The sequence below is a fragment of the Pseudomonas sp. W5-36 genome (genome assembly GCF_046540455.1).
In the GTDB taxonomy this organism is placed as follows: Bacteria; Pseudomonadota; Gammaproteobacteria; order Pseudomonadales; family Pseudomonadaceae; genus Aquipseudomonas; species Aquipseudomonas graminis_B.
In genome coordinates, this window is the sequence record NZ_JAXCIQ010000024.1 from 1 (window position 1) to 57671 (window position 57671).

Consider the following 57671-nt stretch of genomic DNA (forward strand, 5'->3'; position numbering starts at 1 on the left):
GATGCTTCCTCGAACAGGCCTTATACATAGATGCAACCGGGTAGCAGTGTTCGAAAAGCAGGTTGAATGTGGGGGCGAGTCCATACATAGGACCGGCTTTAGCCGGGAAGAGGCCAGTATGAATACCACACATCTGCGGTGTGACACCCGACGCTTTCCCGGCTGAAGCCGGTCCTACAAAGGTGAGCCTGCCGCACTAGCAGGCGCGCCGCAGTTTTATAGTAGGACCGGCTTTAGCCGGGAAGAGGCCAGTGTGAACACCACACATCTGCGGTGTGACACCCGACGCTTTCCCGGCTGAAGCCGGTCCTACAACGAGCGGGGCCAGTCCCACAGCCGTCAACCATCTACCATCAACGCTCGTGCAATGCCTCGGCGCGGGCTTTGAGGACGGGTTTGAGCATGTAGCTCAGGATGGTTTTCTTGCCAGTGATGATGTCCACCGAGGCGACCATGCCGGGGATGATCAGCAGCGGGTGCTCATCGGTGCCGAGGTGGCTGCGGTCGGTGCGCAGTTTGATCACGTAGAAGGTGTTCTTCTTCTCTTCGTCCTGAATGGTGTCAGCACCGATCTGTTCCAGCTTGCCTTTCAGCCCGCCATAAATCGTGTAGTCATACGCGGTGAACTTGATCATCGCCTCCTGCCCCGGGTGCAGGAAGGCAATGTCTTGCGGGCGAATGCGCGCTTCTACCAACAGCGTGTCATCCAGCGGCACGACTTCGGCGATGTCGCTGCCCGGCTGAATAACACCGCCAACAGTGTTGACCAGCATCTGCTTGACCACGCCGCGCACCGGCGATGTCACCATTGTGCGGTTCACGCGGTCTTCAAGGCCCTTGGCCGTCGACTGCGCTTTGGAAAGGTTGGTGCGCGCTTCATTCAGTTGCGTCAGCGCGTCGCTGCGGAATTTGCCACGGGTTTCATCGATCTTGCGCTGCACTTCGGCAATCGCCGCCTGTGCGCGAGGGATCGCCAGCGTGGTGCCGTCCAGCTGACCACGGGTTTCCACCTCGGAGCGTTTCAGACGAAGGATGTCCACCGGCGACACCGCGCCCTGTGACACCAACGGCTCGGACATGCCGATCTCCTGGCGCAACAGGGCCAGGCTGCTGCGGTACTGCTCCTGCTTGGAAGCAAATTCGCGCAACTCCTGCTGGCGTTGAATCAGTTGCTGCTGCAAACCACCGACCTCATCGACCAACTGCTGACGGCGGCTCTTGTACAGCGACTCTTCGTTGGACGCCTGATTCGGCACCAACTTGCGCGCTTCGGCGCTGATGTTCAGTGGCCGATCGTCAACCTCGGCGCTCAGGCGCTCGACGCGCAACTGCATCGCCAGACGATCAGCTTCAGTCTCACCCACGTTGGACGCAAAGCGCGTGTCGTCGAGACGAATCAGCGGGGCGCCGGCGTCGACAATCTGCCCGTCGTGGGCATAGATCTGCGCGACGATGCCGCCTTCCAGGTTCTGGATTTTCTGGATCTTGGTCGACGGAATGGCCTTGCCCTCGCCCTTCGTCACTTCATCGATCACGGCGTAGTTAGCCCACACCAGCAAGAAAACGAAGAACAGGATCACGGCCCAGATGGTCAGCCGCACGATGCGCGGGGCGTCGTCGACCAGTGCCTTTTTGACTTCCGGCAGCGCCTGGCCTTCGAGAGAAGGCGAGCCTTTGAAATAGCCGAAGATGCCGCCACCGGAGTTTTGACCTGACTTAAGCAACACTGATCTGCCCCTTCTTCAACGCTTCCATAACGGCGGCTTTCGGGCCGTCGGCCACGATCTGGCCGCGGTCGATGACCACCAGGCGATCAACCAGGCTGAGCAACGAAGCTCGGTGTGTCACAAGAATCACGGTCTTTTTCTCGATAACGCCATGCAGGCGCTGCTTCAAACGTTCTTCGCCGGTGTTGTCCATGGCGCTGGTGGGTTCGTCGAGCAACAGGATCGGCGGATCGAGCAACAAGGCCCGCGCCAGCGCAACGTTCTGCCGTTGACCACCGGACAGGTTCTGCCCGCGCTCGCCCACCTGCAACTCATAGCCCTGGGGATGCAGGCTGGCGAATTCATGCACGCCGGCCAGTTCAGCGGCCTGCAGCACCATCTCGTCGTCCACGTAACGCGCGCCGGAAATCAGATTGTCCCGCAGCGTCCCTGATAACAGTTGAATGTCCTGGGCCACGTAGCCGATGTTGTGGCGCACTTCGCTGACGTCGATCTGACGAATGTCGACGCCATCCACCAGCAGCGAGCCTTCGTCCGGCTGATACAGACCCACCAGCAGTTTGGCCAGGGAGCTTTTCCCAGAACCGCTACGGCCGATGATCCCGACCTTCTCGCCCGGGCGGATCACCAGATTGATGTTGCGCAGGGCCAGGTTCTGCTGGTTCGGGTACGTGAACTCCAGATTGCGGAATTCCATGGCGCCCTGTAGGACCTGACGGCTGAGCGGACGCTCGTCGAAGTTGCGTTCCTGGGGCAGCTCCATCATCTGATCGACCGAGACCATGGTGACTTTCGCTTGCTGATACCGGGTCAGCAGGCCGGACAGTTGCGCCAAGGGGCCCAGAGCGCGACCGCTGAGCATGTAGCACGCCACCAGGCCGCCCATGCTGAGGACGCCGTCCATGATCATGTAAACGCCGAAACAGATCATCGCCACGCCTGCCAGTTGCTGGATCAGCAGGGTGATGTTCATGGCCAGACCGGAAAGCACTTTGACGCGCAATTCCAGGCGGCTGAGCGTGCCGATGGTGTGTTCCCACTGGTACTGACGCTCGCTCTCGGCGTTGTTGACCTTCACGGCGTCGAGGCCGGCGAGGGTTTCAATCAGGCTCGACTGACGCTCGGCCCCCAGCGCCATGGTGCGTTCAAGGGTGGAGGTCAGCGGCTTTTGCAGGAAGTGGCCGATGCCCAGCGCCAGCGGGAAGGCAATGATCGGAATCCACACCAGATGCCCGCCCAGCAGCGCGATCACCAACAGGATGATCAGCGTGAACGGCAGGTCAATGAGGCTGGTCAGGGTCAGCGACGTGAGGAAGTCACGCATGCCCTGAAACTCATGGATGTTCTGGGCGTAGCTGCCGACCCGCGCCGGGCGAAACTTCATCGCCATGCCGACGATACGTTCGAACAGCGTGGCGGAAATGATCAGGTCGGTTTTCTTGCCGGCCAGGTCCAGGCACAGACTGCGCAGGCCCTTGAGCAAAAGATCAAACAGGAACGCGCCACAGATGCCGGTCGCCAGCACCCACAATGTTGCGGTGGCCTGGTTGGGCACGACACGGTCGTAGACGTTCATGACAAAAAGAGGGGTAGCCAGCGCGATCAGGTTGATCACGAAGCTGGCAGCGATCGCGTCGACGTAAAGCCAGCGAGACAGCTTGAGGGTGTCCTTGAACCAGGAACGAGCGCGCGGGATGAGCGAGCCCTGGGTGACGTCAAATTTATGTTGCGGCTGTGCGAAAAACACCCGACCGCTGTAATCCTGCGCCAGCGCTTCGGTTTCGATCAGCACTTCGCCGCCGTTGCTTTCGCTGATCAGCAGGCGGGCAGACTCGCCCTCCCAACCGAGCAGAACGGCAGAGCGCCCTTCCTTCAGCAGCAGCAAGGCGGGCAATGCGATCTCGGGAATCTGGGTGAGTTTGCGTTGCAGCAAACGCCCCTGCAAACCTGCCCGGGCTGCGGCGCGAGGCAGCAAATCCGGGCTCAAGCGTTGGTCGGGCAATGGCAGACCGGTGGTCAGCATGGCCCGGCTCGCCGGTTTGTGATGCAGGGCACAGAGTGTCAGCAGCCCGTCGAGTAACGGATCGTCGTGCTGGCTGCGTGGATCATGACCTAATTGAGCCGAAGGTAATTCCAAGTCCACGCTGACACTCTCTTTCTTAACAGTTAAAAGAAGCTGACCCCGTCAAGAATCAGTTCATGCCCGGCAGCTGAACGGTCGGTTTCACATCGTTCTGCACAACCGATGCCATCGGCGCGACGACGCCCTGGCTTTTCAGCAGCGTGCCCATGTCCGCCTTGATGCGGTATTGGGTGTACATCTGCAGGTTTTTCAGCTGCATCAGACGCTGTTGCGCGGTGAACAACTCGTTCTCGCTGTCGAGAAGGTCGAGCAGGGTACGCTCTCCCAGACTGAATTGCTGCTGGTACGAGGTACGCACGCTGTTGGCACGCTCGACGTACTGCTGAGCGATCGGCAGCTGGGCGTTGGCGTTGTTGTAGGCGTTCCAGGCCAGGCCCAGTTCTTCGTTCAACTGACGCAGCGCGTTGTTGCGGATATCCAGCGCCTGGCTCGACAGGTACGACTTCGACTGCAGGTCGGCCTTGTTGCTGCCGCCGGCGTACAGATTGAAGCGCATGCGCACCATGGCTTCCCAGCCATTGTTGTGGCCTTCGTCGCCGCCAATGTTGTTATCGGCATTGCGGCCCAGTTCTGCATCGAAACGCGGGTAGTAATTGGACTGCGCCGAGGTGTACTGCTTTTCAGCGGCCACGATGTCGGATTCGGCCGAGCGCAGCACCGGGCTGTTCTCCAGCATCTGGCGACGGGCTTCGTTCAGATCGGCAGGCATCATCGCGAACGGCGACGGCGCTTCAAGTTGGTCAGCTTCCAGACCAACGGCACTCAAGTAATTGGTTTGGGCGTCGGCCAGATTGGTTTGTTCGGTGATCAGGTTGTTGCGGGCTTGTGCCAGACGGGCATCGGCCTGGTCCATATCGGCCATACGACCCACGCCGCGGGAAGTGCGCAGTTTGATTTGGTCGTAAATACGTTCGTGACTCTTCAGGTTCTCTTCGGCCAGCCGAACCATTTCACGTTGAGTCAAAACATCCAGATAGACCTGCGCAACTGTCAACGCCGTACGTTCGGTTGTATTTAACAGCGAGTATGCCCGGGAATTGGCGGTGGCTTGTTGACGCGCAACTTCGTTACTTGTTGCGTAGCCGTCAAACAGCATTTGCTGAAGACGGATTTGCGCTTCGCCGCGGTCCAGCGTCTGGTAGTCGTGACGACCGGTCGAGGCACGGGTGCTTGGCGTATCGGAACCGGCCCGGCCGTAGCCCGCCGTGACATCGACCCGCGGCAGGTAGCCGCCTCGTGCAGCGCGCAGCGCATAGTCCTGGGCGATACGGGCATTAATGCCGGCCTGCACCTCGGGATGCTCGTCCATGGCTTTCTGCATGGCGGACTGTAGCGTCTGGGCCTGAACGAAACCGGCACAAAGGATGAGGGGTACAGCAGTGAAGAGGTGCTTACGCATTTTGGTGGTTTCCCGAGAACGTACTTGTTCAAAATGCAGCAATACACACTGCCGCATCGTAAAAATGGCCATTGAAGTGATCGTTTCGAGAGTGTTCTGAAGGGCGCTTGCGATCACACTGCAGAAATACGCGATCTCATCAAATATCAATGTGACATTACGGAAGCGATTGTTTAGGATGTCGCCGAATAGGTCAATACTTTGGCAGAAAGTTAATTCCTGTGCCGACCTGCTGTTAATAAATTGGCGCCAGATTACGTGCAACTTAATTAGTTCCCTAAGTTGTTATCTGGCGCCGGAACAAATGCGAATCTTTACGTATTCCAGTAATGAAGCGGCGTTAGTTAAGGCCGGTCGGCATGATGGATACCAACTGAACGGTAATTTCGGAGAGTCACCCCCATGAGCAGTGTTGTTGCCATCGTCAAAAGCATTGTTGGCCAAGTCGTCGCAGTTTCCCCGGAAGGGATTCGTCGTGTGCTCATTGAGGGTGACCGGTTGTTCACCGGCGAGCAGGTTCTGACAGGCCCGGGAGGCGCAGTCACGCTGCAGCTTGCCGATGGCCGTCAGCTGGACATCGGCCGTGACAGCCAGTGGAGCGCAGACGCACCGGCTTCTACGACCAACCTTGCCGAAGCCACCGCGCAAGCCGCACCGTCCGTTGCGGAATTGCAGCAGGCGATCGCGGCCGGCGCCGACCCGACCAAAGACCTCGAAGCCACTGCGGCAGGTCCGCAAGCGGCACCAGGTGATGGCGGCAATGCAGGCGGCGGCCACAGCGTGGTGATGCTCACCGAGACCGCGGGCGAAGTGAATCCGACCATCGGCTTCCCGACCAACGGCCTGGCGGCAACGGCTGTGCCCCCTCCTACCCTGAGCAACGGTCTGGCGATCGACAACGGCAATGGCAACGGCACCCCCGCCGCGCCGCAGCCTGCCGGCACCCTGACACTGACCGCTACCCAGACGCTGACCGAAGCCGGCGGCGCGCTGGTGTACACGGCAAACGTCACTCAGGCGCCGACTTCGGACCTGACAGTCACCCTGTCCAACGGATCGACCATTGTCATTCGTGGCGGCGACACGTCGGGCTCGACCACTGTTCAAGTGGCTGACACCAATACGCCGTACATCGACCCTTCAGTTATCAGCACGACCATCACTGGCACAACGGGCGGTGGCGGCCTGATCGTGACGACCGATCCGACGCCGGCGGTAACCACCATCACCGACACCATCGACACCACCTTTGCCAGCATCACCGGCACTCAGTCGGTGATTGAAGGCCAGGCCGCCACGTACACCATTACGCTGAGCAACCCGGCGCAGACCGAAGTCACGATCAACCTGACCTACAGCGGCACCGCTACCGACGGCAGCGACTACACACAAGTGGTCAGCGTGAGGATCCCTGCCAACAGCAGCAGCGTCACCTTCGACCTGAACACCCTGAATGACACGATCCCGGAAGGCGTTGAAAACGTCACCGTGGCGATCGGCGCCATCAGCGGCGGCAACTTCGAGAACGTCGCTGTCAGCCCGACCAACGGCAGCGTCACTACCACCATCATCGACAACGACGCTCTGCCGGTTGTCGATCCCAATGGTGGCGCCAACGGCACCAACAGCGAAACCACCTTCACCGAAGGCCAGGCTGGCGTTTCGATCGCCGACCAGTTGACCGTTACGGACGCCGACAGCCCGACGCTGCAAGGCGCGAAAGTCACCCTGACCAACGCTCAGGACGCCGACAGCCTGGTGGTGGGCAGCCCGAACGCGAACATCGCGGTCAGCACCGCCACCGTCAACGGCCAGATCGTACTGACCCTGACCGGCGCCGCCACCGCAGCCGAATACGACGCCGTGATCAAGTCGATCACCTTCCAGAACAGCAGCGAAGACCCGAGCGTTGCCGATCGCACCATCACTGTGACCGTCAATGACGGCCAGAACGACTCCGCACCGGCCACCAGCATCGTGCACGTCGTCGCCGTCAACGACGCCCCGACCGTGTCCTTCACCAGCACCGATTACGTCGAAAACGGCGCGCCTCAGGCACTGGTCAACAACCTGCAGATCGGCGACGTCGACGGCGGTCAGTTGAGCGGCGCGAAGATCACCGTGACCGGCGTTCAGGCCGAAGACCTGATCGCATCGCCGTCCTTCCAGGGCGGCAACAGCGGCACCACGGCTTCGGGCATCAGCTACACGCTGGGCAACGACGCCAACGGTAACGTCGTCATTCAGTTGAACGGCAACGCCTCGATCGCCGACTACACCACGCTGATCAACTCGATCACCTACGCCAACAGCAGTGACGCGCCGATCACCACCCCACGGGGCGTGACCATCGAAGTGACTGACGTGGACACCCACGGCACCAACAATCTGACGGGCAGCGCCACCGGCGAAGTCGCCATCACGCCGGTCAACGACGCACCGACCGTCATCGACGCATCGGGCCAAGGCGACGAAGACACCGCCATTGCGGTCAGGCTGACCGGCACTGACGTCGACGGCACCATCGACCACTTCAACCTGGTCAGCCTGGCGGCCAACGGCACGTTCTACGCCGATGCTGCCGGTACCCAGGCGCTGACCAGCCTCAGCAACATCGCCGCCACAGCCAACGGCGCAACGATCTACTTCAAGCCGAACGCCAATTGGGCGGGCGACACCAGCTTCACCTACACCGCAGTCGACAACCAGGGCCTGCAAACTGGCGCGCCAGCCAACGGCGTCATTAACGTCACGCCAGTGGCCGATGCGCCGATCGTCACCGTTGCTGACGCCCAAGGTAATGAAGACTCGGCGATCAAGCTGACCCTGAGCATCGCGCTGGTCGACACCGACGGCTCCGAATCCCTGGGCCCGCTGGTTGTGTCCGGCATTCCCGTCGGCGCCGTGCTGACGGATGGCACCCACAGCTACACCTCGATTCCGACAGGCGACGGTGCTGTTTATATCGACGGTTGGGACCTGAACAACCTGACGATCACCCCGCCGAAAGACTTCAACGGCCCGATCACCCTGCAAGTCAGCTCGACGTCGACCGAAGGCGCCAACCAGGATTCGGCCACCACGACACAGGCGCTGATCGTCAATGTGACGCCTGTGAACGACGGCCCGGCGGTCAACTTCGACAGCGTGACGTACACCGAAAACGGTGCGCCGATCGCGCTGGTGAACAATTTCAGCATCACCGACATCGACAGCACGCAACTGAGCAGCGCGAAAATCACGCTGACCGGTGTTCAGGCTGAGGACCTGGTGGTGTCTCAGTACTACAAAGGCGGCACCACCGGCCTTACCGACCTGGGCATCACCTACACCCTGAGCAACGACGCCAGCGGCAACATCGTGATCGACCTGACGGGCAACGCCTCGGTCGCCAACTATGAAACCCTGATCAAGTCGCTCACGTACGCTGACAACAGCGAAAACCCGAGCACCGTACCGCGTGGCGTGAGCATCTCGGTTACCGACCTCGACGCCAACGGCACCACTAACCTGACCGCCGTGCACGACGGCCAGATCAACGTGATTGCCGTCAACGACGCTCCGACCGTGAACGCGGCTCTGGGCCAGGGCGACGAAGACACTGCGATCGCGGTCAACCTGACCGGCGCTGATGTCGACGGCACCATCGACCACTTCAATCTGGTCACCATGGCCGAGCACGGCACGTTCTACGCCGACGCCGCCGGTACCCAGGCGCTGACCAACCTCAGCAATATCGCCGCCAGCAACAACAGCGCGACGATCTACTTCAAGCCGGATGCCAACTGGGCCGGTGACACCAGCTTCACCTACACCGCGGTCGACAATCAGGGCCTGCAAACTGGCGCGCCAGCCAACGGCGTCATCAACGTCACGCCGGTGGCAGACGCCCCGATCGTCACCGTTGCCGACGCCCAAGGTAATGAAGACTCCGCGATCAAGCTGAACGTCAGCACCGCGCTGGTCGACACTGACGGCTCGGAATCTCTCGGCCCGTTCGTGGTGTCCGGTATTCCAGTCGGCGCCGTGCTGACGGATGGCACCCACAGCTACACCTCGATTCCGACCGGCGACGGCGCTGTCTACATTAATGGCTGGGACCTGACCAACCTGACGATCACGCCGCCGAAAGATTTCAACGGCTCGATCAACCTGCAGGTGAGCTCGACGTCCACCGAGCTGACCGGCCAGTCTGCGACCACGACTCAGTCCCTGAATGTGACCGTCGGCCCGGTCAACGACGCACCGACCGTTACTTTCACCAACCCTGATTACGTCGAAAACGGCGCACCTCAGGCACTGGTCAGCAACCTGCAGATCGGCGACGTCGACAGCAGCCAGCTGAGCAGCGCGAAAATCACGCTGACCGGCATTCAGGCCGAAGACCTGATCGTTTCCCAGTACTACACCGGTGCAAACAGTGGCACCACCACTCTGGGCATCAGCTACAACCTCAGCAACGATGCCGATGGCAACATTATCATCGACCTGACCGGCAAGGCGTCGATCGCTGACTACACCACGCTGATCAACTCAATCACCTACGCCAACAGCAGTGACGCCCCGATCACCACCCCACGCGGCGTGACCATCGAAGTGACCGACGCTGATGCCAATGGCACCAACAACCTGTCGGGCAGCGCCACTGGCCAGATCGGCATCACGCCGGTCAACGACGCGCCGGTCGTGAACAACACCGCAGGCAAGGGCGACGAAGACACGCCGATTGCCGTCAAGCTGTCGGGCGGTGACGTTGATGGCACCATCGACCACTTCAATCTGGTGTCGATGGCCAGCAACGGCAAGTTCTACGCTGACGCTGCAGGGACTCAAGAGCTGACCAACCTCAGCAACATCGCCGCCACCAACAACAGCGCGACGATTTACTTCAAGCCAACCGAAAACTGGGCGGGCGTCACCAGCGATTTCACCTACACCGCTGTCGACAATCAGGGCCTGGCCAGCACACCGGCAACCGGAAACATCAGCGTCACACCGGTGGCCGATGCCCCAATCGTCACCGTTGCCAACGCACAAGGTAATGAAGACTCGGCGATCAAGCTGAACGTGAGCACCGCGCTGGTCGACACAGACGGCTCGGAATCCCTGGGCCCGTTCGTGGTGTCCGGTATTCCAGTGGGCGCCGTGCTGACGGATGGCACCCACAGCTACACCTCGATTCCGACCGGCGACGGCGCTGTCTACATCAATGGCTGGGATCTGACCAACCTGACGATCACGCCGCCGAAAGACTTCAACGGCTCGATCAACTTGCAAGTGAGCTCGACCTCCACCGAGCTGACCGGCCAATCGGCAACCACGACTCAGTCCCTGACCGTGAACGTCGCGTCGGTGAACGATGCGCCAGTGGTCAACTTCGACAGCACCACTTACACCGAAAACGGTGCGCCGATCGCGATCGTCAACAACTTCAGCATCACCGACGTCGACAGCACTGAATTGACCAGCGCGAAGATCACGCTGACCGGTATTCAGGCTGAAGACCTGATCGTTTCCCAGTACTACAAAGGCGGCAGCGACGGCACCGCGGGTACCACCGATCTGGGTATCAGCTACAAGCTGAGCAACGACGCCGACGGCAACATCGTTATCGATCTGACTGGCAAGGCTTCGGTTGCTGACTACGAAACCCTGATCAAGTCGATCACTTACGCCGACAACAGCGAAAACCCAAGCACTGCACCACGCGGCGTGACCATCGCTGTGACCGACGCAGATGCCAGTGGCACCAACAACCTGACCGTCGTTCACGACAGCCAGATGAACATGATCGCCGTCAACGACGCTCCAGTGGTCAACGCTGCATCGGGCCAGGGCAACGAAGACACCACCATCGCGGTCAAGCTGTCTGGCTCTGACGTCGACGGCACCATTGACCACTTCAACCTGGTCAACACGCCAGCCAACGGCACCTTCTACTCCGATGCCGCCGGCACTCAGCCGCTGACCAACTTGAACAACATCGCTGCGAACAACAATGGCGCGACGATCTACTTCAAGCCGGACGCGAACTGGGCGGGCGATACCACCTTCACCTACACCGCTGTTGATAACGAGAACCTGCCAGCCGGCACCACCGCAACTGGCACCATCAACGTCACGCCGGTGGCTGATGCCCCGACCGTCACCGTCAGCAACGCCCAGGGCGATGAAGACACCGCGATCCAGATCAATGTCAGCACTGCACTGGTCGACACCGACGGTTCGGAAAGCCTGAGCGGCCTGACCGTGGGCGGCATTCCGGTTGGCGCTGTGCTGACCGATGGCAAAAACAGCTACACCTCGATCCCGACCGGCGACGGCAAAGTCGTCATCGATGGCTGGGACCTGACCACGCTGACCCTGACGCCACCGGCTGACTTCAACGGTTCGATCACCTTGCAGGTGAGCTCGACGTCGACTGAACTCACCGGGCAGAAAGCAACCGCCACCGGCTCGCTGACCGTCAACGTTGCCGCAGTGAACGACGCGCCAGTGGTCAACACCGCCACAGGCACTGGCAACGAAGACACCCTCGTTGCCGTCAAGCTGACCGGCTCTGACGTCGACGGAACCATTGACCACTTCACCTTGGTCAACACGCCTGCCAACGGCACGTTCTACTCCGACGCGGCCGGCACTCAGCCGCTGACCGGGACCACCAACATCCCCGCCACCGACAACGGCGCGACGGTCTACTTCAAGCCGGACGCGAACTGGAATGGCAGCACGCCGTTCACCTACACCGCCGTTGACAACCAGGGCCTGGCGTCCACGACTCCGGCAACCGGCACCATCACGGTCACGGCCGTCAACGACGCGCCTGTGGTCAACTTCGGCAGCATCACTTACACCGAAAACGGTGCGCCAATTGCGATCGTCAAAGACTTCAGCATCGCTGACGTCGACAGCACTGAGCTGACCAGCGCGAAGATCACGCTGACCGGCATCCAGGCTGAAGACCTGATCGTTTCCCAGTACTACAAAGGCGGCAGCGACGGCACCGCCGGTACCACCGATCTGGGTATCAGCTACAAGCTGAGCAACGACGCCAACGGCAATATCGTCATCGACTTGACCGGCAAGGCTTCGGTGGCCAATTACGAAACCCTGATCAAGTCGATTACCTACGCCGACAACAGCGATAACCCGAGCACTGCGCCACGCGGTGTGACCATCGCTGTGACCGATGCTGATGCGAACGGCAGCAACAACCTGACCGTCGTTCACAACAGCCAGATCAACGTGATTGCCGTCAACGATGCCCCAGTCATCGGCCACACCGGCAGCGGCAAACAGTTCGGCAACACCTGGAACGAAACCGCCGTGGGTGGCGATGTCACCGCGCCGGGCAAAGGCCCGGGTCAGATCGCTCGCGATTTCACCCTGAACGACGCTGACAGCACCTCGCTGAAGAGCGCGACCGTCACGCTGACCAACTTCAAGGACGGCGACGTCCTGAATGTCGGCAAACCGGGCGCCCTGACCTACACCGTCAGTGATGTAAAAGATGCTTCCGGCGCGGTGACCGGCAAGACCATCACCTTTGGTGCAGGCACTGCGGCCCAGTACCAGACGGCGATTCAGTCGATCACTTTCGACAGCACGTCCCATGATCCGTCGAAAGAAAACCGCCTCATCAACATCACTGTTGATGACGGCAGCACGGTCAACAACATCGCGTCCACGACCTCGACGATCCACATCACCACGGTCAACGATGTACCGACCGTGAGCACTGCATCGGTCGGCTTCACCGAAAACGATGCAGCGGTCTCGATCGTCAAGAACCTGAACCTGGCCGACGTCGACAACACCACCCTGAGCAAGGCCGTGGTTTCGGTCGATGTGAAGGCAGGCGACGTGCTGACGTTCACCGGCACTGCGCCGAAAGGCGTCAGCGTGGTAGAAACTCACAACGCCGACGGTCTGGTGAACGGCTTCCAGATCAAGGGCATCGCGTCCATTGACCAGTACAAGGCGCTGATCCAGTCGATCACCTTCAACAGCCCAGGCGACAACCCTCAGGCGGGTGACCGTGCCGTAACCGTCCAAGTGACCGACTCCGGCGCGAAAGGCGACGGTACAGGCACGCAGGATTCGCTGGTTGCCGGCAGCACAATCACCGTCACCGCGGTGAACGACGCTCCGGTCATCGGCCACACCGGCGATGGCAAGGAATTCGGCAACACCTGGAACGAAACCTTGGTCGGCGGCGATGTCACTGCGCCGGGCAAAGGCCCAGGCTTGATCGCTCGCGACTTCACCGTCAGCGATGCCGACAGCCCGACGCTGCAAAGCGCTACGGTCACACTGACCAACTACAAGGCGGGTGATCTGCTGGCGATCGGCAACACCGCTGGCCTGAGCGTCACTACCACCGATATCGTCACCAACAACGTTGTGACCGGCAAGGTCATCACGTTCGGTGCGGGCACGGCGGCTCAGTACCAGACGGCGATCTCGTCGATCACTTTCGACAGCACGTCCCACGACCCTGTCAAAGACGACCGCATCATCAATATCAGCGTCAACGACGGCAGCGCCACTAACAACATCGTCAACACCACGTCGACGATTCACATCACGACGGTCAACGATGTTCCAGTGGCCGATGCCACAACCGGCAGTGGTAACGAAGACAGCCCGGCCATCGCCGTGACGCTGAGCGCGACCGACGTGGACAGCACAATCGACCACTTCAACCTGGTCGACATGGCGGCACACGGCACCTTCTACGCCGATGCAGCCGGCAAGGTCGCGCTGACCAGCCTGAGCAACATCGTCGCAGTCGGCAACGCTGCAACGGTGTACTTCAAGCCAGCCGCCGATTGGGCGGGCAGCACCTCGTTCACCTACAAGGCCGTGGACGATCAGGGTCTGGCGAGTTCGGTCAACGCCACCGGCACCATCAGCGTGGCACCTGTTGCCGACCAACCGCTGGTGACGCTGGGTTCCGGCGTGGTTCAGTCGACCGGTCTGGTGAAAGACGTTTATGTCGGCACGCTGAAGAACATGGGCACCGACGGCAACGGCGCCAACGAAGCGACCATCAAGGCCGGCTTCAACACCACCGTGGATCCGACCACGCATAGCGTCGCAAGCGGTGCACAGGACTCGTCCGTCGCGGTCGGCACCGGCACCAAGCTATCCGGCCTGATTTACATGGAAGCCGGCCACACCTACACCTTCTCCGGCACCGCGGACGACAGTCTGTTGATCACCGTAGGCGGTCAGACCGCAGCCAACGCCACATGGGGCGCGGGCGGCAAGATTCAGAGTGCGGGCTTCACGCCGACGGAGTCCGGCTACTACACCCTGGACGTCTACCACTACAACCAGGCAGGTCCGGGCAGCTACAACATCAGCCTGACCGACAAGAACATCAGCACCGGCGCCTCCCAGACCGTGGCCCTGAACGGCAGCAACGTGCTGCTGTTCGCAACGGCCGATGACCTCAAGGCTTCCGGCCTGAACGTCTCGCCGTTGCACGAAGGCACGGTTGGCAGCGGTGAGGGCTATTACACCGGTTACGAGCTGAACCACGGCACCGAAGGCACCGCGATCAAGCTGAGCCCGGTCAAAGCGGTGTTCGGTGACAGCCTCGACGGTTCGGAGACTCACGTCACCACCCTGAGCGGCGGCGCACCGGCCGGCTCGATCCTGACCGACGCCGCGGGCCACACGGCCACCGTGACGACTCACGTCGAAGACGGCAAAACCGTGATGGACACGATCGACGTCAGCAACTTCGACCTGTCGACGCTGAGCATCACCACGCCTGATTACTTCAGCGGCAAGTTCACGCTCAACGTCACGGCGACGGCGACCGAAGCAAACGTTCCAGGCGTCCCAAGCGCGCTGGCCAGCGCCAGCGACAGCAAGGCGATCACCGTCACCGTCGAGTCTCAGACCTACAACTCGAGTGAAGGCCTGGCCGGCACCGATCCGACGCCGATCACTGGCACCACCGGTGGCGACATCATCGTTGGCGACGTCAGCGGCACGACCATCGTGCAGGGCAAGAGCTACAACATCGCCTTCATCGTCGACAGCTCGGGCAGCATGGGCAAATCCCTCGACACGGCGAAAACCCAGCTGCAGTCGGTCTTCGAGAAACTGGCGAACGGTGCTCAGACGGCCAACGCCGGCAAGATCAACGTGCTGCTGGTGGATTTCGATACCAACGTGCGCTCGACCGTTTCTGTGGACATGTCTGACAAGGCTGCCGCCTTGAAAACCCTGGCCGCTGCTCTGGCGACCATGACATCGGGCGGTACCACCAACTACGAAGATGCCTTCAAGACCACGGCGAACTGGTTCGCCGGTTTGAACAGCACCAACCCGACGGGCGAGAACCGCACCTACTTCATCACCGACGGCGAGCCTAACGTTTACCAGAACACCAGCACGGTGCTCGGTACGGTGAACGGCACGGCCATCACATTGGCGACGGGCCTGGAAAGCTGGCATCTGGGCAGCACGTATTCGGTGAACGGCAAAGTCGCCATCGACACCGTGGGCCACGTTTACAGCTACGCCAGCAGCACGACCGGCAAGCTGATGGGCACCCTCGCCAGTCATGCCGACGGCAAGGGCGGTACGGAATACAGCCTGAATTCGCCTGAAACCAACGGCAGCAGCGTCGTGCTGGCTGAAGCGGACACCGGTTACGCGCTGTTGCTGAAGCAGTCGCCGACCATCGAAGCGATCGGCCTGAACTCGGCGGTCAAGACGAGCACGCTCAATCACTACGACAGCGACGGTCACGCGCAGACCAACGTCAACGCTGACGATCTGGCGAAAGCGGTACTGGGCGACCAGAAAGATATCGCGCCGGGCAGTGACACCCTCAACGGTGGCGACGGCAATGACATCCTGTTCGGTGACCTGATCACCTTCAACACCCAGGGCGGCATTACGGCGCTGAAGGCGTTTGCGGCGGACACGCTGCACGTCAACGTGTCGACCATCGATGACAAGACGCTGCATTCGTTCGTGACCAACAACCTTGACGCAGTGGCTCACTTGGCCAATTCGTCGTCGACCTCCCAGGACGGCAACGACACCCTGCTGGGCGGCAATGGCAATGACATTCTGTTCGGCCAGGGTGGCAACGACATCCTCAATGGTGGCAACGGCAACGACATTCTGATCGGTGGTAAAGGCAACGACATCCTCACCGGTGGCGCAGGTGCCGATACGTTCGCCTGGAAAGCAGGCGACACCAACAGCGGTGGCTTTGACGTGATCAAGGACTTCAACAAGGGCGAAGGCGACCGGATCGACCTGCGTGACCTGCTGCAGGGTGAAGACACCGACACCCTCAGCAAGTACCTGCAAGTCACCAACGATGGCCGTGACACCATTCTGCAAGTCAGCACCACCGGACAGTTCGCGTCGAACGTGACCGCAGCCGCCGCTGCCAACACGGCCGACGTGCACATCAAGGTGGAGGGCGTGACCTGGAGCAATGCCATGGTCAACTCGCTGGTGAGCGGTGCGGATCCGACCATCAAAGTCGATCACCACTGATAGCTGAGTCGCGAGAGCTGTTGTACTGTGCTGGCGGCCGTCCCTGACGGTTGCCAGCCCGGTTAGTCCCTGAGGAATGAGCCATGTTTTACGTTCAGCGCGATGCCGATGGCACGCTAATTCGCGTGGAAGCGACGGCCTTTGCCGAAGCGAGCGAGCAACTTCCCCCCGATGACCATCAGGTGCAAGCCTGGTTTGCCAACGAAGTGGTCGAGAAGAGCCTGATCCAGCTCAAGTCCAGCGACATGGACATGATCCGGGTACTGGACGACCTGATTCAGGTCCTGACCAGCAAAGGCATCCTCAACATCACCGACCTCCCCGCCGCCGCACAGGCGAAATTGATGGATCGAACCCAGGCCCGGGAAACACTGGGCGGCCTGAGTGACTTGATTAATGACGATGAACAACGGCTGATCTGAAGCCTCTCTTTTCCGCACGCGCTGTTTTGTAACGGCGCGCTATCGCACGGCAATCGATGCACTTGTGGGAGTGAGCTTGCTCACGAAGACGGCATTTTAGGCGCTGGAGATGTGGCGGATGTGCCTACGTCTTCGCGAGCAAGCTCGCTCCCACAGGACCTGCGTCGGCAGAGACCTCTTCGGCCTTGTTGTGGGATAAGAGCCCACCGTTCTGACACTCCGCTTTCGCACGGCAAACGATGCTCGTGTGGGAGTGGCCGGGGTGTTGCTCCTCCTTGCACACGAAGCCTCCAGCCCTGGCGGTAGGCGTGGACTGATCAGTACTGCTTGCGCCGGACCTTGATGTCGCCCTGCTGGTATTGCTGATACCCGGTGTAGGGCAGCAGCACGGTATCGGCGACCGCAGAAAGGGCCATGTCCAGTGCAATAGTGGGCGCAGACCAGTGTGGGCCGGAAACTGGCGGGGCGTTCAAGGTGCAGAACTGGTAAACCGCAACGCTGTAGGCACGGGGTATGGATTGGCAATTGGAGCTGTGGCGCGCCAATGTATCCGCGGCCCCTTTTTCGTCATTGAGGGTCTTGATGGTGCCGCAACCTGAAAGGGTTGCCACGATTAATGCTGCAGTCCATAGCTTCATACGAGCGCTTCCAATTGATTGATTGATTCGAAAAGATCAGGCGTGCGTCGGCCAGCTTTATTGCGTCTCACCGGCAGACACATTCTTCAGCCCATCACTTCCATGGCGCAGGATCCCCAAACAGCCGGCCCTGCACCCCTTCGATGCCCATTTCCAGAATCACCCGGTGTTCGCCCTCGGTCTCAACCCGCTCGGCAATCAGCGGCAGATCGATGCTGTGGGCCGCGCGCTGGACCGCTTCGATAAACAACCGTTTGTGGCTTTCCTGGTCGATGGTGCGGATGTAGCTGCCGTCGATCTTCAAATACGCCAGCCCCAGATGCGCCAGGTTGCCGATCATGCTGAAACGTCCACCGAACCGCTGCAGCGCCAGGGAGTAGCCGGCTTCTTGCAAACGTCGGGTCAACTTCTCCAACACCGCTTGCTCGGGCACCTGCTCCTCGCCGATCTCGAAGGTCAGGCGCGCGCCGAGTTTCGGGTGATGGCGCAGGGCGTTGAACACTTCATTCAGCGCCGCAGCATCGTTGAGCGTGGCCGCCGACAGGTTCAGCGCCAGGCGCTCATTGTGTGTGCCCAGATGGGTCAGCACTTGCTGCAACATCAGCAGATCCAGCCGGCTCGACCAGCCAAAGCGTTCCAGCCACGGCAGAAAGCGCCCCGCCGGAATCGTCTCGCCGTCAGCATCGACCAAGCGCGACAGCACCTTGTAATGCATCACGTTCGAGCCATCGCCCGACGCCACCACCGGCTGAAAGAACAGCTGAAAACGCCCTTGCTCCAGCGCATGATCCAGGGTCCTGTGCCACGCGTGCTGATCTTCACCCAGATCGCCAATCGCGCCACGCTCGATGCAATACCACGATTGCTCGCCGCCGCTTTCGGCCTGGGACAACGCCTGATCGGCCAGCGCCAGCAAGGTCAACGAGGCATCGCCCGGGCTGTACGGCGCCAGCCCCATGTGCGCGACGGGCGAGACATCGGAGGCGCCCGTCGCTTCAAGGCTCTGCAGCGCCGCGTCGAGATTCTGCACCAGTTGCACGGCTTCATCGTGAACCATGCCCGGCGCCAGCACGGCGAACTCGCCGCCACGGCTGCGGCTGATGAGATTGCGGGTTTCAGGGTACTTTTCGCAGTGACGGACCAACTGCTCAGCCACCGCCACCAGCAAGGCATCGGTGCGCTTGCCACCCAGACGCTGGTTCAAGCCAGCCAGGTCGTTGACGCGCAACATCATCAAATACCCCGCGCGGCCGTCTTCCAGATGGCTGACGTGGGCGTTGAGTTGCATATCGAAATAACGGCGATTGGACAGCCCGGTCAGGCTGTCCTGATACGACTCAATGCGCAGCTTCTCGCTGCGCTCGGTGCTTTCCTGAAACAGCGCCTTGAGCTTCTCGACCATCTGGTTCATCGCCTGCACCACCCGGCGCAGCTCCGGCGTGCGCGGCAGTTCGGGCAGAACGAGAAACTCGCGACGGCCAATCGCCTGGGACTGCGCCACCATATAATCCAGCGGCTTGAGCTGCCGGCGCAACAGCATCGCGCCCAGAATGGCACTGACCACGCCGCACACCAGCAACCAGCCGAGGCTGCCCAGCGCGCTCTGCCACAACTTGGCCAGCGCGAACATCGGGTGGCTGACCACCTCGACCCGCGCCGTCTGCTGCCAGCCGCGGCTGACAATCGCCTCGCCCCCCGCCGGCTCAAGCCCGATGGCGTTGATAAACCACTGCGGCACGCCCTGATTGTCCGGCGTCGCACTGCGCTCGACGATCGCGTTGCCACTGGCCAGGTCCACCACGCGGATGCTCGCGTAATAACCGCTGTCGAAGATCGACGCCACCATCAGCTCGACCATCGCCGGGTCGTCGATATTGGACGTCAGCGACAGTGCCAGCGAGGTCGCGGCGTCCTGGGCGTGGGAGCGCAACTGATTGACGTACTGCGCCCGCGAGCTTTCCAGGCTGACGACAAAACTCCCCGCGAAGGCAACCACCATGAACAGACAGATCGCGATCAACAGCTGTTTGAACAGAGACATCAGTACTCCTAATTCTCGGGCTCGGTGGGGAAGCCTTCTGCAGACATTTTTTTCAGCACGTCCTGCCACCGGGACAGACGCTTGGTGTCGCTCACTTTCTTGTTGCCCTGCGCGCCCGGCAGCCACAGCCCTTCAGCGTTGAAGGCATACACCGGCAACAGGTCGGTTCGTTGGCTGGCGGGTTTGATGTCGTCGATCAGGCTGTCGAGCACCAGCGGCATGGCATTGGGGCTCGAGTAATAGGTCAGCACCATGTGCGCGCGGTTCAGGCGCAGCGCCTTGACGTACGTGATCAGCAGCTTTTCGCTGGGCACGCCGAGGCGGCGCAGGCTGAAATACTTGGCGATCGCGTAATCCTCGCAATCCCCCGCGCCCTTGATCAGCGACTCGATCGGCGTCGCCCAGTAATCGACCTCGTGCCACAGGTCGATGTCTTCGGCGTAGCGCATCTGCTTGTTGAAGAACAGGTTCACCACTTTCAGCTTGTCCAGCTCGCTGACCTGCTTCTCGGTTGCCAGCAGATTTTGCCAGGCATCAATGCGCTGCTTCCCGGCGCCCAACGGTCCGTACAGCGCCTCGGCGCGGCGGCTGATCAGGGAGAAATCCCAATCCGCGCTCAGATAGCCGACACACGCCGTGCACGTCAGTGCAAGCGCCAGAAGCATCCATAATCCAGGGCGCTTTTGAGCGGGGCGTGTCGCCAATTTGTCTTGTCCATCAGGCAATGGATAACGGAAAGCGATGGTGAGGGGTTGGGGAGGGAAACGCAATGGCGCGGTGAGATCATGCGCGGAAGGAAATGCCCGAAAACGCGACTCATGATAGGCTCGCGCCCCTTGATTTCATGACTCACCGGGTTGGTTTGGAAACGCGTATGGATATTGGTTTGAGCTGCACCGTCTGGGCAGGATGTGAACGTGCCGGTCATCTGGATGGTATCGGCGTGTACACCCGCTCCCTGTGGCAGGCGATGGAGGAGCTCAAGCAAAGCGAAGAGCCAGGCATCACCGTCAAGCCTTATGCGTTCGGCCGCAATCTGCCCACACTGGCGTGCGGCGTACCCAAGACGCTCTCAGCTGATTTCCGCATTCAAGTGCTGGCGAGCGGCTTGCTCGGCCTGCCGCTGCCCAACTCCTCCGCCATCGCTCGCGATGTCGACATCGTCCACGCCTCCGATCACCAGATCCCGAGAATCAGTGGCGTCCCCGTGATTGCCACACTCATGGACGCGATTCCGCTGATCCATCCCGAGTGGATCAGACAGAACCTCAAAACCCTCAAGGGCTGGCTGTTCGCACGAAGCGTGCACAGCGCTGACCACTTGATCACCATCTCCGAGCACAGCAAGCAGGATCTGGTCACGCACATGGGGATTGCCCCCGAGAAAATCAGCGTGACGCCGCTGGGCGTGGACCCGGTGTATTTCGAGCGCATCCCCCTCGAAACCCGCGACGCTGTGCTCGACAAGCATCAACTCAAACCCGGTTTCTTCCTGTTCATCGGCACGCTGCAGCCGCGCAAAAATTTGCCGAAGGTGCTGGAGGCGTTCAACGCGTTGCCGGAGTCGGTGCGCAAAGAGCATCCGCTGATTGTGGTAGGACGTGATGGCTGGGCCAACGAAGACCTGATTCCGCAGCTCAAGGCGCTGGAAGCAAAGGGCGAAGGGCGCTGGCTCAGTTATCTGCCGCAATCCGATGTGTTCGCACTGCTCCAGAGCGCCAGCGCGTTGGTGTTCGCGTCGTTATACGAAGGGTTTGGCTTGCCGGTCATCGAAGCATTCGCAGCCGAGTGCCCGGTCATCGCGTCGAACACCACGTCGCTGCCGGAAGTGACTGGCAATGCCGCCTGGGGCGTCGACCCGAATGACGCTGCAAGCATCGCGGCGGCCATGCTCGATGTCTTGAGTAATGAAGCGCTGCGGACCGAACGGGTTGAAATAGGGCTGGAACGCGCTCGCCAATTCACTTGGCAGGAATGCGCGCGGCAGACCCTGGCGGTGTACCGCAAAGTGTTGGCGGCAGACCCCAGGGCGTAAGTGGCTGCAGGCTACTTAGGGGTGACTTTGGTGTTACTGGGGGCTGAATTACCCAAGTCCTTCAGCGCTTCCGAATCATCCCCACCGAGCCAGACGTTCACACTGGCAACGCTCTCTTGCGACAGCTTGCCGGCCCAGCGATTGAGAATGAACAGGTTAGTGATGAAGTCGTACTGCGATTTCAGCAGGTCGCCGCGGGCTTTGAATTCGTTCTGCACGGCGGTCAGCACATCGACGGCATTAACCACCCCATAGGTGAACGCCTTCTGCGCCGCGATGCTCGACTGCTTGGCCGATGACAATGCATTCTGCCCGGCGCGAATCTTGTCCACAGCGGATTGAGCCGTCAGATACGCGTTGGTTGTTTCCTTCACCACTTGCCGGCGAACGCCCTCCAGATCCTGCTCTGCCGCATATTGCTCGTCATACAGCCCGCTTACCCGCGCGGAAGTCGAACCACCGCTGTAGATCGGCACTTTCAGGCCGATGGTTGCGACGTAGCTGTCACTGCGCGGTGTCAGCGTGTTGTCGTAACCGACGTCACTTTGCTGCGCGCCCAGATTAAAACTGAGTGACGGGTAATGCCCGCCCTTCCCTTCACGCACCGCTGCATCGGCCGCCGCCAGATTGCTTTCATACGCTTTGAGTCGCGGGTTGCTGTCGAGCGCTTGGGCAATCCAGGCGTCCAGCGGCAGCGTCGGGGCTTCAAGCGCGATGTCGTTACGGATCCGACTCAGACGATCATTGATCGACCGGCCGACGATCTCCGACAACCCTTCCCGTGACAGGCGCACCTGATTGCGGGCCTCAATTTCCTGGGCAATCAGCAAGTCGACCCGGGCTTTGAGGTCCAGCATGTCGGTGACCTTGGCCATCTGCCTGGCGTAGAGAGCGTTGACGCGATCGAGACTGCCCTGAGTCGCGCGACGCTCGGCCGAGACCAGTTCCAGCGCATCGTCGGCGGCCAGCGCAGCAAAATAACGCTTGGCCAGATCAACCGTCGCTTCCGCCTGAGAGTCCTCGGACTGCGAGCTCTTCTGCAGCGTGACGCTCTTGGCCTTCTGATACCGCTCCCACGCCTCCTTGTTGTAGATGAACTGACTCAGGTTCAGCGAATAGCTTTTATTGTCATAGATGTCCCGGGATTGATCGTCCTTGCGCAGAATCCGGTTGATATTGCTGCTGGCCGAAACCTGGGGAAGCAACCCACCAAACGCCTCACGCTCCTGCTGCTTGGCAGAGCGTGCATGGGCATAGGCCGACAAAATGCGCGGATCTTCAAGCCGCGACTCTTTGTACAGCGTCATCAGGTCCAGCGAATAGGTCGAAGCGCTGACCTGTTGCGGGACGGCGGGCTGGGCCGCATTGGCGCTCAGCGCAAACAAACCAAGAAGCAGACCGGGAAGCATACGGACCACGGTCATTCCTCGATCATCGATTTGGCGAACATGTTGCGCGCAGGCTTGAGCAGGTACTGCAGCATCGTGCGTTCGCCCGCGTTGATAAGCACTTCCGCCGGCATACCCGGTTGCAGTTTGCGGTTGCCCAATCGCTGCATGCCTTCGTCGGTGACTTTCACGCGCACCAGGTAATAGCCCTCGCCGGTTTTCTCGTCGGTAAGACGGTCCGCCGAGATTCGCGTGACCTGCCCCTGAATAACCGGCGTGGTCGCAGCGTTGAACGCGCTGAAGCGTATATCGGTGAGCTTGCCGAGGGTGATGCGGTCGATGTCGTTGGTCGACACATGGGCCTCGACCACCAGTTCGGAAGACTCCGGCACGAGGTCCAGCAGCGGCGTCCCCGCGCTGACTACCCCGCCGACGGTGTGCACTTTCATGTCCAGCACCATGCCGTCTTCCGGGGCCCGGATGACGATGCGCGACAGCCTGTCCTTGAGCGCGCTGGCTTTCTCTTGCAAATCGAAGGCCTGCGCCTGCACGTCACTCAGGTCCTTGGCCACGTCGGAGCTGAATTTCTGATTGGTCTGGACGATCTGCATCTCGGTTTCGTTGATTTGAAGACGCGTCTTGGTGATCGTCGACTGATGGTCGGCGACCTCGGACTTGAGCATGTCCAGCTTGCGTTCCTGTTCGAGCAGGCGCTGCTTGTCAACGAAGCCCTGCCGCAGCAGGTCCTTCAGCTCGGTGATTTCACCGGTGTAGGATTTTTCGAGACTGACCTTGGTCGCGATCATGTCGTTGAGGCCAATAATTTGCTGCTTCAACTGGCCAATACGCTCTTTTTGCACGGAGATTTCGCCAAGGCGAGCGTCGTGCCGCGACCGGAACACCTGGGCCTCACCGTCGATGGCTTCGCGGGCACGATCACTTTCGACACCGTCGATCTTCAGCGCCGGAATGGCCGGCTGATCGTCACGTTCGGCGCGTAGACGCGCTTCTTTGGCGCGCGCGGTGATGAGCTGGTTGCGGGTGGATTCGTACTCGGAGCTGAGCTGGCCATCGTCAAGAATGATCAACGGATCGCCCTTGTGCACCGTGTCACCGTCACGTGCGAGCAACTCTTTTACGATGCCGCCCTCAAGGTGCTGGACGGTTTTGCGGTAGCTCTGCACGGTGACGACGCCGGAACCGTAAACTGCGTTGCCCAGCGGGGCAAAAGCGGCCCAGGTGCCGAACAAGCCAAAGGTCACCAGGACAATGGTCATCCCGACCCGGCGGATGCCGCGGTCGGACGTCGGCATGTCTTCAGAATGCTCGTCGAGCACGGTTATCGCGTTACTGGTCATTCAAGAATTCCTGTCAGGCGCTGGGCTGAATGGCGCCGGTCGATGCCGGAGCAACCCGAGGCGGGTTCTGACCCTGTGCCTGGGCCTGCGCGTGGGCTTGAGCTTTGGCCTGTTGCTGAGCGAGTTCGGCGATCACTTGGTCACGGGGGCCGTACATCGTCAGGGTGCCGCTGCTCAACACCATGATCCGGTCAAGGCGTGACAAAACGTTTGGGCGGTGGGAAATGATGAACACCGTCGCGCCGGTCTCTTTCATCTTCTGCAGCGCCACACCCAGCGCACGCTCGCCAACTTCATCGAGGTTGGAGTTGGGCTCATCCAGCACGATCAGTCGCGGGCTGCCATACACCGCACGCGCCAGACCAATGCGCTGACGCTGGCCACCGGACAAGTTGACGCCCTCGCTGCCGATCACCGTGTCGTAGCCGTCGGGCAGTTGCAGGATCATTTCGTGAACGCCAGCCGTGCGTGCCGCCAGCACGACTTTCTCGGGCTCGATTTTGCCGAAGCGGGCGATGTTGTCGCTGATGCTGCCTTCGAACAGCTCGATGTCCTGAGGGAGGTAACCCAAGTGCGGACCAAGCTTTTGTTTGTCCCACGCGCTGATGTCGGCGCCATCGAGCCTGACAACGCCATGCTGCGGCGGCCAGATGCCGAGCAACGCGCGCGCCAGCGTCGACTTGCCTGCCGCGCTTGGCCCGACGATACCGACGATGCTGCCGGCCGGCGTCACGAAGCTGATGTTTTTGATCACCGCCGCTTTCGCACCCGGTGGCGCCACAAACAGGCTTTCGACCTGCAGGTGCCCTTCCGGGTCTGGCAATGACATGCGCTCGGGTTCGGCGTTGAGCTTGTCCAGGGTTTCATTCAAGCGCTGGTACTGCACGCGCGCAGAGACGAAGCCTTTCCAGCTGCCAATCATCTGATCGATCGGCGCGAGTGCACGGCCCAGCAGGATAGAGCCGGCCATCATCAAGCCAGGATTGATCTCATGGGTAATCACCAGGTAAGCGCCTGCCGCCAGCATCATCGACTGCGCCCAGGCCCGGAATGTCTTCGAGATGGAAGTGATCACGCCGCTCTTGTCACTGGCACCGGACTGCAACACCAGCACCCGCCGCTGCCGAACCGCCCAGCGGCCCATCAGCGTGTCGAGCATGCCCATCGACTCGATGACTTCAGCATTGCGCAGGCTTTTGGTGGTGTGCAGATTGGCGGTAAGGCTTTGCTTGTTGGCCTCGGCCAGGGCGCCGCCGGTGTAGCGATGATTGACGTACGCCAGCGCCACCAGCACCACCGCCGAGACAACCGTCATCCAGCCAAACCAGGGGTGAAACAGAAACATCACGGCGGTGTACACCGGAAGCCACGGCGCATCGAAGAACGCAAACAGCCCGTTACCGGTGAGAAATTGCCGCAGCGAGGTCAGGTCATTGAGGGACTGCGCCGACGCATCCATACCGCCGCTGTTCAGCGCTTTCCGAAAGCTGGCGCGGTAGACGTCACGACTGAGCAGCACATCCAGCCGGTTGCTGATGCGCACCATGATGCGCGAGCGCACCCACTCCAGCGACCCGAGCGTCAGCATCAGGATCGTGAGAATAAGGGTGAGCATGATCAGCGTGGAGGTGCTGCTGCTGGGCACCACCCGTCCCGAGACCTGAATCATGTAAAAGGTCGGAACCAGCATCAACGTATTGACGAAAAGACTGAAGAACCCGACCGAGAGGAAACTCCCGCGACAAGCCTTGAGTGCCGCTTGCAGGTTGTTTTCGTGTGAGCGATTCATAGAATCCATGGCTGAAGATAGGGGGCTGCGAAGCCGAGGAAGTGCGGCAACGGCGAAGGCCGGCAGCATAAGAGCCGTCAACCGACGTTGCGTTCCGCGTTCAGATTCATTTCCTGCTATCCCGACATTGGGCTACCGGTGTTATTCGTTGCCCGGCGCTCAATCCGACGAGCTGCTGACCCCACGATCTGACCTTATCAAGTAGTGCTGATGCCTGCTCGATATTGCAGCGATTGGTGATGGCGTGCCACTACCGTTGCTCGCCTACATTGAGCCAGGCCATTGGCTCAATAAGCGCCCCACAGCATCGCTACCTAAAATACAGACCCAAAGCGCGATGACGAGGTTGGGGACAGCAATGTCTCGGCAAGATAATCAATCATCAGCGCCATCACGATCCTTTTAACATCAGGTTCTGATGAGCAGGCAAGCAATCAATGACATCGCAAGTCCGATGAGTACTGGCTGATCGAAAATCGAGCCAAGGATCAGCACTGGAATGCCCACTAAGACGATTGGGCTACGAAGGTGATTTAGATGCTTCACAACAAAATTCCCGGTTATAGAGGCTCAGATTGGCTCACTGCGAGATAACTCAACATCGGTAGCGGTAGCGGACGTCAAGTCTGTGCTGACGATAATCCGAGCTGCAGGTAAGATACCGACCTGTCTTGGCAAATGCCTCATCAACATTCTTAACGGACGAGGCCCAGTCAGTGGTGTTGGATCAGATTGAAGAACAAGGTTCGGACGCCTCTACCACTTCTGGCGCAACGGCTCTACCGACCATTGCCATCCTTATGTGCACATTCAATGGCGGCCGGTTTTTGAGGGAGCAACTCGACTCCTTCGAAACACAGAGCCTCAGCGACTGGGTTTTATACATCTCCGATGATGGCTCGACAGACACGACCTTGCAGATCATCGACGAATATCAAAGCCGTTGGGGTGCCCGGCGCCTCATCTGTTTCGAAGGCCCTAGAGCCGGCTTCGCTCAGAATTTTCTCTCTCTGATCCGTCGGAGCGAGGTAAATGCGGATTTCTTTGCCTTCAGTGATCAAGACGACGTCTGGCTCGACGACAAGCTCAGCAGGGCCCTCTGCGCCCTTCAACATCTGCCTCCGGAGCGGCCAAACCTTTACTGTTCCAGAACCCGGTTGGTCAATGAGACTGGCAGCGTCATTGGACATTCACCTGTGTTCCACAAGCCTCCCTCTTTTTGTAACGCGTTGGTTCAGAGTATAGCCGGGGCCAACACGATGCTTATCAATGACTCTGCTCGCCGTATCTTGGAGCAAGTGCCGCCGAGCATGGGGGTGGTCGCGCACGATTGGCTCACCTACCTCTTGGTAAGCGGGTGTGGCGGACAAGTTATTTACGATCCCCAGCCAAGTCTGGACTACCGCCAGCACGGGAATAACCTGATCGGCTCTCAAACGACGTGGAGGGACCGGGTTCGACGGCTGGGCGGTTTATTGTCCGGACAACGACAGGCCTGGACTGACGCTAACCTCTATGTCCTGGAGACCATCAATGCGCCGCTGACGCTTGAATCGCGGGCGACTTTGATGCACTTCGAGCGAGGACGCAGCCTGCGCCTGCCGACCCGGCTATACGAGATAAGGAAATCAGGGGTCTACCGGCAAACCCTTGCAGGCAGCTTGAGCTTGTACCTTGCTGCATGCATGGGAAAGGTGTGACAAGTGTCGGAAATTTCCGAATTGCTACTGGCAGCTGAAATACTCTTGCAGGCGGAACGTTAAAACCTTACCTTCGCCAGCGTTTTGCCGGCACCAATAGGCCGAGAATCGCCCGGGCGGGCAGCGGTCGGACCAGAGTCGTGGTGTGATAATCTGCCGCCTGCAAGCCGCACCATCAAACGCTGCGACTTACCCAAACAGCCGATGTACAGAACAAGTGATGCGCTTCGCGGTCTGACGGCCATGCACAAAACCAGCACAGGATAGAAAGAAGTCATTTGGCAAAACGTGATCACTTGGCCAGCGCACTCCGAAGCCCGTCCTGCAGAACACCTGCAATGGCCGCTTTGTCGGATTGCATCGCAGGCTCTAGGAGTAGACGCGGTCCGGCACGGCCGCGACTTCTGATGCCTACTCACCGCGTGTGCCAAACAGCTCCTCCCTCATTGCCCGACGGCGTATCGAACAGGGATCTTCAACGGCCCGTGCTGCCTGGCGCGCGGGCCGCATTTCAAGGCAGTTTTTTATTTTCACCAGCGGAGCCGATAACCCCGGCCCTGGTCGTACATTGGAGATACAAAAGCAATGAGAGCCACCCCCCTCGCCATCCCGGACGTTGTCCTTTTCGAACCCAACGTCTTCGGTGATGAGCGCGGCTTCTTTTACGAAAGCTTCAACCAGAGGGTTTTCGAGGAGGCGGTCCGCCGTCCGGTAAATTTCGTACAGGACAACCATTCCAGATCGGTCAAGGGGGTGCTGCGTGGCCTGCATTATCAAATTCAGCAAGCTCAGGGCAAGCTCGTTCGAGTCACTCAGGGGGAGGTGTTTGATGTCGCTGTGGACCTACGCCGCAGCTCCCCCACATTCGGTAAATGGGTAGGCGTGCATTTGAGTGCGGCCAACCGTTCTCAACTCTGGATACCTGAGGGCTTCGCCCACGGTTTCGTTGTGCTTTCGGAAAGCGCAGAGTTCCTTTACAAAACCACTGACTATTGGGCGCCCGAGTACGAACGCAGCCTTGCGTGGGATGACCCTACCGTGGCTATTCAATGGCCGTACCTCGGTCAACCAACTTTATCGGCAAAAGACGCCGTCGCCGTGAATTTGCCTGAAGCTGAGGTGTTTCCATAGTGAACCCTCATCTCAGTCCTTCAGCGGGGCCTGTCAGCCTCGCGATCAGCCTTTGGAAAAACAGATCGTTGATCTCGCAGATGACAAAGCGAGAGGTTATCGGGCGTTACCGTGGTTCCGTCATGGGACTGACGTGGTCGTTTTTTAACCCAATCCTGATGCTGGCCGTCTACACGTTCGTGTTCTCGGAGATTTTCAAATCGCGATGGGTAGGGGTTGATACCGGTAAGGGTGGCTTCGCGATTCTGCTTTTTGTGGGGATGATCGTTCACGGTCTTTTTGCCGAATGCGCCAATCGCGCGCCTTCTCTCGTTATGAGCAACAGCAACTACGTCAAGAAGGTTGTATTTCCGCTGGAGATCCTGCCAGTTATCACTCTCGGCTCCGCGCTGTTCCATAGCTGCATTAGCCTGTTGGTTTTGCTGATCGCTCAACTCCTGATCGTAGGCACCCTGTCTTGGACCGCCTTACTGTTCCCTCTGATACTAGTACCTCTGATCCTTGCGACGCTGGGAATCAGTTGGCTACTGGCATCCTTAGGCGTTTACTTGAGAGACGTGGGCCATGTGATTACGGTCCTGACAACCGTCCTGCTGTTTCTTTCGCCTGTGCTTTATCCAGTGGCCGCACTCCCTGCCGCGTACCAGCCATGGCTAAAGCTCAATCCTCTGACGTACATCATTGAGGAAAGCCGGAGCGTGCTGCTCTTTGGTAACTTGCCAGACTGGGGCAGCCTAGCCATCGCAATTGCTGTCGGTGCGCTGATCGCAACTGTCGGTTTTTGGTTTTTCCAAAAAACACGCAAAGGATTCGCTGATGTCATCTGATGAATCGGTTATCAGCGTTCGGAACGTTTCCAAATGCTTTTACAGCTATGACAAACCTCACGATCGCTTGAAGCAGGCTATCGTCCCTAGATTCCAACGCTGGGCTGGCGACCAGATCACTACTTATGGCAAAGAGTTCTGGGCGCTGCGAGACGTTAGTTTTGACGTTAGAAAAGGCGAAACCGTAGGTATCGTTGGCCGCAATGGCTCGGGGAAATCCACGCTGCTGCAAATCATCTGCGGGACTCTGACGCCTACCTTGGGCGAAATCGAAACCCGGGGCCGCATCGCTGCACTTTTGGAGCTGGGTTCAGGCTTTAACCCCGAATTTACAGGCCGCGAAAATGTGTATCTGAACGCGGCCGTGCTCGGATTGACGCGTGATGAAGTGAATGAGCGCTTTGATGCCATCGCTGGTTTTGCAGATATCGGGGAATTCCTCGACCACCCTGTGAAAACCTACTCAAGCGGTATGGCGGTTCGGCTGGCATTCGCTGTTCAGGCACAGGTTGACCCTGAAATCCTGGTGGTGGACGAGGCGCTATCCGTAGGCGACGCACGGTTTCAGGCTAAATGCTTCGAACGCCTCAGACAGCTGAAAGAAAACGGCACCAGCATTCTGCTCGTTACCCACTCCAGCGAGCAGGTTGTGACGCACTGCAACCGCGCCATTCTGCTGGAAAAAAGCCGTGTTGAAATGATCGGTGAATCACGCCCGGTTGTTAACCGATACACAGATATTCTGTTCGGTCGAGAAAAACAGGGCGACACGCCAGCCGCAGGCTCGGAAGTTGAACCAGTGCCAGTGAACGCCGCCGAAATTCTGACGGATGAGCTCTCGCTGTCTCACGGCATGGACGTATATAGCACTCGACCTGGCTATAACCAACATGAGTATCGCTGGGGCGACGGTGCTGCGACTCTGACGGATTTCCACCTTAGCGCCGCCGGCAAAGCCTACCCCGCCAGCGTCGAGCCAGGCGATGACATCACGCTAACGCTGGCATTCAGCTTTAGTCAGCAGATCATTAATCCCATATTGGGTTTCACGATCAAAACAAAGGAAGGCGTCACTGTCTACGGCACTAACTCCTATCTCCTTGATTGCCAGGAAGCCCGGGAGATGGCTGAACCCGGCGCTCGCGTCCGAGCACGGTTGCGGTTCAAGAACAGGCTCGCTACCGGCGACTATTTTATCTCTATCGGTCTTGCCTCCAGAAAGGGCGAAGAAGTAATTCCTCACGACCGTCGATACGACTCCATTCACTTTGTCGTTGAGCCAACGCCCAGACTCTTGGGCCTGATCGATTTAGCTCTCACCATGGAAATCACCCGGTAAGCCCACGATGCATACACTAGAACAATATGGTTATACCAAAGACAGCGCTACTGGCGTGTGGGTGCGCTCTGATTTCCAAGGGATTGCCTACAGTGACGGCGATGATGCTGAAACAGAGTTGGCGAAGATCATTAGCGAAGCTGATGACGTTTCGGTCTTATCCGATGAGTTGCCTCAGTACTGCACTGATTGGGCGAAGCTCTACCACCTAAGCGCCACGCGGGGAAACATCCTCCGGCCATTCGAGCGCGTGCTCCAAGGTCGAGTTCTAGAAATCGGGGCAGGCTGCGGAGCCATCAGCCGGTATTTGGGGGAATGTGGAGCCGATTTGCTTTGCCTGGAAGGGAGCCCGCGCAGAGCCGCCATTGCGGCAAGTCGGACACGTGACTTACCCAATGTAACCGTACTCGCCGAACGCTTTGACGACTTCAAGTTAGAGGAAAAATTCGACGTAGTGACCCTGATCGGTGTCCTTGAATACGCGAGCATGTTCAGCAGCGCGCCAGATCCGGCGCTCGCTATGTTGATTCGGATTAAGGAACTATTGAAGCCTGACGGTCATCTTTTCATCGCCATCGAAAATCAGCTGGGTCTGAAATATTTCGCAGGTGCTCCAGAAGACCATGTTGGCGTAACCATGTACGGTATCGAAGGCCGTTATGAACATGGTCAACCTAAGACATTCGGCAAAAATGAGCTCGAGAGGCTTATAGCTTCGGCCGGCTTCGCAACTTCAGAGTTTCTGGCTCCCAGCCCTGACTATAAGCTGCCTAACTCGATCATCACCGAGTCCGGATTCGAGTGCGCTGACTTTGACGCAGCCGCATTAGCTTGGCAGAACGTAAAAAAAGACCCCCAACTGCCAGAGTCCACCACATTCAATCTTGAAAAAGCCTGGCCTGTAGTCGTTAACAACCGACTAGGTATGGATCTTGCGAACTCGTTCCTCGTAGTTGCTGCCTGCCAAATGAGCGAGCCATTAGCGAAGAACATTCTCGCCTATCACTACAGCACTGGCAGGAGGACCCGTTATTGCAAGGAGTCTCTGTTCGTCAATACACCGCAGGGCATCCAGGTCGAATACAGAAAACTGGGCAATCCTGAAAGCCATGCAGTTGATGACGAGCCGGCGAATTCCTTCAGGTACGTACTGCCCAGGATCGATACTTATGTAAGTGGCAAGGTTCTGAGCCTTGAGTTTCTAGATATCGCCGCACGGCGAGACTGGAACATCGAGAGTTTCGTGCCCTTTTTGAATGAATATATCCTCGCGCTCAAAAGCCTGCTCGCAGATGATGGAGCCGGTCAGGACCTACGCACTGTACATTCCGTGCTTCCTGGGAAATATATTGATGCGGTCCCGCAAAACATTGTCATCACCGCGGACGGCACCCCGCAGCTGATCGACGTCGAATGGGAAATGACGGACGGCGTTGAACTTGGCCATCTGTTGATGCGTGCGCTTTTGTTGCTTATGGCTGCCGCTAATCCTTTCTACCCAAGCGCAGCATCATTCAGCAGGCAAGAATTTGTCACCAAGCTATTAGCCAGTGCCGGACTGAACATCAATTCAGAAGATTGTGATCGATACATCGCCATGGAGGCTGTGTTTCAGGAGAAGGTCACGGGAGCCAAGGCCGACCAGTTTCTAAACTGGGCACCCGAAGCCCAGATTCACAAGGTGGGTGCAGCGAAAGCGGCTCCCCCTAAATATTCCAGCTTGTACATCAGCGATGATAACGGTGATTTCTCAGAGCAATCGGCGCTGCACCAGAAAGTAGAGAACGGTCAGCAGCGCGTTAGGTTCTCCCTTCCGGACCAGCTTCCAGCATCCAGGCACCTACGTTTCGACCCGGTGAATCAGCGGCAAGGGTTTTCCATTGGTGCCATCACGGTATACTCTCGCTCAGAACCGGTCTGGGAATGGCAAGGTGATGTCAATGACCCCCTTGTAGCAGCATTCGCAGTGAAGATCGCCCAGCTCGGAAATGACCCGCTTTATCTGGCGCTGAGTGATGACCCTAGTGTGACGCTTCCCCTTACTGGTGAATCGCTCCAGGGAACAGACTCGCTTGAGCTGGAAGTAAGCCTCACTATATTCACGGAAGAGCAATTGGCTCACGAGATCAACGTGCTAAATGAATCTGGGCGCCTTAGCCCACACGCAGACTTGCAAAGCAAACTCGACCTCATCGTCGGCTCGAACAAAGAGATCGCAGATGCCCTGGAGTTTGTAAAAGCCTCAGTAAGTAGCACTGGCACCATAAGCGAGCTGAACCAATCGCTGCTTGAGAAGGAAAGAATGCTCCGCGAGCTGCATGATGAGCGTCAGCGGATGGTTCAGGAGCACGAATCGCAGATTCAGGTTCTGACCGATCAAAAGCAATTGGAGCTACAGGCCAAAGACCTGCAAGTGCAAGAGCTTATCGGTTCGAAGGCATTGGACGACGCTAACTCGGAAGAGGAGCGGCTTCAAATAATCGAGACCCTCAGCGAACAAATCACTCTGAAAGACGAAGCACTTCAGGCCACGCTGGACAAATGGCAAGAGTCACTTTCCGAAAAAGATGTGCACATCCGAAATCTGGAAGAGCAACTGCGCACACAACAGGTTGAGAAAGACACTCACATCCATAATCTCAACCTGCACCTCATCGCCATCCAGTCATCCGCAAGCTGGAAAGTAATGGGTCCTGCCCGGAAAGCAAAGAGAATCGCTCGTCGCCTGAAGAAAGCAACGTCTCTGCTGCCATCAGTGATACGCCGGGGTGGCGGATTAAAAAACACTGTGCGGAAGGCCATTGCGGTATGGCGCCAGCAGGGCACAACAGGGCTTATCGCACGAGTCCGTTGGGTTGCGGGTGCGAGCAATTTCGAATTTGTGGGTGAGGAAACACGCGAGGTCCTCAACCGTCACGACTATTCGACTTGGGTTAAGTATTACGACACCATCGATGCCAACACCCGCTGGAGGATCAGTGAGGAGATCCGGAAGTGGAAGTCCAAACCACTGATCTCGATCATCATGCCGGTGTATAACCCTCCTCTCGCCATGCTGCGTGAGGCAGTCGACAGCATCACCTCGCAGCTCTACAAAGACTGGGAATTGTGTATCGCTGACGACGCATCCTCTGACCCTGAGGTCACTGCGTATCTCAAGTCTTTGCAAAAGCAGGATCGCCGCTTCAAAGTGGTATTTCGCAAAGAAAATGGTCACATCTCTCACGCCAGCAATTCCGCACTGGAAATGGCAACGGGCAGCTTCATCGCTCTGATGGACAATGACGACCTGCTTCCGGAAAACGCGCTCTACTGGGTAGCGCGAGCCATTCACGACAATCCTGAAGTCGGGCTCATCTACTCCGATGAAGACAAGATCGACAATTCGGGCCAGCGTAGTTCGCCTTACTTCAAATCTGACTGGAATGAGTTCCTGTTCCGCTCGCAAAATATGGTTTGCCACTTGGGCGTTTATAAGCTCGATTTGGTCAAGCACGTAGGCGGATTCCGCCCGGGTTTCGAAGGCGCACAGGATTACGATCTTGCTTTGCGTTGCGCAGAGCATTTGCAACGTGACCAGATCGTTCACATACCTCGAGTTCTTTACCACTGGCGGATTCACTCCGGCAGCACAGCCCTCGGAGGCGGTGAAAAACCATATGCCGCATTGGCCGGCGTTAAGGCACTGGACGAGCATCTGCAGCGCAAAGGCAACATCGGCAAAACCGAACTCCTTCCGATGGGTATGTATCGCGTGCGCTACACGCAGCCTACCGTAGCCCCGCTGGTCTCATTGATCATCCCTACCCGCAACGCATATGGGCTCGTCAAGCAGTGCATCGACAGCATCGAACAACTGACGACATATCCTAATTACGAGATCATTCTTATCGATAACGGATCCGACGATCCGGTGTCGCTGGAGTATTTCGCGAAGCTTGACCAGCAGGAAAACATCCGCGTAATGCGTGATGACGGCCCTTTCAATTACTCAGCGCTCAACAATAAGGCTGTACAGCTGGCACGCGGTGATCTGGTCGGGCTTGTGAATAATGACATTGAAGTCATCACCCCTGAGTGGCTTGATGAGATGGTGTCGATCGCTCTTCAACCCAATGTGGGCGCGGTGGGCGCACGTCTATGGTATCCGGACAACCGCTTGCAACACGGTGGTGTGGTCGTCGGCGTTGGCGGAGTGGCTGGCCACTCTCATAAATATCTGCCAAAGGGTGATTATGGGTACTTCTGCCGAGCCTCGCTCATTCAGGAATTTTCCGCCGTCACTGCAGCCTGCCTGATCATCAAAAAATCGATCTTCGAGCAGGTCGACGGTCTGGATGAGGAAAACCTGAAGATAGCCTTCAATGACGTTGATTTTTGCCTACGGGTGCAGGAGGCGGGATACATCAACGTCTGGACCCCTTTCGCTGAGTTGTACCATCACGAGTCGGCAACCCGAGGCCTGGAAGATACGCCCGAGAAGAAAGAGCGGTTTTCAAAAGAGGTTCTGCACATTCAGGCGCGCTGGCCCAAAATTCAGGAAGATTACACATACAATCCAAATCTTACACTTGATCACGAGGACTTCGGCTTGGCGTGGCCTCCGAGAGTCAAGATATAAGTAAATAAAATTTTCAAACTTTACAGGGATTCTATAGTGCTTCAGCCACAGATGACCAACAGTTCCCCTGGACTAAATGACTTCCGCTGCCAGCTTTTGCTGGCAGCATTTTATTTAATCTTGGTTTGTGCTTGGTCGATAGGGATCGCATTCAACGGCGCACCTGATGAGTCGACTCATTTTTTCCTGTTGGAATTTTTGAATAAGTTCCACACTCTACCTTCAGCCGTGGAGCCTCGAGAGCCGTTGCTTGGTTTGATTTCAGGGCGCACCTGGCAACCCGGCGAATTCTGGTATCACGGACTTCCTTTCCCTCACGTGCTAGGTGCCTGGATCACGACAAAAATCAGCGGGTGGTTTCTGCCTGTCGACGTGCTCTACATAGGGCCTAGGAGTTTCAACTGGATCTTGGGTGCGGTTTTTATTAGTTCATTGTTTCGCACTGCGCGCTCCCTAGGTTCTCCTCTTCTAATATCGGCGTTAATCGCGACCTGCATTTCACTAATCCCACAAGTGACCTTCGTATTTTCGTACTTCAACAGCGACGGCTATGGGCTGGCCAGCATTGCTCTTTTATTGAGCACATCGGTTAGTTTTATAAATTCACCGACGCGGAAAAGGGCGCTCTACCTAGGCCTCGCCATCGGGATGATGCTGATGGCAAAACTATATTTTTTACCGGCACTTGTATTTGTGGTGGTTAATCTCCTGACTAACAGAGCATTCAAAAATGAGCGCCTGTTCGCGCACTTACCTACATCGATTATTGCTGCCAGCGTGGTAGCAGCCCCGATGCTCCTGCTTGTTTATTCAAGCTATGGCGAGATATCGGGGGTCTCTGGGCAGATCGACTTCGTAAACATGCATAAGACCAATCCTGCAGCGGGCTTTGGCACCTGCTACATCTTTTGCGGAGGTCAAACGCTCAATTACAGCAACCTACTGCCTTGGCTAGGTTTGACACTCAAAAGCTATTTTTCTGTTACAGGGTGGATGAATATTTTTATCCCCAGCGCTTACTACACTCTGGCCGCCTCAATATTCTTACTGACGATTTCAGCCTCGCTGTACCAAACCGGACGGATGATCAAGTCAGAGGCAAGTAAAGGCATGGTGGTAAACTTCATCCTCCCGGTCGTCATGATTTTGGGCCTGTATCCAGCCATGATCCTGCTTAGCCTCATCGCGTCGCAAAACTCTCTTCCACAGCCTCAAGGCAGATACCTGTTTGTCACCATTCCTTTCCTCGCCTTCCTGTTATCCATAACGACCCAACACATAATGGAGAGGAAAGACCATGAGCATGCGTAGCTATCAGTCACACGCGTTAAAAAAGAGAGTTGCGGTGATTTTGCTGCTCATTTTTCTTTTTCTCGCCGCAGCTAACTTCGCCACGTGGAAGGCAAACTTAACCTCACCATCCAATGCTCAGAACTCCGTCTTGGGGCGCCTCGCTCAGGAGGCTCTGGCTGCAGGCGACAAATCTAAGGCCGATCTGGGACTGACGTTGAGTGAGGCTGACCTCGTCGATCGTACGATGATTCCCGCGATTGAACACGCCACTCTGCTTTTGCCCGCGGCGAGCAACACCGCAATAATCGGCAGCATTGATGAGATCAGAAAAACTGATAAAGGCTGGGCGGTAAGGGGATGGAGCTTTCCGACCAACACCGGCGAGCGCCCGGAATTCTTGATCGCGAGCCAGAGCGGCAAAGTCATCGGCGCGCTTAGGTTCAATCAAAAGCGGCCCGACGTCGTGAAGGCTCTGGGCCGACAAGACGCATTGCTCTCTGGCTTTTCGGGCCAGATCACTACCGCGACCAAGCCAGCGGACTGTAGTATCACGCTTTTTACTTTAAGCTCTTCTCTTAAGCTGTACCCAATGCCTGACGCGTGTGAAAAAGCCGGTCACCCTATTCCCTGATTTCGGACATACCATGGAAAACATTGTTCTTTTCTCCGCCACCAAGGCAAACGCAGGCATTGACTTCGTCTCGCCGCTTAAAAAAGTCCTGGATAGCCACTGGTACATTCTTGGCAACGAAGTAAAACTTTTTGAGGAAGAGTTCGCGAGCTATGTGGGTGTTGAGCATTGCGTGAGCGTCGCAAACGGCTCGGAAGCGCTGGAGTTGGCGCTTCGCGGGCTGGGTGTGGAGCAAGGCCACCGCGTCGTAGCGATCGCCAATGCAGGCTTCTATAGCAGTACTGCGATCCACGCGATCGGCGCAGAGCCAGTGTACGTCGACGTTGACGCTGAGACACTGACCATGTGTCCCAAGGCATTAGCGTCAGTCATTGATACCAAGCCAGCGGCAATCATCGTCACCCATCTGTACGGCCAACTCGCAAACATCGAAGAGATCGTGCGCATTGCGTCGGCCGCAGGTGTGCCAGTGCTGGAAGACTGCGCTCAATCCCATGGGGCTCGCCGTAATGGCAAGCAGGCAGGCAGCTTCGGAAACATCGCCTGCTTTAGCTTTTACCCCACCAAGAACCTCGGTGCTTTGGGCGACGGCGGCGCTGTTGTCACTCGTGACGATCAGCTCGCCGCTCGCATTCGACAGTTACGTCAGTATGGCTGGTCACAAAAATATGAAGTCGCAATTCCTGGTGGCCGTAATAGCCGACTGGATGAAATGCAAGCCGCGATACTGCGCGTGAAACTACCCCTCCTCGACGAGTGGAATGCCCAGCGCCGCTCAATTGCTCAACGGTACAACACCGCGTTCGCGTCGCTGGATATGCAACTGCCGTCCTCCACCGCTGAGGACTACGTTGCACATCTGTACGTGGTACGCCTCAACAATCGCGCGAAATTCGCCGCGTCACTGAAAGAAAAATCGATAAACACCGATATTCACTATCCGATCGCCGACCATCGACAACCTGCATACCACGCTTCAGCCACAAATTCTCTCGCTGTCACAGAGCAGGCTTGCGACACCGTGATTTCGCTGCCTTGCTACCCAGGCCTTACAGATGAGGAAGTGGATCGCGTCATTGAGGCAGTTAAAGCTTACTTCTCAAGGGAGCAATGATTTTGCTGACGCTGGTCATTCCCGTCTATCGCAACGAGAGCAACTTGCCGGATCTGCTGCTTGCGGTGTCGGCTCTCAACGTGCAGCTGCACAATGAGCTAGAAATCGTGTTCGTCGTCGACGGCAGTCCCGACCGCTGCTACGAGATCCTTCGGGCAGAACTGCCGCTGCAGCCGTTCCGCTCCAAGCTCATCTTGCTATCTCGCAACTTCGGCTCGTTCATGGCAATACGCACCGGACTGCAGAATGGCAGTGGTGATCGATTTGCGGTGATGGCTGCGGATCTGCAAGAGCCGCCAGAGCTGGTTCTGGAAATGAACCGCGTTCTGTTGCGTCAGGACATCGACGTTGTGGTGGGCGTACGTGAAGGCCGTCAAGACCCTTGGGCGACCCGCACGGCTTCGAAAATCTTTTGGGGCTTATATCGCCGGTATGTGATCCCGGAAATCCCGCCTGGCGGCGTTGACATGTTTGCGTGCAACAAGGCATTTAGAGACACATTGCTCACTATGGATGAACGTCACAGTTCTTTGATTGCACAGATTTTCTGGTTAGGGTATCGCCGCGAGGTTGTCACCTATACCCGCCAAGAGCGAGTCCACGGTAAGTCGGCCTGGACATTACGCAAGAAAGTCAATTATCTGATGGACAGCGTCTTTTCATTCACGGATTTGCCTATCAGACTGCTAACCCGCGTAGGAGCCTTCGGATCTGCGTTGGCGGCGCTATTTGGCGTTTTCACCTTGATTGCCAAGCTAGATGGCATGATTGAAGTGCCTGGCTACGCGATGATAATGCTCGCAATAACCTTTTTGGGCTGCCTGAATCTCTTGGGACTCGGCATCGTTGGCTCTTATGCGTGGCGCACTTACGAGAATACAAAGAACCGGCCATTGGCAATTCCAATGCGGGTTGAAGATTTTGGAGACAGGTATGAGCAGTACTAGGGAGTTCTTCGTCCATAGCCACGCGCTGTGCGAATCGGAAAAAATTGGCAAGGACAGCCGGGTGTGGGCGTTTGCTCACATATTGCCTGGCGCCACACTGGGCAGCGAGTGCAACGTTTGCGATAACGTTTTCATCGAAAACGACGTGATTATCGGCGACCGAGTGACGTTGAAGTGCGGCGTACAAGTTTGGGACGGCATCACAATTGAGGACGACGTCTTCATCGGCCCTAACGCCACGTTCACCAATGACCTCTTTCCTCGCAGCAAGGTATATCCAGAGACATTCGCTCGCACGATCATCAGGCGTGGTGCTTCACTGGGCGCTAACTGCACTATTCTCCCCGGTATTACCATCGGCATAAACGCGATGGTGGGCGCTGGCGCCGTTGTTACCCGCTCAGTGCCGCCTAATGCAATCGTGGTTGGCAACCCCGCCAAGATCATCGGGTATGTTGACGCCAAACCGGTTACCGCCAGTGTTGAAGGCATGCAGCAGGCAGATAAACCCGGTTCACTTCAAACATCCGTGAAAGGCGTCACGCTGCACACGATGAATGAAGTTGCTGACATACGCGGGAGTTTGTCAGCGGGAGAGTTCGAGCGCTCAGTGCCTTTCAAGACTGAACGCTACTTTCTGGTCTATGACGTACCTACCGCTGAAACGCGCGGGGAGCATGCGCACCGCATTTGTCATCAGTTTTTGGTCGCCGTAAAGGGTTCTGTCCACGTCGTAGCAGACGATGGGGTTAATCGAGAAGAGTTCGTGCTAGACAAGCCGAATGTCGGCATTCACCTACCACCTATGACATGGGGCATCCAGTACCGCTACTCTGCTGACGCCGTTTTGATGGTCTTCGCATCTCACTACTATGATGCGGCTGACTACATTCGGAATTACGACGAATTTAAGTCACTGATTCAAAAAAGTAGCTAACCTGATGCTCAATCTGGCTCTATCTAAGCTCATGAAATTAGACTTTGCCCGATTCTTGGTTTCGGGCGGGTTTAATACCGCCCTTACTTATGGCATCTATCTATTGCTGCTATTGATCTTACCTTATACAGCCAGCTACACCATATCCTATGCAGCAGGCGTGTTGCTTGCATATATTTTGAATAGATTTTTCGTATTCAAAAGTCATCGCGGCTTGCAATCGGCCCTGCTCTTACCGCTGATTTACGGGATACAGTATGGTCTAAGCATGCTGATACTTTGGTGTTGGGTGGAGAAATTCGGTCTCGATGAAAGGCTTGCACCAATTGCTGCCATTGTAATCACACTTCCCATTACTTATATTTTTTCGAAAATTGCCTTTTCCGATAAAGCAAAGAAAATTGCAGATTAAAATATCTACACCTCTGAAACACATGGCCTTAGGCGTTCGCGGGAAAGTGTTTCAGAGGACCAGCAGCTACTGGTTTCAATAACCAAGGGCCAGCCCAACAACGTCATCAAAAGTACTGGCGTCGCAAGACTGCTCTATACCCGCGTTGTGACATCATTTAACGGATACTTCCTTAGGTAGTCTAAGCTTCCTCATGCCGTGGCGTGCCCGCCGGAGTGACAACGCCTCTATATTAAGCTGTGCCGCTCTATCAGTGGCGTAGAGGTGTCGACTGAATTCGACCATCGCAGCGGCAAGGTTTGGTTTTCCCAGGTCACAGATTTCCCTTCACTGTGTGTTCTGACAAACTGCAAGCGGTCTACTCCAAGGCCGAGTGCTATTTCTTCAGCAAGCTTTATTTCGTCCTCGGTGTCATTGTGAGTGAACAATATGTATTTCCATACAACAAACTGTTTTCTGTTTGCCTCTTTAGCGATTCTGGTGAAATTGAGCGCAGTGTTTAAGTTACCTCCGATTCTATATTTCTCATAACTTTGCTGGGTGGCACCATCAATTGAAACCATTATCTCGTCGATGAACGTACCGTCGAGTTTTGCTCGGTAGTCATTATTTCCGTTCGTAATGAGACGCTGCTTCGCAACCGGATAGGCCTTACGTGTCGCTTCCACAATCTTCTTGAAATTCGGATGATCCAGGGGCTCGCCCTGGCCACAATACTCAATATTGTGTACGACGTACCCCTCAGACAAAAGTCCGTTAAGTAGACTTTGAAGCTGATTAAGTTCCAAGGTATGAGGCCCCGGACGCTGTCTTATCTGTTTTGATCTGGAACACCCGGGACAGGCAAGCGAACAGGCGAGAGTTGGCTCTATTTGAAAATAAGATATTACCCTTGATCGTAAATGATTGTCGGGAGGATCGGAGGGCCGGTTAAGCGCACAATGATTGCAAATTCTGCTCCAAGGCATGCTCTGAGAACTGAATGCTTCTTCAATAGCAAGATATTTCTCGTTGGTAAACATCTCCGTAGGCGAAAACTTGCTATTTCTTGGCACCCACCCTAAGTTTATTTGCTCCCCAAAATCATCGTCACATGGTATTTCGCCATTTGCCCGCAGGTACAGGGATCTAAGGATTCGACAAGGCAATGTATTATTCCTCTTTGAAAGACTTGGTAATGAAATCCAAAGACCCTCTACCTCAAGCGGTCCTGCCTCAAGCATAGCGGAAGTATTATCGGGTGCAAATATTTGCCTGCGCGCGCATAAATATGGCCATGGTAGGCCGGCTATGCCGCCGCTCGACGTTCCAACAATTCGCTGTGGCGTCCTTTTTGACGAAAAGTCATTACGGGGCACAGAACAAGGGGCGCGCGTGCCGGTAAGCAGATAACGGGGGGGTTATGGAATCTGTTAGGGACGTTGCGGTTACCGTAACGGGGCAGTTCCGTAGTCGCGTGAGCGACGGCAACTGTGATGTAGGTGGTCAGGGCTCTGGGGGGTGTCCGCCAGAAGGTGTACCAGTTCTGATACTGGAACAGATGCAGCCCGAAAGGTCAGTTTTCTAAGCTAAGACAACCGCCAAGGCCCTACGTGTGGGTACAACGCATACCAGGACGGCTACCGCTTGCGTAGCAATTGCCTCGCCACGACTTTGTCCCTACCGTCGTCGACGCGGGTGCGGATAGTCCATCCAAAGGCCGCTATTCCGGCCAATCCTTCCCTGCGGTCGTAGCTTGGACGTGCGCGCAAGATAGCCGCGATCTTCTTTATTACAGTCATAATTTTCTCCACATCAAAATCCTTGCCGAGGTAAGACTTAACATTAGAATAAGAATTTTAATACCGTCGCAATGCTGATAGCATCCGAAGTGAAATTGAGACAATTCCTCAGTAAGGCAACTAGGGACGTGCAGCAATGCGATTGACCATCGACAAGTTAATACGGAACCATTTATTGAGACCAGTTACAAGTGACAACCTAATCTTATCTTTCATTGTGTCAGCTCTAATATTTTTCATGGCCCAGACAGTTATAGATGCCCATGACTTCAGGGGAGACGCAAGATTATATTGGTCTCTAAGCTCCACGATATGGGACCTTTCGTTCCCTCAAACGGTTCGAGGATATGTTTACCCATTACTGCTCTCGCCGGCCCGCGCACTATTCGACAGGAATATTGATGCAGGGCTTACGCTCTTAAAGCTATGCCATTCAATCATCTATGGCTATTTCTTCGCCGTGACCCTTCCAAATTTATATGCAAAAATTATTGGCGGTACTACCTCAGTCGCAAAAAGAGTAACACTAGCGCTGATAGTATCTATAATTTTTCCAGGGCTGGTGTCCTATCCGCTAAGTGATGCTCCATCTTTTGCTCTGACAGTATACTCAATGAGCTGCGTGCTTTTAGCAAAGGACAAGAATACGGTAACCAAGAAAGTGGCTTACCTGATGATGGCTGGATTGCTTTCATATGCGGCCTACAACACGAGAACAATTTATATATTTTCGTTCGCCGCGATGGCGGTGGCAGTGGTGGCGATAATGATAGGGAATACATGGGTAAAAACCTTATGTCTTCTAGCTTTTCTTTCTGGTAGCCTGATCGGCGCCGCACCGCAAATGGTCATTAACAAGAAATACAATGGCAATTTTTCGCCAATTATAACTACAGGACTTCAAGGGGACTCACTGTATGTCTCTCAGCTTATGTGGGGCTTGATAGTTGACAGGTACGAAACCTACATTGAAAAGGGAAAAGCTGGAGGAACGCCAGTATTCTACGCCAACAGCAGAGGTATCGAAGTATTAAAGGAGAAGGGTGTTGATCTAACAAGCCCACGCTTCTCTGACTACATTGACATAGCATTCAAACACCCTGCAGACTTATTAACTATATATCTGCGCCACACAGCTTCGGCCCTTGATGCCCGCGATGGCGACGTCTACACAACCACGCCTTCTTATAATAAGTCTATACGGTCATTTATGTATTTGATGATCGTTACGCTTGGGCTTACGCAGCTGGCAAGATCGTTGATCTCAAATAAAACCATATCCCATAACCGAGACAAAGTGATGTGGCTAGCAACGCTAACGCTTCCTTGCTTTGCAATCATACCTGGAGCTGTAGAAACTCGATTTTTCTTTCCTATCTTTTGCTTAGCCTATTGCTCTCTATCACTGGAATCGTTCGCTCACGGGAAACTAAATGCTAACAAGTGGCAAGCGCTAATTGCTGCGTTACTGCTCACATCGATATTCATATTTGTTCAAAAATCAGTTTCGAGTCCAATTTATGAAAGGCCTGAATCCTATATCCAAACGGTTGAATAGCGCTCTGACAACGCCGATAGGGCTTAGCGCGGCGAGCAGTTACCATCACCGCCAACGCTCTTTTAGGCCGGCCCAGATGGCCGAGGCTACGCAGGCCTAGAGTACGGAGTGGCTAACTAGAATAACTCTAATTTAAAGCTGCTGAAAAAAGCCCGCGCACTGGCGCTCTGTGGTGCTGCACTGTCGTATTTCCGCGGCATGGGCGGGATGCTGGGTGCCAGCTTCAGCGCGCTCGCTTCGGCGCGGAGCTCCTTGATAGCCCACATCAGATTGGCGAATCGAGCGGTGGGTTCAAACTGCAGAGATCTAGATAGCGGTCGCCGTTGCCGGCGTCCTGTTCGCAAGTGGCGAGCGGATTAACTGAAAGCACTCTGGAAAGCCTGCTTTTACTGCTGTTGTACTACCGCGATCTCTCGTAAATTGGCATAGTGCACAGCCATAACGGTTGTGAAACGGAACGAGATATGACGAATGCTACAAGAGACGATGCCTTAAAATATCTGGCGCTTATGACATTGTCTGTCTTCTTCGTCATGGCTAATTTCTGGTGGCAAGGCCACGACGGCTTCAACCTCTGGGATGAGGGCTATCTCTGGTACGGCGCGAAGCAGATCGTAGCAGGGGAGATACCTCTGAGAGACTTCATGGCGTACGACCCAGGCAGATACTACTGGTCAGCCAGCTACTTCATGTTTTCAGGGGACACGGGGATTATTTCCCTAAGAATATCAGTGGCTGCATTCCAAGTGCTTGGATTATATGCTGGGCTATGGACTATTTCCTCAGCACTGCGAAAAGGCAACTGGTACAACATCTTATATTTGTGTATTGCTGCCGTCACGCTCATGGCATGGGCATATCCACGCCACAAAATATTTGATATTTCCATATCTATGATCATTGTGGCCGGACTTACCTATCTTCTGCAGGGCCCATCAGCAAGACGATATTTCTTGCTTGGCGCTGTAGTAGGATTTGCCGCCGTCTTCGGTCGCAACCACGGCGTCTATGGAGCGCTTGCTAGTTTCTTCGCCTTTGTTTGGTTACGGGCCGGTGCGCCTGCGATTAGAAGTCTTTGGCACGGCGTAGGAGTCTGGGCGGTTGGCGTGATTGTTGGTTATGTGCCTGTGCTGGCTATGTGCGCATTCGTGCCTGGGTACTTTGACGCTTTCATGGACACTATTGTCTTCATGCTGCAGCAGGGTAATACCAATCTTCCACTCCCTATACCTTGGCCTTGGACGGTAGGTTTTGGAACAGCCGGGGTCTTTATCGAGATACGCTGGCTTCTGATTGGTATGTGCTTCATCGCGCTTATAGCGTTCGGGGTCGGCGCGCTAGTCTGGATATTTAATCAGAAGCTACGAGGACGCTATGTTCGACCCGAACTGGTCGCCGCCGTCTGTAGCGGTCTGCCCTATTCTCATTACGCATTCGCTCGGGCAGATGTAGGCCATCTCGCTCAAGGTATATATCCGTTACTTTTGGGCACGTTCATAATGCTCGCCGCTTGCAGGTCTGGGACGATCAAGCGGTTATCAGTATTAGCTATTGCCTTTCTGAGCGTATTTATCCTCGCCGACTGGCAGCCTGGGGTCTTGGCGCGTACACAACCGGGTTGGGAAAAAGTTACCGTTTCCGGATCGACACTTTCCATGGATCCCAGCACTGCTGAAGCCGTTGAGCTGCTAAGAGATTTGACCGCCCGATACGCACAAAACGGCAGACCTGTACTGGTGTTGCCTTTTTGGCCTGGCGCCTACCCGCTGCTCGACCGTCAGGCGCCACTTTGGGAAATCTATGCGTTATCCCCTCGTGATGATGAATTTCAGCGTGCTGAAATTGAACGTATTAAGAAAGCTGATCCCGGCTATGTTCTAGTGTTCGAAATGCCGATGGACGGGCGTGAAGAACTTAGATATTCCAATTCACATCCTATAATTGATGATTACATCCGCTCTCACTTTGAAATGATCACTAATTCGGTTGGCGGCGCTCTACTGACATATAAATCGATCGATGCTGGGGAAACACAATAGCAGGCGCAGTGCAGCATGCCGTCGGGATACTCCATGGTGAAATTCCGACACTGGACTGGCGCTCAGGCAAAACTCAAGGCTTCACATACAGGAACAGGCCTTGTCGTTCTCCGGCGCGCTACTACGTCGCTAGCGCGCGGCTACCCGCACGTACCATACGCGGTCACTGGTGTTATACCTGCCGAAGGCCTGCTGTTTGGTCCTCCACAGCACCAGCCCGCGCTTTCGGGCTATAGCGCGCGCTGAACTCTCTTCAATTCTCGCACCTTGATTGCGAGGCGATGCAATACGCAATCTCAACATAGGTGCCAGTTATCTACTACTGAACTACTAAGACTTTTTTTGGCTGGCACACCAGCAGCGAATTTCCGTCTGGTATTTCTAAAATGATGCCATAGCCGCCAGGCTCAAGCTTTGAAAGATCTGCTTTAAAGTTGAACCCCGTCTTCAGGAGTTTATCATTGTTATATGCCTTAACAACGTCCGGGCGGTCTGTCATGGCCGGGCCGTCAAACGTATAGGGAACTCCGGCAGCTCCGGTCAAGCGCAGTCTCAATTTTTCGGGCGATATCCTCTTAGATGCATCAATTGCCCACCCGGCAAAAATCACCGTGTCCCGATTAACGTAGACTGTGGTGTCGGGTTTGCCGCCAATGACATCCAGCGAGCAAAGATCCGTGGAATAGTGGGTGACGTTCTTATTCTCGACTTTGTTATCGCACCCTGCGATAACCGTCAAACCAATAGCCAGCACACTTATTTTCGCTAAAGTTTTATGCATACCATTCCCCAATCCTTAATTTAGTTAACATCCAGCTCCGGAGCCTTCGCGCTTTGAGGCTGCGAGTAACCTATACTGCATGCTTCTTCAGGCTGGAGCTGAGAAGCTTCGCCATTATAAAAAGAGCGGGAAAAATGAGCTGGTCACGACGTTTTCGCCGACAGCTGCGGGATATTTTAAATATCTGCGCCCATCTCACACGCATAAACGAACAGTTATCCGAATGTCTTTTGACATCTTTTAAAGCGAGCGAGCGAGTCAGCTCTATTTGCTCATACCACCAGCCATCGACTATTCGACGAACTCTTGAAATGCCGGATTTAATTCCAGAATTCACCCCAACATGATTATTCGCATGCTGCCGGTAATCCATCCCCGGCACCGGATCAATAAACCACTTAAATCCATGACTCCGCGCATAGGCGTAGCAAAACCAGTCATGCAAGGCTACGCCCTGCACCCTCTCCCACTCATCCACGATCAGCTTCTTGAACCCTGATGCCAGCGCAGGCTTGAGTACATAAGTGCACCCAGGCCCAGCCGCTTCAAACAGGTGATCCCACTGCACCTGAGGCTGCGCCTTGTCGACAAGCATTCGACGACCATTGGGCCAGAACGCGACGACATTGCTGGAGTAACCATCGATGTTGTCCGAACGTAATTTTGCAATCGCACGCTCAAGTTTGTCGGGGTACCAGATGTCGTCCTGGTCGGAGAATGATACGAAGTCGTATGCACTGAAGTCGACGTCGCGGACCAACCGGAAGAAGTTACGCGCGGCGCCTTTGAACGGGCCGGCAGGCGGGAGCAGGGTGACGTTGGGGTGGCTGAGCGCGTAGTCGGCGCACCAGCGTTCCGTGCCGTCAGTCGAGGGGTCGACGCTGATGAAGATGCTTGCATGGACGCCGGTCTGCGCGAGGATAGAGGCTAGCTGCTCCTCTATCCACGATATGCCGTTATAGGCAGCCAACAGCACAGCGACTTCGGGTAACTCAAAAGACATGCTGTCGGCAGCCTATTCGGTCAAAGGTCTATCAAGCGACGCCGTGATCCAGCATCTTTTGAAGGTACTGGCCGTAACCGGTTTTCTTCAGCTTATTGGCTTGGGAAGCAACCTGTTCTTTGGTGATCCAGCCGTTGGTGTAGCCGATCTCTTCGAGGCATGCCACTTTCCAGCCTTGGCGCTGTTCGATGGTATGCACGAAGTGGCTGGCTTCCAGCAGCGACTCGTGAGTGCCAGTGTCCAACCAGGCGAAGCCGCGACCCAGCATTTGCACGGTCAGGCTCTTCTGCTCAAGGTAGGCACGGTTGACGTCGGTGATCTCAAGCTCGCCGCGCTCGGACGGTTTGATATTTTTCGCAATCTCGACAACCTGGTTGTCGTAGAAATACAGACCGGTCACTGCATAGCTTGATTTCGGCGCGGTTGGTTTTTCTTCGATGCTCAGTGCGCGTCCGTCCTTGTCGAACTCAACCACACCAAAACGCTCTGGGTCATTGACGTGGTAACCGAACACGGTTGCGCCTTCGGTCTGCTCGCCCGCTGCGCGCAGGTTGTCCGAGAAGTGCTGGCCGTAGAAGATGTTGTCGCCCAGGATCAGGCAGCAAGGGTCTTTGCCGATGAACTCCTCGCCAATGATGAAGGCTTGGGCCAGGCCATCAGGGCTAGGCTGTTCGGCGTAGGTCAGTTCAATGCCGTATTGGCTGCCATCGCCGAGCAATTTGCGGAAGCTCGGCAAATCTTCAGGCGTCGAGATGATCAGGATCTCGCGCATGCCGGCCAGCATCAGAACCGACAGCGGGTAGAAAATCATCGGTTTGTCGTAGATCGGCAGCATCTGCTTGGAAACGCCCAGGGTCAGCGGGTGCAGACGTGTGCCCGAGCCGCCAGCCAGGATGATTCCTTTACGATTGGTCTTGTTCATTTGTTCAGAGCTTCCATAAGCATGCGGGTTACGCCACTTTGCCAGTCCGGCAAGTGCAGAGAAAAGGTGTCGCGAAGCTTGTCCGTCGCAAGACGGGAATTCAGCGGACGGCTGGCGGGTGTCGGGTAGTCGGTGGTCGGAATCGGATTGATCGTCTCCACCGCCAGCACTTCACCGTTGGCGCGAGCGAAATCGATGACGTAGCTCGCGTAAGCGTGCCAAGACGTTTCACCTGTTGGCGCCAGATGGTAGATGCCGCACAGCTCCGGATTCATAAGGGCTTTCTGCAAGGCCGCAACGGCCACGTCTGCCAACAGATCAGCGCCTGTCGGCACGCCGATCTGATCCGCAATCACGTTCAGGGAAGCGCGATCCTTGGCCAGTCGCAGCATGGTTTTGGCAAAGTTGTTGCCCCGTGCTGCATACACCCAGCTGGTCCGGAATATCAGGTGCTTGCAGCCAGAAGCGACGATCAACTGCTCGCCTTCCAGCTTGGTGGCGCCGTAGTAATTGACCGGCGCGACGGCGTCGGTCTCTTTCCAAGGCTTCATGCCACTGCCGTCGAACACGTAGTCGGTCGAGTAGTGCACCAGCAGCGCGTCGAGACGCTTAGCTTCTTCAGCCATCACCTGGCTCGCCAAGGCGTTGATGGTGTGTGCCAGTTCACGCTCGGTTTCGGCTTTGTCCACTGCGGTGTAAGCAGCAGCATTGACGATGACCTGCGGCGACACGCTGCGAATGGCTTTACGCAGACCGGCGAGGTCCGACAAATCGCCTGCCAGCGTGCCGTAGGGAGTGGCGGCCGGATGGCGATCAAGTGCAACCACTTCACCCACCACACTCAAGGCGCGTTGCAGCTCCCAACCGACCTGGCCGTTTTTACCGAGCAGGAGAATTTTCATTCTTTGTCATCGCGCTCTGCGTAGTTCTTGTCAATCCACTGTTGGTAGCTGCCGCTTTTAACGTGCGAAACCCACTCAGGATTGTCGAGGTACCACTGCACGGTTTTGCGGATGCCGGATTCGAAGGTTTCTTCGGGAACCCAGCCCAGCTCGCGCTGAATCTTGCTGGCATCGATCGCGTAACGCAGATCGTGGCCAGGACGGTCTTGAACATAGGTCAGCAGCTCAACGTGGGGACGGAACGCTGAATCAGGACGCAATTCGTCGAGCAGTGCACAAACGGTGCGCACGACTTCAATGTTTTGTTTTTCGTTGTGACCGCCGATGTTGTAGGTCTCGCCCACTTCGCCTTCGGTAACGACCTTGTACAGCGCACGGGCGTGATCTTCGACGAACAGCCAGTCGCGGATCTGGTCGCCTTTGCCATAGATCGGCAGCGGCTTGCCTTCCAGCGCGTTGAGAATGACCAACGGGATCAGCTTCTCGGGGAAGTGGAACGGCCCGTAGTTGTTCGAGCAGTTGGTGACCAGCGTCGGCAGGCCATAGGTGCGGGCCCAGGCGCGGACGAGGTGGTCGGAGCTCGCCTTGCTGGCCGAATACGGCGAGCTTGGCTGGTACGGAGTGGTCTCGGTGAAGAGATCTTCCGGGCCATGGAGATCGCCGTACACTTCGTCAGTCGAAATGTGGTGAAAACGGAAAACGGATTTCCGGCTCTCGTCCAGCGCTGACCAATAACCGCGTGCGGCTTCAAGCAACACGTAAGTGCCGATGATGTTGGTCTGAATGAACTCGGAAGGCCCGCTGATGGAGCGGTCAACATGGGACTCGGCCGCCAGGTGCATCACGGCATCCGGCTGATGTTGGCGGAACACACGGTCAAGGTCTTCGCGGTTGCAGATGTCGACGTGTTCGAAGGCATAGCGCTCGTTCTGGTCAACTGTTTGCAGCGACTCGAGGTTACCCGCGTAAGTCAGCTTGTCGACGTTGACGACCGAATCGGTGGTGTTGGCAATGATGTGCCGTACGACTGCTGAGCCGATGAAGCCTGCGCCGCCAGTAACTAAGATCTTCACGCGAATTTCATACCCTGATTGTTGGCAACTTTACGCGCTGCCGGGTCCATGGAAAGCGAGGGTGCCAGAGAATGGTCAGCCTCTTGTGCGAATCAACTGTCGGACAGATCCGAAAACAGGTGCCGACGATCAACAAAATGAACAGACCGCATTTTAACGGCAATGTCCATTATTACTACAGGGGATTCAAGGTGCCTTATGGCTTGCGCTTGCGCGGCCCCGTGTTGAACACCGGCACTTTGCGCACTGGCTTGATGGCTGGCACTTCTGCCGCCGCTTCGCCGCTGTCGACCCACTTGCCCAGATTGCGTTTGCCGCCTCCGCCACTGGTTTTGGGTTTCTTTGGCTTTTTCGGCTTTTTCAGAACCTGCCCGGTCGCGTCGGTGGCCGGCACGCGGTGTTCTGGAATGAAGTCGGGTTCTTCGCGGCGCTGGAGGGTCTGGCGGGTCAGCATTTCGATGGCGCTGAGCAGGTCGACTTCGTCGGCGCACACCAGGGAAATCGCCTCACCGGTCTGGCCCGCGCGGCCGGTGCGGCCAATGCGGTGGATGTAGTCTTCGGCAACGATCGGCAGGTCGAGGTTGACCACGGTCGGCAGGTCGTCGATGTCCAGACCGCGAGCCGCCACATCGGTGGCAACCAGGATCTGCACGTCACCGCTCTTGAAGCGATCCAGCGCGCGCTGGCGAGTGGCCTGGGGTTTGTCGCCGTGAATGCCGTCGGCGTTGAGGCTCAGGCCTTGCAGGCGCTCCACCAGTTGGTCGACGCCGACGCGGGTTTTCGCGAAGACCAGCACCTGACCCCAGCGATGCTTCTTGAGCAGATGAATGAACAGCTCGCTCTTGCGCTTCTTGTCGACGGTGACGATCCACTGCTTGACCGACGAGGCCGCCACGTTGCGCGGGCTGACTTCGATGGTCAGCGGGTTGTCGAGCATCTGCCCGGCCAGCGCGCGGATCGCATCGGAGAAGGTCGCGGAGAACAGCAGCGTCTGGCGGCGTTTCGGCAGCGCGGCATAGATGTCGCGCAGTTCTTCGGAAAAGCCGAGATCGAGCATGCGATCCGCTTCGTCGAGGATCAAGGTCTGGAGCTGCGAGAATTTCACGGCGTTCTGGCGATACAGGTCGAGCAGGCGGCCGGGGGTAGCAACCAGCACGTCAATGCCTCGACGCAGTTTCATCATCTGCGGGTTGATGCTGACGCCGCCGTAGGCCGCGTAGGTGGTCAGCGGCAGGTGCTCGGCGTATTGCGCGATGGCTTCGTGAACCTGCTCGGCCAGTTCGCGGGTCGGCACCAGCACCAGCGCGCGCACGGAGTTGGCGGCGACCTTCGGGCCTTCCATGGTCAGGCGTTGCAGCAAAGGCAGCGCGAAACCTGCGGTCTTGCCAGTGCCGGTCTGGGCGGCGGCCATGAGGTCGCGGCCTTCGAGCACGGGCGGAATCGCCTGGGCCTGAACGGGGGTGGGAGTCTGGTAGCCCAGTGTTTCGAGAGCACGCAGCAGGGGTTCGATCAGGCCGAGGGAGGCGAATGTCATTTCAGTACCGTTGGAAAAAGGTCAGCGCACAAGAGTCTGTAGAAGACAATGGCGCGCAGTTTACCCTTTCTGCAACGGTTTCTGCTTGCGCCACTGCGGCAGGCCGATGAGCACGACGGCGCTGATGATCACCGCCATCGCTGCGCCTTCCGCCCAGCCGATGTGTTCGCCGGCGAACAACACGCCGAGCAACACCGCCACCGCCGGGTTGACGTAGCAATAGCTGGTCGCGGCGGCGGGTCGCACGTTCTTCAGCAGGTACATGTAGGAGCTGAACGCGACGATGGAGCCGAACACCACCAGATACGCCATCACCAGCCAGCCCGACAGGCCGGGGGATTGGGTCATGCGTTCGCCGCTGATGAAGCTGCCGAGCAACAGCACGGCGCCGGCCACCAGCATTTCGCAGGCGCTGGCCATGGGTCCGGCGGGCAATGGCAGGTAGCGGCTCCACACCGAACCGAACGCCCAGGTCGCGGCGGCGAAGATCACCAGCGCCGCGCCCATGGGGCTGGCTTGCAGGTTCGAGCCGAGGTTGAGCAAAGAAATGCCGACAAGGCCGAGCAGGATGCCCGCCCATTCCAGCCCCGTGTTGCGATGGCCCCAGATCAGGCCGAACAACAACGTGAACAGCGGCACCACGGCCACCGCCAACGCTGCGACACCAGAGGCAACGCCTGCACGTTCCGCCAGGGTCACGCCGCCATTGCCGCAGGCGAGTAGGAGAAAGCCGATCATCCCGGCGGATTTCCACTGTTTCCAGGTGGGCATAGGCGCGCCACGAAAGCGCATGAAGGCGAACAGGATGGAACCGGCGATGGTAAAGCGCACCCCGGCCATCATGAGCGGAGGCCAGGTTTCGATACCGATGCGGATGGCGAGATAAGTTGAGCCCCAGATCACATAAAGCGCGAAAAAGGCCCCGATGAGCAGCAGGGGAAAACGGCGGGCGGCTGGCATGAAAGGCTCTAGTACAGTCGTTTATTGTGGGACTGATTCTAGAAATGTCCGGGCCGCCGGCGTCAGTTACAAATGACGTTTATTCGACCCGTACACTTTTAAACGCGCTGACGCGGTTATAAGTAGGACTGGCTTTAGCCGGGAAGGCGTCGGTTGTCGCACTGCAAAAGTGATGTCGAACACGCTGGCCTCTTCCCGGCTGAAGCCGGTCCCACTAACCGACCGCGTACACCCGTAAGACTGGCTTTAGCCGGGAAGACGTCAGTTGCCGCACTGCAAAAGTGATGTTGCACATGCAGACCTCTTCCCGGCTGAAGGCGGTCCCACTGACAGCACGCATTCATCCGCCGTCTTACTGACCCGCCGCGAGGCCTCGGTGCTTGCTGATCGCATCCGCAATCTTCTTCGCCGGGACTTTTTGCAGCGTGCAGAGTAACTGGTGGGAAACGCCGGCCAGACCGTGGGTGTCGCGCAGCTGGTGGCCCAGGTGCAGCGTAAGGTTGGCGGCCATTTCCGCGTCGGCCATGGCCCGGTGAGCCTTGCCGGTGTGGGGCAAGCCGGCCCAGCTGGTGAGGGTGCCGAGTTTGTGGTTCGGTGCGTGTGGCAGGAGACGTCGCGCCAGCAGCATCGAGCAGGCGAAGCTTTGTACGCGATTGCGCTTGATGCGCGACAGCTCGAAGTCCCAGAACTTCTGGTCAAACGAGGCGTTGTGCGCCACCAGTGGCGTCAGGCCGACGAACTCGGCGACCTCGTTCATGACCCGGTCAGCCGGCGGCGCCGTGCGCAGCATGCTGTTGCTGATGCCGGTCAGGGACTCGATAAAAGACGGGATGCGCACGCCAGCGTTCATCAGGCTTTGATAGCGCTCGACGATCACGCCCTGCTCCACGATCACCACGGCGATTTCCGTGGCGCGGCAGTAGCTGCTGGGGGAAATGCCGGTGGTTTCGAAGTCGATGACGGCGATACGTTCTTGCATGGCGTGGCCTTCAAATAGCGGGGTGGTGCGTGGACGTGAGAAGTATCGGGCGGCCTGATCAGCGCGCTGCTGGCATCAATTCTTGAGCAGCAACCCGCCCTTGATGGGCACATAACGACTGGCCGCGCGGATCAGCGAGTTGGCGGTCAACCCCGGCACACCGTAGGCAATCGCTTCGACGCCGTGCTTGCTGATGATGCGCTCCAGCAACAGGTCGAAATCGCCATCGCCGGACGCCAGCACAACCTCATCGACACTCGGCGCTACGTCCATGATGTCGATGGTGATGCCCACGTCCCAGTCGCCTTTGGCCGAGCCGTCGCTGCGCTGGATGTAGGGCTTGAGTTTGACGGTAAAGCCGAGGTTGCGCAGGATCTGCTGAAATTGCTGCTGCTTGCTGTCGCCACGGTCGATGGCATACGCATACGCCTCGACGATCTGCCCGCGCTGGCTGATGTCAGCCCACAGGGCGGCGTAATTGAAGTGACAACCGTGAGCCTGACGCACTGTGTAATACAGATTCTGTACGTCGGCGAAGACCGCGATTCTTCTCACCCAAATTCCTCGATGCGCTGACAAGCGACAGGGATCCGAAAACCGGACCGGCGCTCAGTATGCCAGTTTGGGGAAGGGATAGAAGGATTGGGTGGAGGGTGCGGTTGTGCTGCGCAGACCTGATCCTTATAGAAACAATCCTGTGGGAGCGAGCTTGCTCGCGAAATGGCTTGGCCATCCGCCGAATCTTCAGCGACTGAAATGCCGCCTTCGTGAGCAAGCTCACCCCCACAGGGAGGGCGTTAGCTGCGGCTATCAGACGAACGAATCGTCGTCGTCAAACATGCCGCCACCGGCGTCGCTGCCGTAATCGGTATCGGCGAAGCCATTGGAATCACTGCCCCAGGCGTCGTTGCCGGTAGTGTCATTACCCGTCACGCGCTGCTGGTCGTCACCCCACCCGCCGCTGCCGCCCTGATCATGTTCAGCGGCAGGCTGTGCCGGCTCCTCCTTGATGATCTCGACGACTTCCTGCGGTTGGCTGTTGTGGTGGAACAGGCTGCTGATGCCTTCCGCCAGCATGACGCCACCGGCCACGCCCGCGGCGGTTTTCAGTGCGCCACCGAGGAAACCACTGCCGACGGGCGCCGCCGGTGCCTGTTGCGGTTGGGCATAGTTTTGCGGTGGCTGAGCATAGTTCTGCTGCGGCGCGTTGTAAGGCGGCGCGCTCGCAGGGCCACTTTCGCGCCAGCCGCCCGACGAAGGCTGCGGATTCGATGGACGCGAGAACGAAGAAGCCGGTTGCTGAGCCTGAGGCTCGCGCGAACCGCCACCAAAGATGCTCGACAGAAACCCGCCGCCACTGCCAGACGGCGCAGGCGCCGCGGATTTTGACCGTTCCAGCTCAGCCCGCAGTTGTTGAATCTGCTCGTCGCGCTGACGGTTCTGGGCCTCCAGCTGCTTGATCGCGACTTCCTGCACCAGAATCGACTGCGCCATGTAATAAGGCGCAGCGGGCTGGCGAGTCAGGTGCTCCTTGATCAGCGCTTCGGCCTGCGCATCACGGGGGGCCGATTCGGTTTCTGCTTGCTTGAGCTTGCCAAACAAGCCGTCGATCAGGGTTTGTTCTTCGCTGTTCATGGCGACCTCGTTAGATTGCCGTAGGAATTCTGTTCTGAGCCATTGCTCAGGCATAGCCAGTAATGGGGCTGTTCCAGGGCGTTTCAATAGCATGTAAAAAAAGTTAAGAAGGCTCGCAGGTCGCGGCCGGTTGGCCGGTTCTGCGGCGCTACGTTAAAGTGTTGGCCTGCTTATCCTTGTGATCCGTTCATGAATCCGCTGACCCTTCTGCAAGACTCGTTTTACTTCTTCCGACGCAACTTCGGCAGCATTCTTACGCTGTGCCTGCCGCTGGTGGTACTGGAGGCCCTGACCAAACAGCTCGTCGGCTTCGGGGCGAGCACCGGGGCCGCGCCACTGTTGGTCGGACTGCTTTTCTACCCGCTCTATACCGGCGCGCTGATCCTGTTTATGGACGCCAAAACCCGTGGCGAAGAACCGGTCAAATCCAACCTGTGGGCGGTTGCCTTGCGCCTGTGGCCTACCTTCGCGGTGCTGACCGCACTGAGCACGCTGCTGATCATGGCCGGCATGTCGCTGTTCATCCTGCCGGGCGTGTGGGTGATGATCAAACTGGTGCTGTCGGAATACCTGCTGGTGTTGCGCGGGATGGGGCCGCTGGAGGCAATGCGCGAAAGCTTCAGGATGACCCAGGGCCATGTGGTGCGGATTTTCGTCTGCGTGCTGTGCGTTTACATCCCGCTGTCGCTGCTTGAGGCGCTCAGTTATTACGTGCTGCCGGACCAACAGAGCCCGATGCTGTCGATTGCAGTGGACAGTATTTCCAGCTTCCTGCAGTTGTTTATCAGCGTGGTGATGTTCCGGCTGTTCATGCTCATCGACCCACCTGCCCGGTCGGCCTGACAAGATGGCACGCCCGACGCGGTATCTGCTTTACCTCGCGGTGTGTGCCGGGCTGTTCGGGATACTGCTGTATGACGTGACCTGGCACCCTGCCCGATACGAAAACGCGGCGGTGTCCTGCAACGCGATGGACGCAAAGCCACCGGTGTTGGCGCCGGGTCAGACGCTCACAGTGATGACCTGGAACATTCAATACCTGGCCGGCAAACGTTATGTCTTCTGGTACGACCTGCC

38 protein-coding genes (1 of these 38 running past the window's edge) are annotated in these 57671 nt (G+C 57.3%); 18 read left to right on the forward strand and 20 right to left on the reverse strand.

Annotated features, from left to right (window positions below; all coding sequences use genetic code 11):
- Nucleotides 1–353: 353 nt before the first annotated feature.
- From SLW74_RS25020 to SLW74_RS25030, 3 genes are read right to left on the reverse strand one after another with little or no spacing between them, the layout of a single operon-like run.
- A complete protein-coding gene (locus SLW74_RS25020) occupies nt 354–1727 on the reverse strand; it encodes an HlyD family type I secretion periplasmic adaptor subunit (protein ID WP_192133626.1) in 1374 nt (457 codons plus the stop codon).
- A complete protein-coding gene (locus SLW74_RS25025) occupies nt 1717–3870 on the reverse strand; it encodes a type I secretion system permease/ATPase (protein ID WP_192133623.1) in 2154 nt (717 codons plus the stop codon). Before SLW74_RS25025 ends, SLW74_RS25020 begins: the two co-directional genes overlap by 11 nt.
- 49 nt (nt 3871–3919) lie before the next feature.
- The gene (locus tag SLW74_RS25030; RefSeq protein ID WP_192133622.1) at nt 3920–5269 is read right to left on the reverse strand and encodes a TolC family outer membrane protein; all 1350 of its coding nucleotides are present in this window, start codon (nt 5267–5269) and stop codon (nt 3920–3922) included.
- A gap of 402 nt (nt 5270–5671) precedes the next feature.
- Here SLW74_RS25030 and SLW74_RS25035 point away from each other — a divergent pair, with 402 nt between their 5' ends.
- Both SLW74_RS25035 and SLW74_RS25040 read left to right on the forward strand, forming a co-directional pair.
- Complete coding sequence (locus SLW74_RS25035) at nt 5672–16804, forward strand: retention module-containing protein (protein ID WP_410930438.1); 11133 nt, start codon at nt 5672–5674, stop codon at nt 16802–16804.
- An 83-nt stretch (nt 16805–16887) separates the two neighbouring features.
- Entirely contained in the window at nt 16888–17226 is a 339-nt protein-coding gene (locus SLW74_RS25040) for a tryptophan synthase subunit beta (RefSeq protein WP_065988311.1), read from the forward strand.
- A 317-nt stretch (nt 17227–17543) separates the two neighbouring features.
- Here the strand turns inward: SLW74_RS25040 and SLW74_RS25045 are convergent, their stop codons facing one another.
- The 3 genes from SLW74_RS25045 to lapG all read right to left on the reverse strand — a co-directional run bounded on the left by SLW74_RS25045 (nt 17544) and on the right by lapG (nt 20609).
- Nucleotides 17544–17864 carry a YceK/YidQ family lipoprotein gene (locus SLW74_RS25045; protein WP_410930439.1) on the reverse strand — a complete coding sequence of 107 codons (321 nt, stop codon included), beginning with the start codon at nt 17862–17864 and terminating at the stop codon, nt 17544–17546.
- 94 nt (nt 17865–17958) lie between these two features.
- Nucleotides 17959–19905: a cyclic di-GMP receptor LapD gene (gene lapD, locus SLW74_RS25050; RefSeq protein ID WP_410930440.1), complete on the reverse strand. Its 1947-nt coding sequence runs from the start codon at nt 19903–19905 to the stop codon at nt 17959–17961.
- A gap of 8 nt (nt 19906–19913) precedes the next feature.
- Entirely contained in the window at nt 19914–20609 is a 696-nt protein-coding gene (gene lapG / locus SLW74_RS25055) for a cysteine protease LapG (RefSeq protein WP_065988314.1), read from the reverse strand.
- A 170-nt stretch (nt 20610–20779) separates the two neighbouring features.
- On the opposite strand from lapG, the gene SLW74_RS25060 reads away from it, so the two are divergent.
- Nucleotides 20780–21940: a glycosyltransferase family 4 protein gene (locus SLW74_RS25060; RefSeq protein ID WP_410930441.1), complete on the forward strand. Its 1161-nt coding sequence runs from the start codon at nt 20780–20782 to the stop codon at nt 21938–21940.
- Between the two features lie 11 nt (nt 21941–21951).
- Here SLW74_RS25060 and SLW74_RS25065 read toward each other — a convergent pair whose 3' ends face one another.
- From SLW74_RS25065 to SLW74_RS25075, 3 genes are read right to left on the reverse strand one after another with little or no spacing between them, the layout of a single operon-like run.
- Nucleotides 21952–23364 (reverse strand): TolC family outer membrane protein, encoded by a 1413-nt coding sequence (locus SLW74_RS25065; protein WP_410930442.1) that lies wholly within the window; start codon nt 23362–23364, stop codon nt 21952–21954.
- Nucleotides 23361–24686 (reverse strand): HlyD family type I secretion periplasmic adaptor subunit, encoded by a 1326-nt coding sequence (locus SLW74_RS25070; protein ID WP_410930443.1) that lies wholly within the window; start codon nt 24684–24686, stop codon nt 23361–23363. Before SLW74_RS25070 ends, SLW74_RS25065 begins: the two co-directional genes overlap by 4 nt.
- Before the next feature lie 13 nt (nt 24687–24699).
- Nucleotides 24700–26475, reverse strand: a complete 1776-nt coding sequence (locus tag SLW74_RS25075) for a type I secretion system permease/ATPase (protein WP_410930444.1) — start codon at nt 26473–26475, stop codon at nt 24700–24702.
- A gap of 671 nt (nt 26476–27146) precedes the next feature.
- Here SLW74_RS25075 and SLW74_RS25080 point away from each other — a divergent pair.
- The 11 genes from SLW74_RS25080 (at nt 27147) to SLW74_RS25130 (ending at nt 41427) form a co-directional block, all read left to right on the forward strand.
- A complete protein-coding gene (locus SLW74_RS25080; protein WP_410930445.1) occupies nt 27147–28175 on the forward strand; it encodes a glycosyltransferase family 2 protein in 1029 nt (342 codons plus the stop codon).
- A gap of 585 nt (nt 28176–28760) precedes the next feature.
- A complete protein-coding gene (gene rfbC, locus SLW74_RS25085; protein WP_410930446.1) occupies nt 28761–29306 on the forward strand; it encodes a dTDP-4-dehydrorhamnose 3,5-epimerase in 546 nt (181 codons plus the stop codon).
- Entirely contained in the window at nt 29306–30133 is an 828-nt protein-coding gene (locus SLW74_RS25090; protein ID WP_133751979.1) for an ABC transporter permease, read from the forward strand. Before rfbC ends, SLW74_RS25090 begins: the two co-directional genes overlap by 1 nt.
- The gene (locus tag SLW74_RS25095; RefSeq protein WP_410930447.1) at nt 30123–31472 is read left to right on the forward strand and encodes an ABC transporter ATP-binding protein; all 1350 of its coding nucleotides are present in this window, start codon (nt 30123–30125) and stop codon (nt 31470–31472) included. Before SLW74_RS25090 ends, SLW74_RS25095 begins: the two co-directional genes overlap by 11 nt.
- 7 nt (nt 31473–31479) lie before the next feature.
- Nucleotides 31480–36093, forward strand: coding sequence for a glycosyltransferase (locus tag SLW74_RS25100; protein WP_410930448.1), 4614 nt, complete (start codon nt 31480–31482; stop codon nt 36091–36093).
- A gap of 36 nt (nt 36094–36129) precedes the next feature.
- Nucleotides 36130–37404 (forward strand): DUF2142 domain-containing protein, encoded by a 1275-nt coding sequence (locus SLW74_RS25105; protein WP_410930449.1) that lies wholly within the window; start codon nt 36130–36132, stop codon nt 37402–37404.
- Nucleotides 37391–38017, forward strand: coding sequence for a hypothetical protein (locus tag SLW74_RS25110; RefSeq protein ID WP_410930450.1), 627 nt, complete (start codon nt 37391–37393; stop codon nt 38015–38017). The genes SLW74_RS25105 and SLW74_RS25110 overlap by 14 nt, the downstream gene beginning before the upstream one ends.
- Before the next feature lie 13 nt (nt 38018–38030).
- A complete protein-coding gene (locus SLW74_RS25115; RefSeq protein ID WP_410930451.1) occupies nt 38031–39131 on the forward strand; it encodes a DegT/DnrJ/EryC1/StrS family aminotransferase in 1101 nt (366 codons plus the stop codon).
- Nucleotides 39128–40078, forward strand: coding sequence for a glycosyltransferase family 2 protein (locus SLW74_RS25120; protein ID WP_410930452.1), 951 nt, complete (start codon nt 39128–39130; stop codon nt 40076–40078). Before SLW74_RS25115 ends, SLW74_RS25120 begins: the two co-directional genes overlap by 4 nt.
- Nucleotides 40065–41015 carry a WxcM-like domain-containing protein gene (locus tag SLW74_RS25125; RefSeq protein WP_410930453.1) on the forward strand — a complete coding sequence of 317 codons (951 nt, stop codon included), beginning with the start codon at nt 40065–40067 and terminating at the stop codon, nt 41013–41015. Before SLW74_RS25120 ends, SLW74_RS25125 begins: the two co-directional genes overlap by 14 nt.
- 4 nt (nt 41016–41019) lie before the next feature.
- On the forward strand, nt 41020–41427 hold the full coding sequence (locus SLW74_RS25130; protein ID WP_410930454.1) for a GtrA family protein: 408 nt from the start codon (nt 41020–41022) through the stop codon (nt 41425–41427).
- A 227-nt stretch (nt 41428–41654) separates the two neighbouring features.
- On the opposite strand, the gene SLW74_RS25135 is transcribed toward SLW74_RS25130, so the two are convergent.
- Complete coding sequence (locus SLW74_RS25135) at nt 41655–42650, reverse strand: radical SAM protein (RefSeq protein WP_410930455.1); 996 nt, start codon at nt 42648–42650, stop codon at nt 41655–41657.
- Nucleotides 42651–43383: 733 nt separating this feature from the next.
- On the opposite strand from SLW74_RS25135, the gene SLW74_RS25140 reads away from it, so the two are divergent.
- Both SLW74_RS25140 and SLW74_RS25145 read left to right on the forward strand, forming a co-directional pair.
- The gene (locus SLW74_RS25140; RefSeq protein WP_410930456.1) at nt 43384–44766 is read left to right on the forward strand and encodes a hypothetical protein; all 1383 of its coding nucleotides are present in this window, start codon (nt 43384–43386) and stop codon (nt 44764–44766) included.
- Nucleotides 44767–45230: 464 nt separating this feature from the next.
- Entirely contained in the window at nt 45231–46805 is a 1575-nt protein-coding gene (locus SLW74_RS25145) for a hypothetical protein (protein ID WP_410930457.1), read from the forward strand.
- Nucleotides 46806–47124: 319 nt separating this feature from the next.
- Here SLW74_RS25145 and SLW74_RS25150 read toward each other — a convergent pair whose 3' ends face one another.
- The 10 genes from SLW74_RS25150 to SLW74_RS25195 form a co-directional block, all read right to left on the reverse strand.
- Complete coding sequence (locus SLW74_RS25150; protein WP_410930458.1) at nt 47125–47586, reverse strand: hypothetical protein; 462 nt, start codon at nt 47584–47586, stop codon at nt 47125–47127.
- A 70-nt stretch (nt 47587–47656) separates the two neighbouring features.
- Entirely contained in the window at nt 47657–48589 is a 933-nt protein-coding gene (locus tag SLW74_RS25155) for a glycosyltransferase (protein WP_410930459.1), read from the reverse strand.
- Between the two features lie 31 nt (nt 48590–48620).
- Nucleotides 48621–49511, reverse strand: a complete 891-nt coding sequence (gene rfbA / locus SLW74_RS25160) for a glucose-1-phosphate thymidylyltransferase RfbA (protein WP_410930460.1) — start codon at nt 49509–49511, stop codon at nt 48621–48623.
- Complete coding sequence (rfbD, locus tag SLW74_RS25165) at nt 49508–50413, reverse strand: dTDP-4-dehydrorhamnose reductase (protein ID WP_410930461.1); 906 nt, start codon at nt 50411–50413, stop codon at nt 49508–49510. The genes rfbA and rfbD overlap by 4 nt, the downstream gene beginning before the upstream one ends.
- Entirely contained in the window at nt 50410–51486 is a 1077-nt protein-coding gene (rfbB, locus tag SLW74_RS25170; RefSeq protein WP_410930462.1) for a dTDP-glucose 4,6-dehydratase, read from the reverse strand. Before rfbB ends, rfbD begins: the two co-directional genes overlap by 4 nt.
- 196 nt (nt 51487–51682) lie before the next feature.
- On the reverse strand, nt 51683–53020 hold the full coding sequence (locus SLW74_RS25175) for a DEAD/DEAH box helicase (RefSeq protein WP_410930464.1): 1338 nt from the start codon (nt 53018–53020) through the stop codon (nt 51683–51685).
- A gap of 60 nt (nt 53021–53080) precedes the next feature.
- Nucleotides 53081–53980, reverse strand: a complete 900-nt coding sequence (yedA, locus tag SLW74_RS25180; RefSeq protein ID WP_410930465.1) for a drug/metabolite exporter YedA — start codon at nt 53978–53980, stop codon at nt 53081–53083.
- Nucleotides 53981–54332: 352 nt separating this feature from the next.
- Complete coding sequence (locus SLW74_RS25185; RefSeq protein ID WP_410930466.1) at nt 54333–54959, reverse strand: PolC-type DNA polymerase III; 627 nt, start codon at nt 54957–54959, stop codon at nt 54333–54335.
- Between the two features lie 75 nt (nt 54960–55034).
- Nucleotides 55035–55514 (reverse strand): NYN domain-containing protein, encoded by a 480-nt coding sequence (locus SLW74_RS25190; RefSeq protein ID WP_410930467.1) that lies wholly within the window; start codon nt 55512–55514, stop codon nt 55035–55037.
- 255 nt (nt 55515–55769) lie between these two features.
- Complete coding sequence (locus SLW74_RS25195; RefSeq protein ID WP_410930468.1) at nt 55770–56594, reverse strand: DUF2076 domain-containing protein; 825 nt, start codon at nt 56592–56594, stop codon at nt 55770–55772.
- Nucleotides 56595–56783: 189 nt separating this feature from the next.
- Here SLW74_RS25195 and SLW74_RS25200 point away from each other — a divergent pair, with 189 nt between their 5' ends.
- Complete coding sequence (locus SLW74_RS25200; RefSeq protein ID WP_296310155.1) at nt 56784–57437, forward strand: YciC family protein; 654 nt, start codon at nt 56784–56786, stop codon at nt 57435–57437.
- A gap of 4 nt (nt 57438–57441) precedes the next feature.
- A protein-coding gene (locus SLW74_RS25205) for an endonuclease/exonuclease/phosphatase family protein (RefSeq protein WP_410930469.1) crosses the window boundary here: on the forward strand, nt 57442–57671 show its 5' end (the start). It continues 865 nt past the right edge of the window; the window shows 230 of its 1095 coding nt (coding positions 1–230); its start codon is at nt 57442–57444; the stop codon falls past the right edge of the window.

Excerpts from the sequence above, each read along its gene's own strand:
- SLW74_RS25135 (WP_410930455.1), bottom strand. The coding sequence starts at position 42,650 with ATGCTTGAGGCAGGACCGCTTGAGGTAGAGGGTCTTTGGATTTCATTA.
- SLW74_RS25150 (WP_410930458.1), bottom strand. The coding sequence starts at position 47,586 with ATGCATAAAACTTTAGCGAAAATAAGTGTGCTGGCTATTGGTTTGACG.
- SLW74_RS25155 (WP_410930459.1), bottom strand. The coding sequence starts at position 48,589 with ATGTCTTTTGAGTTACCCGAAGTCGCTGTGCTGTTGGCTGCCTATAAC.
- SLW74_RS25200 (WP_296310155.1), top strand. The coding sequence starts at position 56,784 with ATGAATCCGCTGACCCTTCTGCAAGACTCGTTTTACTTCTTCCGACGC.
- lapD (WP_410930440.1), bottom strand. The coding sequence starts at position 19,905 with ATGTCTCTGTTCAAACAGCTGTTGATCGCGATCTGTCTGTTCATGGTG.
- SLW74_RS25145 (WP_410930457.1), top strand. The coding sequence starts at position 45,231 with ATGACGAATGCTACAAGAGACGATGCCTTAAAATATCTGGCGCTTATG.
- SLW74_RS25030 (WP_192133622.1), bottom strand. The coding sequence starts at position 5,269 with ATGCGTAAGCACCTCTTCACTGCTGTACCCCTCATCCTTTGTGCCGGT.
- SLW74_RS25120 (WP_410930452.1), top strand. The coding sequence starts at position 39,128 with ATGATTTTGCTGACGCTGGTCATTCCCGTCTATCGCAACGAGAGCAAC.
- SLW74_RS25045 (WP_410930439.1), bottom strand. The coding sequence starts at position 17,864 with ATGAAGCTATGGACTGCAGCATTAATCGTGGCAACCCTTTCAGGTTGC.
- rfbC (WP_410930446.1), top strand. The coding sequence starts at position 28,761 with ATGAGAGCCACCCCCCTCGCCATCCCGGACGTTGTCCTTTTCGAACCC.
- SLW74_RS25185 (WP_410930466.1), bottom strand. The coding sequence starts at position 54,959 with ATGCAAGAACGTATCGCCGTCATCGACTTCGAAACCACCGGCATTTCC.
- SLW74_RS25100 (WP_410930448.1), top strand. The coding sequence starts at position 31,480 with ATGCATACACTAGAACAATATGGTTATACCAAAGACAGCGCTACTGGC.
- SLW74_RS25175 (WP_410930464.1), bottom strand. The coding sequence starts at position 53,020 with ATGACATTCGCCTCCCTCGGCCTGATCGAACCCCTGCTGCGTGCTCTC.
- SLW74_RS25065 (WP_410930442.1), bottom strand. The coding sequence starts at position 23,364 with ATGACCGTGGTCCGTATGCTTCCCGGTCTGCTTCTTGGTTTGTTTGCG.
- SLW74_RS25110 (WP_410930450.1), top strand. The coding sequence starts at position 37,391 with ATGAGCATGCGTAGCTATCAGTCACACGCGTTAAAAAAGAGAGTTGCG.
- SLW74_RS25075 (WP_410930444.1), bottom strand. The coding sequence starts at position 26,475 with ATGAATCGCTCACACGAAAACAACCTGCAAGCGGCACTCAAGGCTTGT.
- SLW74_RS25035 (WP_410930438.1), top strand. The coding sequence starts at position 5,672 with ATGAGCAGTGTTGTTGCCATCGTCAAAAGCATTGTTGGCCAAGTCGTC.
- yedA (WP_410930465.1), bottom strand. The coding sequence starts at position 53,980 with ATGCCAGCCGCCCGCCGTTTTCCCCTGCTGCTCATCGGGGCCTTTTTC.
- SLW74_RS25130 (WP_410930454.1), top strand. The coding sequence starts at position 41,020 with ATGCTCAATCTGGCTCTATCTAAGCTCATGAAATTAGACTTTGCCCGA.
- SLW74_RS25125 (WP_410930453.1), top strand. The coding sequence starts at position 40,065 with ATGAGCAGTACTAGGGAGTTCTTCGTCCATAGCCACGCGCTGTGCGAA.
- SLW74_RS25195 (WP_410930468.1), bottom strand. The coding sequence starts at position 56,594 with ATGAACAGCGAAGAACAAACCCTGATCGACGGCTTGTTTGGCAAGCTC.
- SLW74_RS25095 (WP_410930447.1), top strand. The coding sequence starts at position 30,123 with ATGTCATCTGATGAATCGGTTATCAGCGTTCGGAACGTTTCCAAATGC.
- SLW74_RS25070 (WP_410930443.1), bottom strand. The coding sequence starts at position 24,686 with ATGACCAGTAACGCGATAACCGTGCTCGACGAGCATTCTGAAGACATG.
- SLW74_RS25040 (WP_065988311.1), top strand. The coding sequence starts at position 16,888 with ATGTTTTACGTTCAGCGCGATGCCGATGGCACGCTAATTCGCGTGGAA.
- rfbD (WP_410930461.1), bottom strand. The coding sequence starts at position 50,413 with ATGAAAATTCTCCTGCTCGGTAAAAACGGCCAGGTCGGTTGGGAGCTG.
- rfbA (WP_410930460.1), bottom strand. The coding sequence starts at position 49,511 with ATGAACAAGACCAATCGTAAAGGAATCATCCTGGCTGGCGGCTCGGGC.
- SLW74_RS25115 (WP_410930451.1), top strand. The coding sequence starts at position 38,031 with ATGGAAAACATTGTTCTTTTCTCCGCCACCAAGGCAAACGCAGGCATT.
- SLW74_RS25060 (WP_410930441.1), top strand. The coding sequence starts at position 20,780 with ATGGATATTGGTTTGAGCTGCACCGTCTGGGCAGGATGTGAACGTGCC.